The sequence below is a fragment of the Mucilaginibacter sp. P4_C11 genome, from assembly GCF_056402115.1.
This window is the reverse complement of record NZ_JBFUIA010000008.1, coordinates 115,344-173,014: the sequence shown is the minus strand read 5'-3', so window position 1 is coordinate 173,014 and position 57,671 is coordinate 115,344. Positions and strand designations below refer to the sequence as shown.

The window sequence follows — 57,671 nt, the reverse complement described above, 5'->3', positions numbered from 1 at the left end:
AAAAATCATTGCTTAATAATCCTAACGATGAGCAAACCCGCTACAACCTGTCATATGCCCAAAAAATGCTAAAGAAGCAACAGGACGATAAAAAGAACCAGAACAAAAACGATAAGAATAAAGATAAAGACAAGAACAAGGATAAAAACAAGGACGACAAGAATAAGGATAAAGATAAAAAAGACCAGGACAAGAAAGATCAGGATAAAAAGGACAAAGACAATAAGGATAAGAACAAGCCTGATAATAAAGATCCGCAGGACCAGCAGCAACAACAGCCGCAGCCCAACAATGTATCAAAAGATGATGCCGAGCGTATGCTGGAAGCCCTGAAAAACGACGAGAAAGCAACGCAGGACAAATTGAAAAATAAGAAGTTAAAAGGCGCCAGAACCAATATTTCAAAAGACTGGTAAGCCTTATATTTATAGCACATGAAGTTAAAGTACTACATATCGTTGCTCCTGCTGTTTTGTACAACGGTGCTTTTTGCGCAGGGTGTAAAATTCACCGCCTCTGTTAATAAAACCGAAGTGGGTACTACCGAGCAATTCGAGGTTACATTTACCATAAACAGCAACGGCGAAAGATTTGTGCCGCCAAACTTTAATGGCTTTTTAGTGGTTTCGGGACCAAATGTCTCCCAGAGTATGACCGTAATTAATGGCGCTTCATCATCAAGCATGGCCTATAGTTATGACTTGGTACCAGTTAAAGAAGGTGTTTTTACCATAGGCCCGGCAACAATTATTGTAAATGGCAAACAGCTGAGCACCAGTGCCATTAAAATAAAGGTAGTAAGGGGGATGTCGGCCGCGCAAACTAATGCAGCGCAAAGGCAGCAGCAACTACAGGCCGAAGCCCAGGGCAAGGGCATTGTGGCCGGCCACTCAAAAGATATCAATAGAGACCTTTTTATAAGGGCTGATGTAAATAAAACCAATGCCTATATAGGCGAGCAGCTCACTTTAAGCTACCGCCTTTACACCAGGGTGGCGCTGGTTGGCAGCGAGCTGGAAAAAATGTCGGACCAGAATGGTTTTTATAGCCAGGAAATTAAAAGTGCAAATAACCCCAACGCCGTTCAATGGCGTATTGAAACCATAAAAGGTATAAAGTACAACGTAACCGAAATAAAGCAAAGCATCCTTTTCCCTGAGCGTGCCGGCAATATCACCATCGACCCGATGATCATGGATTTTATTGTGCGCGAAACCGTACAATCGGCCGATCCTTTTGATAACTTTTTTGGTGGTGGCAGCTACAATGATGTTAAATACAAAATTAAAAGCAGCCCCGTAGTTATCCACGTAAAACCATTGCCCGAAAGCGGCAAGCCTGCCGGATTTAGCGGCGCGGTTGGCCGTTTTTCGATAAGCACATCGGTTGATAAAACAGATCTTAAATCCAACGAGCCCCTCAACTACAAAATTATACTAAGTGGCAAGGGCAACCTAAAACTGCTGAAGCCCATAGCGCCCGAGTTTCCGCTTGATTTTGATAAGTACGACCCTAAGGTAACCGATACGATAACTGATACTGAAAATGGTGAATCGGGCACCAGGGTATACAATTACCTGCTGATACCACGCCATGGCGGCAAATTCAATATCGATCCTATTAAGTTTTCGTACTATGATTTATCGGCAGGCAAATATGTAAGCCAGCAAACCAAAGGCTTCACCATTAATGTGGCCAAAGGTGCAACCGAAAATAACGTTACCTCCATTGGCGCCGATAAACAGGATGTTAAATTGTTGAATAAAGATATCCGATACATTAAAACGGATGGGAGCGATATCAGCAAAGATGATGAAGGCTTTTACGGGTCGGGATTGTATTATTTCCTGCTGTTGCTGGGGCCACTGCTGTTTGTTGGTGCTTTAGTTTATGGCAAAGTATATGAAATGAAGAACAGCGACGTGGTGAAGGTAAAAAGCCGCAAGGCGGGTAAAATTGCAGCTAAACACCTGGCCAGCGCCAAAGCGCAGCTATCGGCAAACAACAAGCCGGTATTTTATGAAAATGTGTTTAAAGGACTGTACGGCTACCTAAGCGACAAGCTGAATATTGCCGCTGCCGACCTGAACCGCGAAAAAATAGCTACCGAACTGAAGGCCCGGGAATTGGACGAGCCAACTATAAACGAATTGCTGGAAACATTAGACCTTTGCGATATGGCCCGCTTTGCCCCGGTTTCGGGCATATCGGAGCAGGAGGTGTTTGATAAAGCAAAAAACATGATCAATAACATTGAAGATAAAATATAACATGCTAAAGCGCCTGATATACCTGTTGCTGTTGATTGTAGCGCCATTGCTGGCTTTTAGCGATGATGCAGGCCCGGCCCTGTTTAAGAAAGGTAATAACCTGTACCAAAAGGCGAATTATAAAGAGGCCGCGGCTACCTATCAAAAAATGGTTGATGATGGCTATCAATCGGCCAGCCTTTACTTTAACCTGGGTAATGCTTATTATAAAAATGGCGATATAGCACCCGCATTGTTATATTATGAAAAAGCACACAGGCTATCGCCGGGCGACGAAGATATCCGTATAAACATTCAGTTTGCCAATTCAAAAACTACCGATAAAATTGAAGCAGTTCCCGAGTTTTTTATCACCAAATGGTGGACTGGCTTTATACTTGCTTTACCAACCAATACACTTGCAGTTTTCAGTGTGCTGCTTTTTATAGGAGCTTCATGCTTACTTATCCTTTACAGGTTTTCGGGCTCAGTGATGGTAAAAAAGATATCGTTTTACTCGGCTATTTTGCTGTTGTTGCTGGGTATCGGCACTATTTTTATTTCGGGCAGGCAGGCAGCCTATTTTGATGCACATCATGACGGTATTATCTTCAATTCATCGGTAAACGTTAAAAACGCACCCTCTAACACCGCAAAAAATGGATTTGTACTTCATGAGGGTACTAAGGTCAATATTCTTGATAAAAATGCCAGCTGGATAAAAATTAAACTGGCCAACGGCAATGAAGGCTGGGTTGGCGCTGCTGATGTAAGGGAGATATAAACCTTTCGTAAAGTCATATTAATCACCGTTTTCTACAAACACGTAGCCGCATCAATTGCCGTTAAGGCCAATGCCTGCCGCTGTTGCCCGCCTACATGCAAATCATCAGGTATTAATATGTATGTTGGTTTTTGAAAAAGATTTGTGCAATCGATTGCGCAAATCTTTTTTTATTTGTTACTTCGTAAAGGTAAACCTCCAAACTAAAAGTTCCAGCAAGTTATGAATTCAGTGAAGCTATTGCTTATTGCGCTGTGCACCAGTTTTATATTGCCTGCCTATGCTTTGGTGCGGCTGCCGCAGCTGGTTGCAAACGGCATGGTGCTGCAGCGCAATACACATGTGAATATATGGGGTTGGGCGGATGCAGGCGAAAAGATCAGCATTGAATTTCAGCATAAGGTTTTCCGTGCGGTTACCGATAAAAATGGCTCATGGAAAGTTGTTTTACCGGCAATGCCCGCGGGCGGGCCCTACACAATGGACATACAGGGTAACAACCTTATCACCATCAGCGATATTTTAGTTGGCGACGTTTGGTTTTGTTCGGGCCAATCAAATATGGCATTACAAATGGAGCGGGTAAAGGAAAAATATCCCGATGAGATAGCTACTGCCAATTACCCGCAAATCAGGAACTTTTTTGTGAAAACCGAGGCCGATGTAACTAAACAACACACCAACCTGTTACCCGGAAAATGGGTAAAGGCCGATCGGGAAACAGTGCTGGGTTTTGGCGCTACGTCCTGGTTTTTTGCCAAACGGCTTTATCAAAAATACCATGTGCCAATAGGCATCATTAATTCAAGCGTAGGGGGCACACCTATAGAAGCCTGGATTAGTGAACAGGGACTCAGGAATATCAAACCCTATCATGAACGGGTAAAGCAATTTGGCGATGCCGTTTTTATGGATAGCGTTTTAAAAAAGCATTTGCCGCCCAATAATCCGCTCAATACATCCGCCTTAGGAATTGATGAGGGCTTAACAGAAATTAAACCATGGTACGATACCGCCTACGTGCCGCATAACTGGCACCATTACTGGCTACCTGGTTACTGGGCCGACCAGGGCGTTAAAGGCCTGAATGGTGTGGTTTGGTTTCGTAAAGAAGTAAATCTGCCGGCATCTTTTGATGGCAAAGCAGCTAAATTGTTTTTAGGGAGAATAATTGACGCCGATCAAACTTATATTAATGGCAAGCTTGTAGGTAGCATTACCTACCAGTATCCGCCACGGCGTTATAATGTACCGGCGGGGTTGCTGAAGCCGGGCAAAAATATAATAATTGTGCGGGTGGTAAATACCGCGGACAAAGGCGGTTTTGTGCCCGATAAAAGATATTACCTGAGCGTGGCGGCAGACACCATCGACCTGCGCGGCGATTGGCAGTATAAAGTAGGGCAGGTGTTTGAGCCGGTTAAGCCCGTTGCCGAGTTTATTGCCCAAAATGAACCGACCGGCCTTTATAACGCCATGGTTGCGCCGGTTATTAACTACACCATCAAAGGGCTTGCCTGGTACCAGGGCGAAAGTAACGCCAATAGCGCAAAAGTATACGGCGTTTTATTAAAAGCCCTTATTGCCGACTGGCGCGATAAATGGCAACAGGGCAACCTTTCGTTTGTATATGCCCAGCTGCCAAATTTCAATGAGGCGCAATACGCTCCGGCCGAAAGTGACTGGGCCGAATTACGGGAGGGGCAACTGGAGGCGCTTGCCTTACCCGGCACAGGCATGGCTGTAACTATTGATGCCGGCGAATGGAACGATATTCATCCGCTTAATAAAAAAACGGTAGGTGAACGCCTGGCCATGGCTGCCGAAAATGTAGCTTATGGTGATAGCAATATAATGCCTTGTGGTCCGGTTTATCAATCGGCAAGGGTAGATGGGAATAAAATTGAACTAACATTTAAGTATACAGGCACTGGGCTTGTTGCTAAAAATGGGGATGAACTATCACAATTTGCTGTAGCCGGTGCCGACAAAAAGTTTGTTTGGGCCAGTGCCGTTATTAAGGACGATAAGGTGCTGGTTTGGAGCGATAGGGTACCAACGCCATTATATGTAAGGTATGCCTGGGCCGATAACCCCGATGGGGCCAACCTGTATAACAAAGAAGGTTTGCCCGCATCGCCTTTTCGTACTGATAAGCCATAATTCACTATATAAAACCCATAAAAATGAAAGCTGCCATTTTCTTTTTTTTACTCGCATTGCCCGTAATGGTTAGTGCCCAAAGCCCGGCCCCGGTAAATTTTACGGCCGAACAGGATCATCAGGATATGATGAAACAGTTGGGTATTAAAACACTGCGTAATGGCCCAAGTGGTGATGAGAATGCCCCTAATCACGCTAACTATAATGAGGCCTTAGCCAACCCTTTCCCCGGTTTACCGGATGCCCTTACCCTTAAAAATGGTAAAAAAGTAACCACTGCCGATGTGTGGTGGAAACAACGCCGCCCCGAAATTATAGAGGATATGGAGCGTGAAGTTTACGGCAGGATCCCGGCTAATGTACCCAAAGTAACCTGGACGGTTAAGGTGACAGATAAAGAACGTGTGGGTTTTTATCCCGTGATAGCCAAACAACTGATAGGGCATGTTGATAATACCGGATGCCCCTCAATCAACGTCAACATTGAAATGACACTGGTACTGCCTGCCTTTGCCAAGGGCCCTGTTCCTGTACTAATGATGTTTGCCCGCAGTGCGCTTCCGGCGCCGGCGCAACCATCGCCTGCTGACCTGGAAAAGATAAACAGCGCTTTGAAGGAGTTACTTGTAAAAGAACACCCGGAGCTGAAAGCCATTTTTGAGCAATATCCCGCTTATAACCCGGTGCCCGAGCAATCGCCGTTTGGGCCGGGTGGTTTCCCGGTAATAAAGGGCGATCCGCCTACGGCCATGCAGCTGATAGCCAATGGCTGGGGTTATGTGCTGATTGATCCTTCATCGATACAGGCAGATAATGCAGAGGGGCTAACCAAAGGTATTATTGGCCTGGTAAATAAAGGGAAACCCCGTAAACCAGATGATTGGGGTGCCTTACGCGCCTGGTCATGGGGCGCAGCAAGGGCTTTGGATTACCTGGAGACCGAACCCGCCGTTGATGCCAAACACGTGGGCATTGAAGGAGTATCGCGCTATGGCAAAGCCGCATTGGTTACGCTGGCTTTTGAGCAGCGCTTTGCCATGGGCCTCATCGGTTCGTCTGGCGAGGGCGGCGCCAAATTACACCGCCGCAATTTTGGCGAAGCGGTTGAAAGTTTAACCGGCGGCGAGTATTATTGGATGGCAGGTAACTTTATGAAATACGGGGCCAGCGAGGCCACCTTTGGCGCTAAAACAGCAAAGGACTTACCCGTAGATGCGCATGAACTGATAGCCCTTTGCGCGCCAAGGCTTACATTTATCAGCTACGGCATTCCAGAACAGGGCGACGCCAAATGGCTGGATCAGCAGGGGAGTTATATGGCTACCGTTGCCGCCGGGTCGGTTTTTAAATTACTGGGCGTAAAAGATATCGGCGTAACAGACGATTACAAAACAGAAAAAATGCCGCCGGTAAACACCGGGATGCTGGATGGTGCACTGGCCTGGCGGCAGCACGATGGCGGCCATACCGATGCCCCCAACGTAAAATACTTTATTGCCTGGGCTAAAAAAATGATGGAGCAGGAGAAGGCAGGCAATCCCGCGGCTAAATAACCAAATCAAAAAAACGGAATATTAAATGAAACCAGTCAAATACGCTATCCTATTTTTTTTACTACTGTTTGCGCTAACTTCAAGGTCGCAGGTTAAGCCCTTGTGGAATAATAAACAGTGCGCAGTTGTATTAACCTACGATGACGCAATTGATGTTGACCTTGATAACGTACTGCCTGCGCTCGACTCGCTCAACTTGAAAGGGACATTTTACCTTATCGGCTCATCGCCGGTTGTGGTAAACCGGATGGCAGAATGGCGAAAAGCTGCGGCGCATGGCCACGAGTTGGGCAATCATTCTCTTTATCATCCCTGCGATGGCAGTTTGCCGGGCCGCGGCTTTGTAACCGCCGAAACAGACCTTAGCAAATACTCGCTTGAACGTGCCGTTAAAGAAATAAAAGCAACCAATACCCTGCTTAAAGCGATTGACGGCAAAGCGGCGCGTACCTTTGCATTCCCATGCGGCGATCTTAAAATAGGGGATAAATATTTTTACGATTACCTTAAAAATGATTTTGCAGGCGCACGCGGCGTTGTCCCGGGACTACAGGCATTAAAACAGGTAAACCTGGATAACATTGATAGTTTTATGATTAACGGGCAATCTGCCGATTATTTAATTAACCTGGTTAAACAGGCCATGCAATCGCGCACGTTGCTGGTGTTTTTATTTCATGGTGTTGGGGGCGGGCATAACCTTAACGTTAGCCTGGATGCGCACAGTAAGTTGCTGCACTACCTTAAACAGCATCAAAAGGACATTTGGGTTGCCCCAATGGTTGATGTTGCCACCTACATCAAAACCGGGCAGCAAAAATGATAAGCCTGCTGCCCAATCGGACAGGTTTGCAAATGTGTGCTGATGTAGCTGAGATAATAATTTGAATAATAAGGGCGAAAGCAGGAAGGTGAAAACTATTTAAAACCCAATCGAATTCCCGCCATCTACCTGCAATATTACGCCGGTTACATATTTGGCGCTATCTGTGGCTAAATAATAAATGGCCTCGGCAATGTCAGCAGGTTCGCCCAGTTTGCCCATGGGGGTGCGGCCTAAAACTTTTTGCTTCCTGGCGGGATCATTATCCAATGCCTTTGCCGACATATCTGTAGCGATAAAACCCGGCGCCACGCAATTAACCCGGATGCCTTGCGGCGAAAGTTCGGTAGCCATGGCGCGGGTCATGCCTTCAATAGCGGTTTTTGATGCGGTGTAAGCTATCACATAAGGAATGCCGTACTGCGCCGCCATTGAACTTACGTTAACAATGCTGCCGCTGCCCACCTTCAGCATAGCTTTTACAACTTCGCGGCTCAGTGCAAATACGGCCACCAGGTTTGTTTGTATAATTTGCTGAAAATCATCGTCGGTAACCTCTGTAAACGGCTTTTTATGGTTGATGCCGGCGTTATTCACCAGTATATCGGGTGGGCCAAATTCCTGCACAATTGACGCTACTAAAGCCGGTATCCCAGCGGTTTGGCTCAAATCGTACTGTTTATAACTGCAAAGTTCGCCAAGTTCATGAGCCACATTAGCCAGTTTCTGCTCATCACGGCCAATGATAATCGTCCTGATGCCTTGTTCAATAAATTTTTTTGCCGTGGCTAATCCCAGGCCCGATGCGCCTCCTGTAACTATGGCGAGTTTTGTTTTTGATTCCATGATAAAATACTACCGTTAAAAAGAGCTAAGAGCTAAGATTTTGAAGCGATAATCAAAGACAAGCAATAATTTGCTATCCATTGTCTGGTGTTTACCTAAAAGGTTAATGTAAAAACCTAAACTATCCATAAGGCGAGGCTGTCTTGATTCTTGACTCTAACCTCTTGACTCTATTTTTAATATTACCGTTAAAAAGAGCCAAGAGGTAAAGGTTAATGTAAAAATCTAAACTATTCATAAGGTTGTCTTGATTCTTGACTCTAACCTCTTGACTCTATTTTTAATCGCCTGTTTGCTTTTTCCTTACCGATGATTCTCTTATAATCAACTCCGATCTTAATATCAGGCTATGGGTTTGTTGCAGGTCGTTTTTGTTCACCAAATGGTTGATGAGCAAATTGGCCGCAACTTCGCCCATTTCAAATCCTTTATAGTTGATGGTGGTTAAATTGGGTTCAATTACACACGATGCCGGGTCGTTGTTAAAACCCGCAACGGCAATATCTCCGGGTATTTTTATCCCTGCTTTTTTGAGTATTTGTATGCAGCTTACCGCGCTCGCGTCGTTAGCGCAGAATATGCCATCGGGCAGCGGGTTCATTTTTAGTATTTCCTGGGCGGTTATGGCCGATGCTTTGGCGCTAAGATCATTAATGAACAGTAAGCTTTCGTCGAATTGAATGCCGTGTTTTTCCAGCGCTGCTTTATACCCCCGTAGCCTTTCAGAATACACATTTCGTAAAACATTGGCAGTAATATGAACTATCCGCTTACAGCCCTGCTCAATAAGATGGCTTGTAATTTCGTAAGCTGCTTTAAAATTATCGATATAAATTTGCGGATAATGATCATGCTCAAACACCCGGTCGAAGAAAATTACCGGGATCCTGCGTTTTATAAACGGTTCAAAGTGTTCAATATTGGTGGTATCATAGGCTAACGAAACCAGCAGGCCATCAACCCGGTTATTTAGCATTGCCTTCGCGTTATTAATTTCTTTTTTCATTGTTTCCAATGATTGGCTGATGATGAGGTTATAATCATTATCGTTCACTACTTTCTCTATCCCCGCTATTACATCGGATGTAAAACTGCTATTGAGCCTTGGTACAATTACACCGATGATATTGCTGTTTTTGCGGCGTAAGTTGCTGGCAAAGGAGTTGGAACGGTAGCCCATTTCTTCGGCGGCCTTAACAATCATCTTTTTGGTGTTTTTGTTTACCCGTGGATGATCCTGGAGTGCACGGCTTACTGTAGCTGCCGAAACATTGAGCTTTTTGGCTATATCGTAAATGGTAATCTCTTTTTCGCTGCCAGGCATGGGTTTAATTAAAGCGCTTAAAACTAACTGCGTAACGTGCCATAAATGGCCAACTGATTATTTAATGGATAAATGTAAAAATTAAATGCTTATTTAGCTAATTTTTGGCAATCGATTGCATAAATTTAGGCCCTATTATGCCAATATCAAATACTATGATACCAGATTTACTACAAACGTTCAGGTGGTTTGGGCCCGAAGATGCTGTTGCTTTAAGTGCGATAAAACAAACGGGTGCCAAAGGTATAGTAACGGCGCTACACCAGGTGCCATGCGGTGATGTTTGGAGTGTTGAGGAGGTTAGGAAAAGGCGGGAAATAGTCAACAAAGAAGGTTTTAGCTGGGCTGTGGTTGAAAGTGTGAATATCCATGAAAGTATCAAAACCGGAAGCCCTGATCGCGACCGGTATATTGACAAGTACAAGCAAACCCTTACCAATTTGGCAGCCGAAGGAATGCTAACCGTATGCTACAACTTTATGCCCGTACTCGACTGGACGCGTACCCATCTTGATTACCGCTTAGCCAATGGTGCATCGGCATTATTGTATAACGCTACGGCTTTGGCGGCATTTGATCTGTATATTTTAGAACGTGAGGGAGCGTTTAATGATTTTAACCCCGAACAGCAACAAGCAGCGAAACTTTATCTGGATAGTCTTAGTGATAGCAATAAGCTACTGTTAACCAATACTATATTAGCTGGCCTGCCTGGCACCGAAGAAGTTTTTACCATCAATGAATTTAAACAGCACCTGCGCAAGTATAGTGAGGTAGATGCCCTGGCTTTAAAAGAAAATTTGTTCTACTTTTTAAGGGCCATCATTCCGCATGCAGAAAAGTTAGGCATTAAAATGTGCATCCATCCGGACGATCCACCATTCCCGATATTAGGGCTTCCCCGTGTTGCATCCACATTGGCTGATTTGACGGATATCGTAAATTGCTGTCCGTCAATAGCAAATGGAATTACGCTTTGTACCGGCTCATTGGGCGCTTCCGGTAAAAATGATATACCACGTATTATAAAGGAATTAGGTAGTAAAATCCATTTCCTGCACCTGCGCAATGTGCAGCGGCTGCCCGATGGCGGTTTTTACGAAGCCGATCATTTAGCAGGCAGTGTGGATATGTACGAAGTGATGAAGGCTATCATTAGCGAACAAATAGCCCGTAAAGATGCAGGCAGATTAGATGCCGCCATCCCCATGCGGCCAGATCATGGTCATAAGCTATTAGATGATTTCAATTACAACACTTATCCCGGTTATTCAGCAATCGGCAGGCTTAAAGGCCTTGCCGAATTGCGCGGCTTAGAGATGGGGATAAAAAGGTGTAGTGAGTAGTTGATTGGGCTGATTAAGTGAGTGCTTGAGCAAAGTTCTAATTCGTAAAACGCGGGCGGGTGGTAAGATGTACGGGAGACCTCCAGCGTGCAATGCCTGGTACAAACAAGATGATGTTCTTTTGTTCGTTAACCATGAGGCCAATAACCCATGTGGCAATTTAGTTGTGTCGCTTTTTATTTTATGGCGATGCATGGTAGTCAGTACATTATCAGTCCACTACCGATAGGTAAAAATGCCCCGAATGATTTTAATAATAACTGAATAATTGGTTTTGAATTGCTAAATATAAATAAAGGTTTATATATTTGCAATCGATTGCATAAAGGTTAATCATTATAAACCATTGTGGACGGGGCATGTAACACACGTGTGCTTTCATAAACTTTAATACATCATTTTATTGTTTTTATAACCGGGCAAAAAACTTTACCAATGCTGAAATATTAACGCCATGGCCAAATATTTTTTTAAAAAAAATAGGTGTTTACTGATCCTGCTTTTATTGGGTGTGGTAAGCAACGCATGTGCCGATGATGGCTATAAACTTTGGCTTGAGTATAACAAAATTGCCGACCGGCCGGCTGCAGCGGTTTATAAAAAGCAATTGAAGTATATGATTTTTCCGGCGGAATCCGATCAGCTAAGGGCTGCTAAGGCCGAGCTGGAAAAGGGGTTGGATGGCATGTTATCGGCACTTCCCTCAGACACCAAAACCGTAACAGGCGGGCAAACAATTATCATTGGCACACCGCAATCGTTAAAAGGGCTGGCTGTTATCGTTCCGGACAGCATAGGCAGCGAAGGGTATCTTATAAAAACGGCGCTTATTAATCAGAAAAAATGTATCCTGATTACAGCCAAAACCGATGTTGGCGTGCTGTATGGTGTTTTTAATTTTTTAAAGCTGCTGCAAACCCGGCAGCCCATCAATAAACTTAATATGGCAGATCGCCCGCGCATAATGTACCGGGTACTTGATCATTGGGATAACCTGAACCGCACTGTAGAGCGTGGCTATGCAGGTTCATCTATCTGGAACTGGCATAAGCTGCCCGGTATTATAGACCAGCGGTATATTGATTACGCACGTGCCAATGCATCTATAGGCATCAACGGCTCGGTTATCAACAATGTGAATGCAGATGCGTTAATACTCTCGCCTCAGTATTTAATTAAAATACAGGCGCTGGCCAATGTTTTCAGGGCGTATGGTATTAAAATTTATTTGTCGGTAAAATTCAGCAGTCCGGTAGAGTTAGGCCACCTGAAAACAGCCGATCCGTTAAATGACGATGTAAAAAAATGGTGGGCGGATAAAGCGGATGAGATTTATAGTTACATTCCCAATTTTGACGGGTTTTTAGTGAAGGCAAACTCTGAAGGGCAGCCTGGGCCCCAAACCTATGGACGCACCCATGCCGATGGCGCCAATATGCTGGCCGATGCTTTGAGCCCGCACCATGGCATTGTAATGTGGCGGGCTTTTGTGTATGATAATAATGTGCCCGATGACCGGTCGAAACAGGCATACAATGAATTTAAGCCCTTTGATGGGAAGTTTAAAGATAATGTAATCATCCAGGTAAAAAACGGGCCGATTGATTTTCAGCCGAGGGAACCTTTCCACCCCTTATTTGGTGCCATGCCCAATACCGCACTGATGATGGAATTCCAGCTAACGCAGGAATACCTTGGCTTTTCGACCCATTTGGTTTATGAGGCGCCGTTATTTGCCGAAACGCTGCAATCGGACACGTACACGCAGGGGAAGGGTTCAACCGTATCACGTATCCTCCAGGGTAATTTCAATAAAAAATTAATAACAGGGATGGCTGGTGTGGCCAATATTGGCACCGATTTAAACTGGTGCGGTCATCCCTTTGCCCAGGCCAACTGGTACGCTTTTGGCCGCATGGCCTGGAACCCCGATCAATCACCGGCCGCTATTGCCGGCGATTGGCTAAAAATGACTTTTATAAATGATGCCGGCTTTGTATCACCCATAAAAAAAGTCATGCTACAATCAAGGGAGAATACAGTTAATTATATGACTCCGCTTGGTTTGCACCATATTATGGGGGTATCTACCCATTATGGCGCCGGCCCATGGGTTGATAATGCCGGCCGGCCCGATTGGAATGCCACTTATTACCACAAGGCCGATTCGGCCGGCATTGGGTTTAACCGTACTGGCACGGGCAGCAATGCGCTATCACAATATGCGCAGCCGGTACAATCGCACTGGGAAAACCTGCAAACCTGCCCAGATGAATACCTTTTATGGTTCCACCATTTAAGTTGGACCTACAAAATGCGTTCGGGCAAGTCGTTATGGGACGAGATGGTTCACCATTATTATATGGGTGCCGATTCTGTTAAGCAAATGGGTTTAACCTGGGATAAAATGCGGGGAAAAGTAGACGCCGAACGTTTTGTTCAGGTACAGCAGTTGATGAAAGTTCAGCTAACAGAAGCCATAACCTGGCGGGATGCCTGTGTTTTATACTTTCAAACTTTTTCAAAAATGCCTATCGGGAATGCCTATTCAAAGCCGGAACATCCGCTATCGTATTATAAAGACATGAAGTTTTATTATGTACCAGGCATCGGGGGCAGCAATTACATGACCAATTAATCATCACCATAAACCAAACGCCAATGAGCAAGCAATTTACCACCGCAAAATTAATTATTACGCTTTTTATAGCTGCAGGCATGTTAAGTGCATGCGACCCGCCCACCAAAAAAGCGGCCGATGCAGACAGCAGTAAAACAGATACCGGCAAAAAGGTAAAATTCCTTTCGCAACCGCTTATCAGCTCCATTTACACTGCCGATCCATCGGCACATGTGTTTAACGGCAAAATTTATATTTATCCGTCGCATGATATCAATGCAGGAATCCCCGAAAATGACAATGGCGATCATTTTGCCATGAAAGATTATCATATTCTTTCGATGGATAGCATTGGTGGCAAGGTTACTGATAATGGCGTTGGATTTGATATTAAAGATATTCCCTGGGCTGGCCGCCAGCTTTGGGCGCCCGATGCTGCTTATAAAAACGGCACTTATTACCTTTATTTCCCGGTGAAGGATAAAAAAGACGTTTTCCATATCGGCGTGGCTACATCGGCCAGCCCTGTGGGTCCGTTTAAGGCAGAGCCTGAACCTATTGCCGGAAGCTACAGCATTGATCCGGCTGTGTTTACCGATACCGATGGTAAAACCTACATGTATTTTGGCGGTATCTGGGGTGGGCAATTGCAACGCTGGTCGACCGGAAAATATGAGGCCGATGGCTCAAAAACCGATTCGAAACAGGAAGATGCCCCGGCCATCAGCTGCCGTGTAGCCCTGTTAAAACCTGATATGAAAAGCTTTGATGGCGCGGTAAAGGATGTTGTTATTTTAGATAGCCTGGGCAAACCGTTATTAACTAAAGATCATGACCGCCGGTTTTTTGAAGGTTCATGGATGCACAAATCCAATGGTAAATATTACTTCACTTACTCAACCGGCGATACGCACTTGCTTTGCTACGCGATAGGCGATAAACCGCTTGGGCCATTTACCTACAAAGGCGTATTTATGAAACCGGTACAGGGGTGGACTACCCATCATTCTATCATCGAAATAAAAGGCAAATGGTATATATTTTACCATGATACCCAAATATCGGGCAAAACCCACCTGCGCAATGTAAAGGTGACGGAGCTGCAGCATAATACCGATGGCTCTATTAAACTAATCGATCCATTTTTGTAATAACGTTGCTATGAAGGTGCTCAAATTGATATCAATAACTTTGTTGTTGAGCTGTATACTGCGCGGGTATGGCTTTGCCCAGCAGGCAAAGCTGGTTACCATACCCAACTCTAATCATCTGCAGATGCAATCCAAACTGGTGGGTAATCAATATGATATTTATATCCATTACCCGGCAGGTTATGATACCGCTAAGCGAAAATTCCCGGTATTGTATGTTGTTGATGGGGATAATGATTTTTCGCCTTCGCTGGAATATCTTGGGCTTTTGATGGCGGAGTACCATATTTCCGAACCTATATTGGTAGCCATTGGCGATGGCGGTTTAATTGGTACACCGGGTAATAAACGCAATCGCGATTTTACTCCGACCAGAAACACCGCAATACCCGAAAGTGGTGGTGCCCCTGCTTTTTTAGCCTTTATCGAAAAAGAGCTTATCCCCACTATCGACGCGGAGTTAAAAACAGATACTGCTAATCGAACCTTATATGGCTATTCTATGGGCGGCTTGTTTGCCACGTATACCTTGTTTACGCAGCCAACCCTGTTTAGAAATATTCTTATTGGTAGTCCGGCTTTAGGTTATGATAACGGCAGCGTTTTCGGTATCGAAAAAAACTATTTTGCCAAACATAAAAGCTTGCCCGTAAATGTTTTTATTGAAGTAGGCGGGCTGGAAACGCCGGGCCAAGTAATGCCCAATAAACAACTGGTTGCTTTACTTGATGAGCGTCATTACCAAAAGTTTGTTTTTAAGCACCTCATTATTGACGATGTTACCCATTTATCGGGTAAACCGGTTACAATGCTTAAGGCATTGCAGTGGGCATACGCCGGTAAGTAACAGAGCATTTGGTGTTTGGGCGTTAAAGTACTATTTGTTTTATCATTGGGATTGAGCATTAAAGTAAATTCAACCGTTATGAAATCAGTTGTTTTAGCATTTGTTTGGTGTTGCTTGTGGGCTTTTGAAACCAAAGCGCAAAACAGCAGCCCGGTAATGCCGCAAATTAAATACTGGGGTGGTAATGCCGAATTGCTGGTGAATGGCAAATCCTTACTGATGACTGCCGGGGAATTAGGAAACTCAAGCGCTTCAAGTACGGTTTACATGGACCCTATCTGGCCCAAACTCAAAAAAATGAACCTGAATACCTTGATAGCCCCGGTATATTGGGAGTTGATGGAGCCAAAGGAAAGCGTATTTAGCTTTACGCTGGTTGATTACCTTATAAAAAGCGCCAGGGAACATCAAATTAAATTGATATTACTTTGGTTTGGCACCTGGAAAAACAGCATGAGCTGTTACGCGCCTGCATGGGTTAAGACAAACCAAACACGCTTTCCGCGGGTGCAAAGCAGCGAAGGCCGATCTGAGGAGATCATTACGCCGTTTTCTGAAAACGCATTGAAGGCCGATTGTGATGCTTTTGCCGCACTCATGCAGCACTTAAAACAAACAGATAGCCAGCAGCATACGGTGGTAATGATGCAGGTAGAAAATGAAATAGGGATGTTGCCCAGCCCCCGCGACCATTCAAAGCCGGCCGATGCGGCTTTTGGCCGGGCTGTTCCGGAAAAGCTAATCGATTATTTGAATTTGCATCGGGATAAACTGGTACCCGAGATTCAAAAGGCCTGGGAGGGCAATGGCTATAAAAAAGCAGGTAATTGGGAAGCTGTTTTTGGTAAAAGCACGGCTACCGATGAAATGTTTATAGCCTGGTATTTTGCTACCTATGCTAATGAGGTGGCCAGGGCAGGCAAGGAGGTTTACCCGCTGCCAATGTATGTAAACGCTGCCCTTAACGCGCCCGGTAAGCAACCCGGGCAATACCCAAGCGGTGGCCCGCTGCCGCATTTAATCGATGTTTGGAAAGCTGCCGCTCCGGATATCGACCTGCTGTCGCCCGATTTTTATAACCCTAATTTTAAATATTGGAATGACCGTTATACCCGGCCGGATAATGCCTTGCTGATTCCCGAACACCGTTTTGAAGAAGGGGTGGATGCAAAAGCGTTTTATGCAATTGGCCACTACAAGGCCCTGGGTTTTTCTCCTTTTTCCATTGAATCCGGCAAAAAGCCCGAAACAGAATCGTTGGGTAAATGCTATGATATTATTAACCAATTATCGGGCGAGATTAGCAAAGCCAAAAAGCAAGGTTTGATGGAAGGGGTGTTGTTAAGTAAGGTTGCCGATACCGTGAAATTAGAAATGGGCGATTATATATTAACTGTTTCGCACGATTTAACCTTGGGCTGGTCGCCAAACGCCAAAGAAGCAACATGGCCGCTAACGGGTGGCATCATCATCGCTTTATCAAAAGATGAGTTTTACGTAGGCGGCACCGGGTTGGTAATAAGTCTTAAACCCAAAAATCAGGCGCAGCGGGCAGGTATACAAAGTGTTGATGAGGGCCATTTTGTTAATGGTAAATGGCAGGCAGGCCGTCGTTTAAACGGCGATGAAGACCACCAGGGCCGGCACCTCAGGATCCCGACGGGCGAATATGGCATCCAGCGTATTAAGCTTTATAGTTATGAGTAAGCAGCGAAGATATTTATTTCACGCAAAGACGCTAGAAAGCAAAATGGCTGGCTTATTTTTCCTTAGCACCTTGTGTGAGAAACCGTAAACGGGGACTATATAACAGAAGATTTAAAAAGTTATTTCCCTGAAGCGTATTGCCAGCTGATTTGGAATTTATAATTAATTCCTAACTTTAAATTGTTAGCGCATCAGTTATAACTACCAATGGAAGCCAAAGAAATTTTAAAAGCTCATGTAGCTAAAATAGCCACGTTGACCGACGAGCAGTTTGACTATTTCTTTTCGCATTTTAAACAACAGCATTTTCAAAAAGGGCAGGCCCTTATTACCGGGGGTGATAAGGTAGATTGCGAATATTTCGTGCTATCCGGCTGCTTGAAATCCTTCTTTATCAACGACGATCTCAAAATGTTTATCTTGCAATTTGCCATGCCAACCTGGTGGGCATCAGATTATAACGCATTATATAACAATACCAAGGCTACCATCAACGTAGATTGTATTACTGATGCAGTAGTGCTCTGCCTTAGCAATGACGATAGGGAGAAGCTATGTAATGAACTCCACAATGCCGAACATTTTTTTAGATGGAGGACTAATAAAGGATACGTGGCTGCTCAAAAAAGGCTGTTATCGTTCATGAATAATAATGTGAAATATCGGTATGAAGAGCTGTTGAAGCTTTATCCGGAGCTTTATAATATAGTCCCTAAAAACCTGATTGCAGCATACTTAGGAGTTTCGAGAGAAACCCTAAGCCGGCTTTATAACACCTGAAAGTGATGTACATCACATAAATATCGATTCATTTTAAATGTGATGTAGGTCACATGTGCCCCTGAAATTTCCTGCCGTACTTTGTTGTGTAATTAAAAACACAAATAAAATGGAAACTCAAAAATTTGAAATCGTAAGCACCCAAAGCAATATCGATTGGGTGGGCCGTAAGGTAACCGGGGCACACAATGGTACCATAGCCGTTAAAGAAGGCGAATTTATTTTAAACAACGGTAAGCTTGCCGGGGGCAAATTCACTATCGATACCACATCTATCAAAATACTGGATGTAACCGACCCGGCAACAAATGCGCAGTTTGCCGGCCACCTTGCTTCTGATGATTTTTTCTCAATTGAAAAATACCCTGAAGCAACTTTGCATATCACCTCAGTTTCTGGCAGCCATGTTAAAGGCGATCTGACTATCAAAGGTATCACCCACGCTGTTGGCTTTGATGCGGATATCAAAGTAAATGGCAACGTGCTGACTACAACCGGAAAGCTGGTAATTGACCGCACCAAATATGGAATAAAATTCCGTTCAGGTAATTTCTTCAAAGACCTGGGCGACACCCTGATTTATAATGATTTTGAACTTAATGTAAGTGTAACTGCAAAAGCTGCCTGATAAGCAGCTTTTGCATAAAAATTAAAGCCATGCCATACGTAAAAATTGAAGTAACACGTGAAGGTGTTACCAGGGAACAAAAACAGCAACTAATAAAAGGGGTTACCAACCTGTTGAGTGATGTACTGAATAAAGACCCGCAATTAACCTTTGTTGTGATCCAGGAATATGATTTGGACGACTGGGGCCATAATGGAGAACAGGTATCTGTGTTAAGAGAAAAAGGCATAACTGCCGAAAGAAAAAAATAAAATGAAGAAGCAAACCATAATAGTTACCGGTGCATCATCTGGCATTGGTAAAGAAATAGCCCGCCACTTTTTAGCAAAGGGCGACAACGTAATCATCAATTCATCAACAGCCACAAAGCTGGAGCAGGTTTACCAGGAATTGGGCGGTGGTGAAAACCTTGCCATGGTGGCCGGCGATGTTTACGAAAAAAGTACAGGCGAGCGGCTTTTAGCAGCTGCTATCGGAAAATTCGGCTCGGTGGATGTACTGGTCAATAATGCGGGCATATTTGAAACCAAACCCTTCCTGGAAGTGGATGAGGCCTATCTTGACCGCTTTTTGAATACAAACCTCAAAGGAACTTACTTTACAACCCAGGCCATTATTCCGCAAATGCAGAAACAGCATGATGGCGTAGTTATCAATATTGGTACACCCCTGGTTAACCATAGCCTTGGCGGAGTGCCCATTACAGCACAAATGGCATCAAAAGGCGCAATACATGCACTTACTATCCAACTGGCGGCCGAGTTTGGTAAAGATAACATTAGGGTAAACACGGTTGCGCCCGGAACAATCCGTACCCCGATGCACGGCGAAAATGCCGACCAAACCGCAGGTTTACATTTGCTAAACCGCGTTGGCGAAGTGGAAGACATTGCCGAAATGGTTTACACGATTGCCAGGAGCAATTTTATTAACGGTGCCATCATTAACGTAGATGGTGGCTTGGGAGCCGGGCACCATCTTAATTAATTTGAAAACGCTTTTATTCACAGCTTTTTTGTCATGCACATTGCTGGCGTTAAAAGCGCAAAATTTAAAAGAAATGGAAACTAAAGATTCAATAGCCATTGCCGAGGCACTGGAAAAATATTATTTCAAAGGGATCTACGAAGGCGATATTAATACGCTGAATCAGATTTACAATCCCGGTACTTTATTGTTCGGCGATGTTAAAGGTCAGCCATATGCCAGAACACTCGATCAGTACCTTGATAGTGTTGCTCATCGTCAAAGCCCCAAAGATTCTGGCAAGCCCTTTAAGGGGACAATCATCTCAATTGATGTTGTCAATTCAATAGCGGTGGCCAGGGTGCGCGTTAAAATGTACGATTTTAATTATGATGAGTTCCTGTCGTTTCATAAAATAGATAACCGCTGGCTGATCGTTAATAAAATGATTAGCGATGTAGCCCAATAAATTTTAAGATGATGTGGTATCAAACTAAAGCAGCCCAAATACTGGGTATCAAATATCCTATCCTGCAAGGGCCGTTCGGCGGCAACCTGTCGTCTGTTGAACTGGTGTCAACAGTATCTAACGCCGGCGGGCTTGGTGGTTATGGAGCTTACACATTAAGCCCACAGGAAATAATCGAAGTAGATAAGCAGATTAAAGCGGCAACCAATAAACCCTACAATATTAACCTGTGGGTTTCGGATAATGATGCCGTGAACGGTACTGTTTCAGACGAACAGTTTAAACAGGCCGAAGAATTATTCAGGCCTTATTTTGACGAGTTGGGAATTACCCTGCCAGAAAAACCTGGGGTGTTTACCTCGCGTTTTGAAAACCAGGTGGAGGTGATCCTGCACCAGAGGCCGCCGGTGTTTAGCTTTATGTTTGGTATCCCGTCTGCCGATATTCTTGAACAATGCCGCCGGTTAGGCATTGTTACCGTAGGCGCGGCAACTACGCTGGACGAAGCCATAGTGCTGGAATCGGCAGGTATAGATTTGATTATCGCTTCAGGCTTTGAGGCCGGCGGACACCGGCCGTCATTCCTGACATCGGCAGAATCATCTACCATAGGGACTTTTGTATTGCTTCAATTGATTAAGGAAAAGGTAAAAACCCCGGTTATAGCGGCAGGTGGCATTGCCGACGGAAAAGGTGTTGCCGCGGCGTTGGCACTTGGTGCAGATGCTGTACAAATTGGTACCGCCTTCCTGGCAACCGATGAATCGAATGCTACAAATGTTCACCGGCAAATGTTATTTTCGGATGCGGCTAAGTACACCACTTTATCGCGGGCATTTACCGGGAGGTTGGGTAGGGGCATAACCAGCCGTATTGCAAAAGACTTGCTGCATAAGGAAAATGGTTTGCTCCCCTTCCCGCTTCAAACACAGTTTATGTCGCATATACGAAAAGCCGCCATCGGACAGGAAAAATGGGATATGATCCTGTTCTGGGGCGGGCAGATAGCGCCGGTGCTGAAACACACAAAGGCCGCCGAACTGATGAAGGCTGTAATCGAAGAAACCACAGCATATTTTGATCATTTAAAAGTATAATATCATGAACACTTCAAAAGTATGGTATGTAACCGGGGCTTCCCAGGGATTGGGGTTAATCCTTGTGAAAAAGCTGCTTGATCGGGGCTACCGCGTTGCCGCAAGTTCCCGCGACGCCAGGGCGTTAAGTCAGGCCGTTGGGTTGATAGACAGGGAGCGTTTTCTTGCGCTGGCTGTTGATTTAAATAACCCGGATTGTATTGATGAATCTATACAGCAAACGCTGGCAGCGTTTGGACGGATTGATGTAGTAGTTAACAATGCCGGCTACGGGATGGCCGGAACAGTTGAAGAAATAGACGAACAGGATATCCGTAATATTTTTAATGTTAACGTGCTGGCAACCATAAATGTGGTACGGGCGGTACTGCCGGTAATGAGGAGTCAAAAATCAGGGTATATTATAAACATCGGTTCGGTTGCTGGTTTTGTTGGGGCACCCGGCTGGTCTGTTTATTCGGCTACCAAAGCTGCAGTGGCTGCTTTTTCTGAAGTCATTGCACTGGATGTTAAAGAATTTGGAATAAAGGTTACTGTAGCAGAACCATCAGGTTTCCGGACAGGCTTTTTAACCAAAAACTCACTTGCGCTAACCGCCAGCAAAATAGAAGGTTATGAAGCAGTAAGAAATACGCAAGATCGTTACCTGTCCATCAATGGACAGCAGGCCGGGGATCCGGATCGCGCAGCGGAGATATTTATTGAATTAGCCGAAAGTCCCGAGCCACCAATGCACCTGTTTCTGGGAAATGATGCTTATAACAGGGCCTCAGAAAAACTTGCCGCCATGTCTGCAGAACTTGAACAATGGAAATCAACAACCATTGCAGCAGATTTTGAATAAATATACCGGCCTTAATTAGCCCCCCCCCCTTTTTATTTTAACGGAAATGTATGTTTCCGGCCTCATTTGTCACCTGGCTACACCGTGTTACTTGTTGCTTTAAGCCAGGTATTTATGGAAACAGATGGATTGTATGCCGCTGAAGCGGCAAAAAAGAGTATTCCTAAAAATGAGGGCGAAGGTTATAACGGTTTTATAGGTATTGCAATTTTTGTAAAAAATGCATTACATTCGTTAATTAAACCAGTTATGTCCTCTAACCGGATGCTTATTGATCAGGAGCTGATAACGCTGTTAAAAAACGGCGACAGGGATGCCTTTGCCGAAATTTATAAGCGTTACTGGACAGTAATGTATATGCATGCGCTGAAGATGCTCCGGGACGAAGATGACGCCCGGGATATTATCCAGGAAACTTTCACCTCATTATGGCTCAAAAGGGAATGCATAAGTTCAGACGCTAATTTAGCCGGATATCTTTTTATATCGACAAAAAATAAAGTGCTTGACCTAGTAGCACGCAAGCGGGTACGGTTGGATTACCTTGATTCGTTGGCCGCCTTTGCCGAAGCCAATTGCAACCAAACATTGGAGCGGATAGAAGAAAAGGAAATAATGGCAGCGCTCGAGAAAGAAATTGCGCAGCTTCCCCTTAAAATGAAGCAAATATTTGAAATGCGGATTCATCAGCACTTTACTTATAAAGAAATTGCCGACCAACTCGATATATCCGATAAAACGGTTAAAAAACAAATCAGCAACGCTATCAGGATAATCAGGCCTAAGCTTAATCACCTTTCGGCAATCGTTTTAATATTGTCGGGATTATAAATTTTGTGAAAATTATGATTTTATAGTTTGTGATATTGCTGATTATATTAACTCAGGATATTATAAACGGGTATATTTTTTGCATTTATTACCGTGTAAATTAAACATTAAGTATTAGATTTGCACGGTATGATTGCCAGGAGAATCGAAAGGAAAGTTGAAGAAGCGCTCAGCCGAAGTGCCTCTGTCGCCTTGATGGGACCACGTCAAGTGGGCAAAACGACTATTGCGCTGAATATAAGTGATTCTGGTACGGCCGTTTATCTGGATTTAGAAAATAGCCTTGATCTTCAAAAAATACAGGATATCAATGCTTTCCATGCAGAGAATAGCCAACAGCTCATCATTATGGATGAAGTGCAGCGTATTCCTCAAATTTTCGCAGAACTTCGGGGAATCATTGATAAAGAACGGCGAAAGGGCCATAAGTATGGACTGTTTTTGTTCCTGGGTTCTGCGTCGATAGATTTGCTACAGCAATCCAGCGAGTCTTTGGCAGGTAGGATTGCGTACTTGGAACTTCAGGGCATTGATGCCCTGGAATTTGGAACAGGTACAATCGACAAGTTAAATCAGCTTTGGCTTAGAGGCGGATTTCCTGACAGTTTGCTCGCCAATAGCGATCGAAACAGTCTGGCTTGGAGACGAGATTTCATCAAAACCTATCTGGAAAGAGACATACCGCAATTAGGTCCTCGCATACCGGCTGTTACACTGGAGCGGTTCTGGACAATGTTGGCACACGTTCAGGGCGGCATAACGAACGCGTCACAGCTTGCGAAAAGTCTTGAAGTAAGTGCTACAACTATCTCCCGCTACCTGGACCTGATGGTTGATCTTTTATTGGTCCGGCGCTTGCAGCCCTGGGCAAGTAACGTTGGAAAACGATTAGTAAAAAGCCCTAAAATATACGTTCGGGATAGCGGATTGACCCACGCTCTGCTTAACATTGAAAACTATAATGACCTGCTGGGGCATCCGGTAGCTGGTGGAAGCTGGGAGGGCTTCGTAATCGAAAATATCTTATCGACAGTTCCCGATGGCGTTATACCTTATTACTACAGGACCGCCCATGGGGCAGAGATTGACCTGGTGTTAGAATTCTCCGGCCGGGAGAAATGGGCTATCGAAATTAAACGAAGCTCTTCGCCTGCTCTTTCCAAAGGATTTTATCTGGCCTGCCAGGATATCGGTCCGGATAAACGCTTTGTCGTGTATGCAGGTCAGGACCAATTCTCTATAGGCGAAAATATCACTGCGATCCCACTGCATCAAATCATGACTAAATTGCTTGAATACAAGGGTATCTAACAAACTGAACTTATAAAAGTGTAACATCACGAGCTATAAACTTACTAAAATCACATTTTTTTTTCATTTCATCTACTACTTCCTCCCTGGCTGGCCGTTTCATTAATAACAGCCAGAATAAACCATGACCAGGGAACAAGCACAGGAACTATTAAATAAACACCAACTCGGCACCTGTACACCAGAAGAGCAGCAAATACTGGATAACTGGTATTTGCATGAAGCCGTTAAGCAGCCTGCGCCCAACGGCCCTGCAGATCCGTCAATGGAAGAGGGGTTGATCTGGAACAGGATTATTAGTGAAATTCCTGAAACTGCTAAAATCCGGCATTTAAAAAAATGGTACTCCATCGCTTCGGCTGCTGCCATCCTTGTTTTTGTGTCGTTTGGTGCCTATCTGTTTGTTAAAAAACACCAGGAGCCTAAACCGATTGTTCATCAGCATAATCCTAAAAATGATATTTTGCCGGGTGGCAACAAAGCTATCCTGACCCTGGCCAATGGCAAACAGATTACCTTAACCGGTGCCCGCAACGGAACCCTTGCCGTACAGGGCGCAGTAGCAATTAATAAAACCGCAGACGGAAGAATTGTTTACAATTCAGCCGAGAAATCAGGATCGGAGGAAGCAAAATTAAACGGGTACAACACCATGACTACGCCCAGGGGAGGCCAGTATTGGGTTGTTTTGCCCGATGGTAGCCGGGTGCTGTTAAATGCGGCTTCTTCGTTAACCTATCCAACTATATTTAGCGGCAACGAACGTAAAGTTGAGCTCACCGGCGAGGCCTATTTTGAAGTGGCGCATAACGCAGCTAAACCATTCAGGGTTTACAGTAAATCGCAAATAGTAGAGGTGCTGGGCACACATTTCGATATCAATACTTATGATGATGAGCCGGCTGTTAAAACCACCCTGCTTGAAGGGAAGGTAAAAGTAACCTCGACTGCTAAAAATCAAACCCGGATATTACAACCTGGTCAGCAGGCTTTTTTAAACGCGCTTGCATTTAATATTGGCGAAGTGGATGTAGACGAAGCAACTGCCTGGAAGGATGGCCTGTTTGTTTTTGAAAGTAATGATATACAGCAAATTATGAGGATGGTTTCCAGATGGTACGATGTAGATGTGGCGTACACCGGTAACTTGCCGTCCGACAAATTCAGCGGTTCTGTATCCCGGTTCAGCAATGTTTCTGAAGTGTTGAATACGCTGCAGCTTACCCGTAAAGTACATTTTAAAATAGCGGGTAAAAAAATAACCGTATCTGAATAAGCCATAACCAAGCCAATAAATAACCAATATACTAACCTAAAAAGCGAGAAAAATGAGAAAAAAGCTACGAACGTAACCATGAAACGGGAGCTTAAAAAAAACGTGAAAGTGTACCACCACTTCCACGCCAAAAATTTGAGTTAACCCGTTAATCTGTCCGCCGTTCCGGCGCATAGAAAAATTATTTGTCAATAAACCATGTTTTAACCCAAACTATTCAAAAGTATGAAAATATCTACTTTTAACATAGGTGTGCCCAAACTATGCATGCCCCAAAAGTTATTATTAGTTGTGAAAATAACTGTACTCTTCTTTTTTGTCGCTATTATGCACGTCAGCGCATCATCTTATGCGCAAAAAATAAATCTTTCGGCAACAAATGCACCTTTAAAAAAACTATTTAAAGAGATAAGGAAGCAAAGCGGCTACAATTTTATTTATACCGAAGGTATGATGAAGGATACGCGTCCGGTTAACATTCACGTTAGCAACGCATCCATCGGCGATATTCTTGATAAAGTATTTCATGACCAGCCACTTTCTTACACCATCAGCAACAATACCATAGTTATTAAAGAAAAAGATAGCCAGGAAAGCGATAATGTATTGATAACCATTACAGGTACCGTTAAAGACGAAAAGGGCGAGCCTTTGCCTGGTGTTACCGTAGCGGTTGAAGGTATTGCAAATGCCACATCAACCGATTATAATGGTAAGTATACCATTAAGGCTAATGCAGGGCAAACCCTGGTATTTTCATTTATTGGTTATAAAACAATAAAAAAGCTTGTCAATGATAACGAGCAACTTATCAATATCTCTTTAGAGCCTGCATCCAGGGATTTAACAGAGGTAGTTGTAGTTGGCTACGGCACCCAAAAACGATCGGATATTACAGGCGCTGTGGCATCGGTGCCCAAAGCCCGTTTATCAGAGTTGCCGGTTACCAACGTGCTGCAAGCCCTGGAAGGAGCCGTGGCAGGCGTTACCATAACTAATACATCATCTGTACCAGGCGCGGTGCCCGGCTCAATTGTAAGGGGGCAAAACTCTATCAACGCAGGCACGGGCCCGTATGTTGTTGTGGATGGTATCCCGCTGAGTAAAACCGGCGGTTCGCTTAATGATATCAACCCCAATGATATCGCTTCGATGGAAATATTAAAAGATGCATCGGCGGTTGCTATCTACGGAACCAACGGCTCAAACGGTGTTATCCTGATTACTACCAAAAGAGGGAACAGCGGCAAACCTGTTATCCGTTATAGCGGTTATGCCGGTATTGAAAACCTGGCACATATTCTTGATCCGCGCGACCCGGCATCTTATATTCAAAAATATGCCGATTACCTTTCGCAAACGGGCCAAACACAAACCAGCCCGGTGCCAAACAGCTCCGAGTTACCTAATTACCAGGCAGGTAAAACCATTGATTGGGTTAAAGAAACTACCCAGCAAGGCGTAATGCAGGATCATAACCTGAGCGTTTCTGGCGGTAGCCCCGATGTTAAATATTTTATATCAGGCGATTACCTGAAACAAAAAGGCGTGGTAAAAGGGTACCAATACAACCGGGTAAGCATCCGCTCAAACCTTGATGTAAATGTTACCAATTTTTTAACTGTTGGTATGTCATCCTATTTCGCCAACAATAATTACGATGGCGGCAGGGCCAACCTGTTATTCGCAACAGCGATGAGTCCCTATGGTAATTTATATAACGCCGATGGTACTTATACCATTTACCCTATGGCGCCTGAATTGTTGTATACCAATCCCTTATTGGGTTTAACTACCGACCAGGTAAACCGCAGCGTAAATTTAAATGGCAACGGCTATGCCGAGATTAAATTTGGCGGTTTGCTTAAAGGATTAAAATACCGTGTAAATGCCGGCTACACCTATTTGCCAACCCGGGTTGATAGCTACAGCGGCCGTTTGGCAAATACGCCCTTAGGATCGGCCAGTGCTGCAAGCTCCGAAACTACAGCCTATACTATCGAAAACCTGTTGTACTATAACAAGGATATTGGTAAGCACCACTTTGATTTTACGGGTTTATACAGCGCGCAACGCAGGCGGTATTTTACTTCGACGGCAGCCGCTACAGGTTTTGTAAATGATGAGCTGTCTTTTAACAATATTGGCGCGGGTGCAACCCAAACCTCATCGTCATATTCAGACAGGTACGCGCTTACCTCGCAGATGGGCCGTATCAACTACTCCTATAATAGCCGCTACCTGTTCACCGTTACCGCCCGCCGCGATGGATCGTCGGTTTTTGGCGCTAACACTACTAAATACGGCGTGTTTCCATCGGCAGCCCTCGGTTGGAACATCAGCCAGGAAGACTTTTTGAAAGATTCAAAAATAGTTAACAGTTTAAAGCTGAGAGGCTCGTACGGAAAAACAGGTAACGAGGCGATAAGTGTATATCAAACCATTACCACAGACGGTACTGTTCGGTCGCCATTTAATGGTGTAAGCACTATTGGGGTGCAGGCTAGTAACCTGGGTAACGCCAACCTGCTTTGGGAAACCACCGTAGGCACCAATATCGGGGCAGATTTCTCACTATTTAACAGCCGTATCAACGGATCGGTTGATGCTTACAAAACGCGTACATCTGGCTTGCTGTTAAAACGGAGTTTGCCTGCAATTACCGGTTATTCATCAGTATGGGATAATATTGGCAAAGTGGCCAACAAAGGCCTCGAGGTTACCCTGAATACAAAAAACATTGATGGCAGGGACTTTCGTTGGGAATCAAACATCGTGTATGCCATCAACAGGAATAAAATTGTGAGCCTTTATGGCGATGGTAAAGATGATATTGGCAATAGGTGGTTTATAGGTAAACCTATCAGCGTAATTTACGATTACAAAATGACAGGCGTTTGGCAAACAGGCGAGGATGCCTCCAAGCAAGACCCTGGTGCAAAACCAGGCGACCTGAAATTTGCCGATACCAATGGCGATGGCAAAATTACTGCTGATGACAGGGTTATACAGGGCCAAACAACGCCAAAATGGACGGGCGGTATTACCAATACTTTTCACTACAAGCAATTTAACCTGAGTGTATTTATACAAACGGCACAAGGCATGCTTAAAAACAATGCCGATTTAAATTATGCTGATGAATCGGGCAGGAGGAATACACCGGCGGCCATTGAATACTGGACACCATCAAACGGTAATAACTCGTTCCAGTCTTTAGCATATACCAACACCAGGGGCTACGGCTATCCGCGCGATGCCAGCTATACCCGCATTAAAGATGTAACTTTTAGCTACGTTGTGCCGCAGGTGCTGTTAGATAAAGCGCACATTAACGGTTTAACGTTTTATGTAAGCGGCCGCAACCTGCACACTTTTACCAAGTGGATAGGCTGGGATCCAGAAAATAATTACTCGACCAGGGGATCCGGCGATTGGACAAATAATTATCCAACTACCCGCACATTTGTTTTTGGCGCCAACATCTCATTAAAATAAACTGATAAAAGATAAACGACATGAAAAAGTATTCAATTATAGTGGCTTCTGTATCAGTGCTAATAATCGCATTTGCATCCTGTAAAAAGTCATACCTGGCCGAAAAGCCTTACTCTTCATACACCCCCCTAACACTTAATGATTCACTGGGCTTTGAAGCCGCCGCCGTGGGCCTTTACAATTATGAAAGTACCATTTTAACCTATTCAAGCGCGCAGGGCTGGCCAAGTGTTTGGCAGGTGGGCACCGATGTGGCCAATGCTACAGCAAACCAGCAAGGTATTGAAGTGCCGTATTATAATTACGCGCAGCTTACCCCAACAGACGGGGCAGCTTCATACATCTGGGGCAAGTATTATGCGTTAATTAACAATGCCAATATTATCATCAAGGCCGTTGAAGACCCTTCAAATACCAAGCTTACCACCAAAGGTAAAAACATGATAGATGCCGAAGCCAAGTTTTTTAGGGCATATGCTTATAATAACCTGGTTACATTGTTTGGTAAAGTGCCGTTGGTAACGGCTCCGCTTGCAGCGCCAAAAACAGATTTTGTGCGTGCTCCACTTGATCAGGTCAACAACCTTATTATAAGCGACCTTACGTTTGCCGGTGCAAACCTGTCTGATTTAAATGCAGGTACATCTAAGCTAAACGTACAGGGCAAACCTGTTGACAGGGCCAATAGGTACATGGCCATGCAGCTTTTGGCCGAGGCCTACCTGCGTATGGGTAAAAACGACCTGGCCGAACAGCAGGCCCAGGCGGTTATCAGCAGCAGTAAATTTAGCCTGATAAGCAACCGTTATGGGGTGCGGGCAAGTGGTGCCGGTGATTATTACTCAGATATGTTTGTGTACGGTAACCAGCGCCGCAGCCAGGGTAACTCAGAAGCCATATGGGTTATCGAACAGGAAAATCCAAATTCGGTTGTTGGGGGTAATACAGATAATGCCCAGCAACGCCGTGTGTGGGGAGCTGCCTATTACAACATTAGCGGCATGGTGCTTTGCGATTCGCTTGGGGGCCGCAGTATTGCCAGGCTGAGGTTAAGTAACTGGGTATTGTACGGTTTATATCCAACAGGCGATTTACGTAACTCGCAATATAGTATCAGGAGGCGTTATTATATCAACAACCCAACTGCCGCAAACTATGGCAAGCAAGTGCCGTTTACCGGGCCTGATACCTTATACAAAATTTGCCCAAGTACAACTAAATGGGGTGCGTTTGACCCTAACGATACCTTTGGTTATGCTATGATCAAAGATTTTATGATGATGCGGTTAGGCGAAACCTATTTGTTACTTGCCGAAGCCCAGGTAAAACAGGGTAAAACCGCCGAGGCTGCAAATACCATTAACATTTTGCGCACAAGGGCGCAGGCTCCACAGGTTACTTCCAGCCAAATGACTATCGATTTTGTACTTGACGAGCGTGCCCGCGAATTGATTGGAGAGGAAAACCGGAGAATGACGCTGATGCGTACCGGAACCCTGGTTGATCGTGCAACACGCCTCAATTCAAATGATGTTCAGCACCCTACAACCGGCCTGGCAGCAAAAAACCTATTATTGCCTATCCCGCTATCAGAAATTCAATTGAATAAGGATGCCGTTTTAGAACAAAATCCTGGGTATTAATATAATTCATAGTGTGCGGCAGTGTATATTGCCGCACACTTACTGCTGTCATGTTAATTGTATAATGACGGATAGTCGTTAGTCGGAAGTCTTTAGTCAAAAAAAGAATAAATTTAACTTTTGACTTAATACTTAGTACTATTAACTTAACACTGCTTATGCATTTTAACCCTCTCAAACAATTCCTGTTTACAGCTTTATTGATAGGTAGCTTTTTGCACGCAGGTGCACAAAACTACCCTGTAAAAGTGAGTGCGATTGGCCCCGGATGGGCTAATAACTCGGTGAATACCGTCATTTTTCGCAAGAATTCGCTGGTCACTTTTAAAGGCCAACAATATGCTGCTTACTACAACCAGGACCAGGTTTTAACCCTGGCCAAAAGAAAAAGCGGATCAAACGAATGGCAAATTGCGGTGACAACCTACAAAGGCGATGCCGCTGATGCTCATAAGGACATAAGCATTATGGTTGATGGGGCGGGTTACCTGCATGTAGCCTGGGGTATGCACAATCAGCCATTAAACTATGCTGTGGGCCTTACACCCGGCAGCCTTGTTTTATCAACACCAAAATCAATGGCAGGCATTGCTGAAAATAGTGTAAGCTACCCTGAATTTTACAGGCTTCCCCAGGGCGATCTGCTATTCCTTTACAGGGATGGCGCATCAGGCAATGGCAACCTGGTACTTAACAGGTACAACGTATCGGCAAAAAAATGGGTAAACATACAACACAATCTAATTGACGGCGAAGGCAAACGCAATGCTTACTGGCAAATGGCTATTGATAAAAAAGGTTTTATACACCTGTCATGGGTTTGGCGCGAAAGCCCCGATGTAGCCAGTAACCATGATATGTGCTATGCTGTTTCAAAAAATGGCGGAATAAACTGGGAAAGATCAACGGGCCAAACCTATAATTTGCCGATAACTGCCGCCACTGCCGAATACGCCTGCAAAATTCCACAAAAAAGCGAGCTGATTAACCAAACATCTATGGTTATTGAGGATGACGGTACCCCGTTTATAGCCAGCTATTGGCGGGAGGCAGGAAAGACAGCCCCACAATACCATATCATTTATAAAAACAATGGCCAGTGGACAAGCAACAGCCTCGGTTTTCGCAAAACACCTTTTAGTTTAAGCGGAATGGGCACCAAGAGTATTCCGGTTTCACGACCGCAAATTATAGCCTTGAAACAGGGTAAAAATACCGCCGCGGCCTTAATATTCAGGGATAAAGAACGGGAGGATAAAATTTCTGTTGCAGTTACCGGTAACCTGGCCGGGAATAAATGGACGGTTAATGATTTGTCGGCATTTGCTGTTGGAGCCTGGGAGCCAACCTATGATACCGAACTATGGAAAGATAAAAAGATACTTAACCTGTTTATACAAAATGTAGTACAGGTAGATGGGGAAGGCCAGGCCAATATTACCGCCCAGCCGGTACAGGTGATGGAGGTGGATTGTGCTTCAATTCTGTCTGCGACGTTAAAGAAAAAATAACTGCTATGAAAAAATTACTGTTTTTGCTTTGCACAATGTTGGTTATATCCAACCTGTGGGCGCAAAAAAACATATCAAACGGCCTTGCCGACCGCAAACTGTGGCTGGCCTATATGGATAAAATAGCCCGGCCTGTACTATCAAACCTGGCCGAAGATAAGCTGAAGCAAAATATGCCGGTGAGTTTATCGGATCATATTGATAATAAAGAAGGGCGTTCAAAAGTTGCTTACCTTGAAGCGTTTGGCCGTACCTTAAGCGGGATAGCGCCCTGGCTTAACCTGGAAGGGGGCGATGCCAGCGAAGTAAAGCTGCGTAACCAGTACCGCGCATGGGCATTAAAGGCGATAGCCAACGCGGTTAACCCACAGGCTAAAGATTACCTGCAATGGACTGGCGGGCAGCCTTTGGTTGATGCATCTTATGTAGCCTTCGCGCTTGTCCGCAGCCCCTGGTTATGGGAACACCTGGATACTGATGTAAGAAAGCAAGTGGTTGACGCCATGAAGATAACCCGTAATACGGTGCCGGTTTACTCCAACTGGATCCTGTTTTCGGGGATGATAGAGGCCTTCTTTTGCAAATACGATTTAGGGGACGACCCCTTACGCACCGAATTTGGCATCCGCGAATTTATGCAGCACTGGTATGTTGGCGACGGCATGTTTTCTGACGGGATGACCTTTCATTTGGATTACTACAACAGCATTGTGATACAGCCTAATTTAAACGCCATGTTACAGGTACAAGGCGAAAAAAAGAAAACCTATCAACATGAACAGGAGCGCGCAAAAGCCATTGGCCAACGCTATGCCGAAATATTGGAGCGATTAATTAATGCCGATGGCAGTTACCCGGCAACGGGCCGCTCAATAGTTTACAGGGCAGGGGTTTTCCATCATTTGGCCAATATGGCTTATATTAAACAACTCCCGGCATCATTGCCGCCTGCACAGGTACGTTGCGCGTTAACGGCTGTCATCAAAAAAACACTGGAGTCGCCTGCTACATTTACTGCGGATGGATGGCTCAATATTGGCCTTTATGGCAAACAACCTGGCCTGGCCGATTTTTATATTACAACCGGCAGCTTATACATTTGCAGTAATGTTTTTGTACCGCTTGGTTTGCCTGAAACTGACGAGTTCTGGAGCGCCCCGCCCCTGAAATGGACCGAAGCCAAAATCTGGAGCGGAGAAGATGTAAAAGCCGACCATGCCCTTGATCTTAAGTAAGAAAAGGCAGGGCAAACGCATCTGAACTGGGTTAACATAACTTAACATATTTTAAGTTTATTTATTGTAAGTAATTGATAATTAATACATTGTAAATTTTCATGGTTAACATGAATTAATGCCTGTGCATTTAAGCCAGGCCGCATTCCTGATAACCAGGGCTTTTTTGCCAAATTGACTTCTTCTCCCCCTTATTTGGCCTAATGCTCCCCCCTGCGGGTTTTTGTTTTAAACTACTTTCGAAACTCAATTATAAACGATTGCTCCAATTTTGTTTGCGCCCGGCGGTAGATCGTTTTAGCAATTAGCAGATCGGCCGTTTTTACAATTAACAACATAGGTGTCTGCGGGGAGGCGGAGTACAAAATTGAGAACCAATAAAATCTTATGAAAAAAAAATATCTAAAAAATCGTTTTAATACCAAAGCGCTGTACAAAGTTTTATTCGTTCTGATGCTTTCGGGTGCCGGATTTCGTGCCCATGCTCAAAAAGGCTTGCAGGTACTACCCAATATAAACTATTGCGCCGGGCAAGCGCAAAAAACGCTAAGTAATATTCCGGCAAGTGGCAATAACCTGCCCCGTAATATAGATAAAGGCAAAACAGACTGGCGATATGTAAACTACAAGGACTGGTGCAGTGGCTTCTGGCCTGGTATTTTATGGTACTTATATGAAGGAACCCATGATGAAAAATGGAAAACAGCTGCTGATAGTTTCACAAAAGAATTGCAGCCGCTTTCTGAGCATGGTGGTTTTGACCATGATTTGGGTTTCATGATATTTAACAGTTTTGGTAACGGTTACCGGTTAACACGGAATCCCGAATATAAACGGGTTGTATTGCGTTCGGCAGATTCATTGGCCACTTTGTTTAATCCCAAAGTAGGTACCATATTATCATGGCCGTCGATGGTAAAAAAAATGGGGTGGCCCCACAATACCATTATCGATAACATGATTAACCTCGAACTTTTATTCTGGGCATCAAAAAATGGCGGCAACCGGCACTTATACGATATCGCGGTTAAACATGCCGAAACCACCATGCACAATCATTTCAGGCCCGATTATACATCTTACCATGTGGTGGTATACGATGCCCTTACCGGAAAAAAGATAAAAGGGGTAACCCACCAGGGCTACGCAAATAACAGCATGTGGGCCAGGGGGCAATCATGGGCAATATATGGTTTTACCATGTGCTACCGCGAAACCGGGAAAACAGAATTTTTAAACTTTGCACAAAAAGTAGCAGATGTATACCTGAGCCGCCTGCCGGCAGATTTGATCCCTTTTTGGGACTTTGATGATCCTGCTATCCCCAATGCTCCTAAAGACGCTTCGGCAGCCTGCGTAACGGCTTCGGCATTGCTGGAGCTGTCAACATTTGTAAAGGACAAATCCAAGGCACAAATTTACCGGCAGAAGGCCGAAGCTATGTTGCAAACGCTTTCTTCTCCGGCCTATCAAAGCCATCAGGTAAACGATGCCTTTTTACTCCATTCTACCGGGCACCACCCCGCCGGAACAGAAATTGATGCGTCAATTATTTATGCCGATTACTATTATTTAGAAGCCTTGTTGCGGTTGGATAAATTACAACATGGCAAGGCTGCTCGCTATCAACGTAAATCAAACTAATGAGGTATTTACTATTAACTATAGTTTCGTTTATCGTTTTAGAGGCTAAAGGACAAGGCACCGTAACAGGTATGCCGCTTGTAATTCAATCGCCTGATAAAAACCTGAGTCTGAAGTTTTATCAAAAGCAGTTGGCCGATAAAAAGCGGGTTATGTATTACCAGGTGACATATAAGGATAAACAGGTTATAAGCGAGTCGGTTCTGGATATTCAGCTGGATAACCAGTTATCTGAAAAGGCGCTGGCGCTGAAGATAGATCAGCATAAAAACTGGTGCGAAAACCTGGTAATAAAGGATATAAAAACCACCACTCATGATACCAACTGGATACCTGTGAATGGCGAACGCAGCCAGATCAGGGACCATTATAATGCTTGCGATATCACGCTGGTGAAGGACGATAACCCAATGTATGTGATGCAGGTACAAGTGCGGGTTTATGACGAAGGCGCTGCTATCCGCTACTATTTCCCCGAAAACGAAAAAGGGACGTATTACAATGTCACTGCCGAAAATAGCGAATTTAGTTTCCCGGCGGGCACCCAGGCCTGGTTTGCCAACTGGGCCCAGGCGCCTTATTACAAGCTGCCATTGGCCAGCTGGCCCGGCGAAAGCGAACGGCCGCTTACATTAGAGTTACCCAACAGGCTGTTTGTAGCGCTTGGCGAAGCGCAGTTGGTTGATTATGCCCGCACTAAATTTAAGTTAAGCGATGATAAGCCGAACACCATAGTAACTGCGATGTTTGGAGGGGCGCAGCTTGTATCTCCGGTAGGTACGCCATGGCGCGCTATCATGGTGGCCGAAGCCCCCGGTGATTTAATAGCACATGATTATATGATGCTTAACCTGAATGAACCATCACGAATAGCCAATACGGAATGGATTAAACCCGGTAAAATTATGCGTGTGATGACGCAAACCACTGCCGATGCCAAAACCAATATCGATTTTGCTGTAAAACATAAACTCCAATACATACTATTTGATTGGAAATGGTACGGGCCAGCCTTCAGCTTTAACTCGGATGCAACAAACGTGGCTATTCCCGACTTTGATTTGCCGGGCATTATTCAATATGGTAAAGATAAAGGTATTGGCGTATGGCTATACGTTAACCAGCAGGCATTAATGGCGCAAAGCGACAGCCTGTTTGCAATATATAACAAGTGGGGGGTAAAAGGTGTAAAATTTGGCTTTGTTCAGGTAGGTTCGCACCGCTGGACTACCTGGGTGGAGAAGGCGATACAGCAGGCGGCGGCCAGCCACATAATGGTTAACATTCATGACGATTGGCGCTTTACAGGCGAGCAGCGCACCTGGCCCAACCTGATGACCGCCGAAGGCGTACGCGGCAACGAAGAAATGCCGGATGCTACACACAATACCATATTGCCTTTTACCCGGTACTTAGCCGGCCCGGCCGATTATACCATTTGTTATTTTGATAAGCGTATAAAAACCACCCATGCACATCAACTGGCATTGGCGGCAGTTTACTACAGCCCTTTGCAAACGCTGTATTGGTATGATAAGCCATCGGCAGCGCATAACGAACCCGAACTGGAGTTTTGGGATAATATTCCCACTACCTGGGACGAAACAAGGGTAATACAGGGAGCGCCGGGGCAATATATTACAACCGCAAGGCGCAAAGGAACCGAATGGTTTGTTGGGACCGTTACCAATAATGAAGCCAGGACGTTAAAAATGGCGCTCACTTTTTTGAAGCCGGGCAAAAAATACCGGGCCCAAATATATAGCGATGATGCCGGGGTGGCTACCACTACGCATGTGCGGGTTAGCAACAGTGTGGTTAACAGCAAAACTGTTTTAACCATTAACCTGCAACCATCAGGAGGCGAGGCGATGCATTTAGAAGAGATTAAGTAAGCATGCCTGGTAATAGATTTACAGTAACAAAGACCACCGATATACACAATACCTCCTCCCGGCTAATTTCGATACAGTCTCAGGCGTAATTCTCCTGCGGGACGACACCAAACGCCGAAAAAAATTAATAAAAATTTGCGTAGTTAAATAGCTACATTTATATTTGTAGTCAAATAGCTACATAATGAATTTAAGACGAGATGTATTCCAGGCCATAGCCGACCCAACAAGACGAGCTATACTTTTGTTGGTTGCCACACAATCGATGACTGCCGGTGCAATAGCCTCAAACTTTAATACGGCAAGGCCAACGGTTTCAAAACACTTACAAATACTCACCGAGTGCGAATTGCTTGGCCAGGAGCAAACCGGCCGGGAAATTTACTATCATATTAATGCGAAAAAGATGAAAGCCATAGCCGATTTTATTGAACCGTTCCGCCAAATGTGGGATGACAGGTTTAACAAACTGGAAGATATCATGAAAAACTATCAACAAAAAAAATAGCATATTATGGAACTTAAAACCAAGATCAATGCCGAAGACGGCAAACAGTACCTGGTAATTACAAGGGAGTTTGATTTACCGTTGGAGTTGCTTTTTAAGGCCCACATTGAGCCCGACATCGTGGAGCAATGGATGGGGACTAAAGTGCTTAAACTTGAAGGAAAAAAGCACGGCAGCTGGCAGTTTGAAACATCAGATGCCAATGGAAACGTAGTTTTCAGTGCGAATGGGGTAATTCACGAGTTTGTGCCGAACCAGAAAATCACCCGGACTTTTGAAATGGAAAATACACCTTTTCCCGTTCAGCTTGAGTTTTTGGAGTTTGAACAACTCACCGATGCCACCAGTAAGATCAGCATACGTATTGTATATAAATCAGTTGAAGCTAGAGACCAAATGCTGAAGCTGCCTTTTGCCCAGGGCCTTAACATGGCACATAATCGTTTAGAAAACACGTTGAAAAAATTAAATAATATACACCATGACAAAGCGCAATAAAATTATCTACTGGGTTGCAACTATCTGGCTTGCATTAGGAATGATATCAACCGGAATAGTGCAGCTGTTTAAGATGAAAGAAGGGCAGGGGGGAGCAGATAGCATAACGCACCTTGGTTATCCTGTATACCTGTTAACAATATTAGGTGTTTGGAAGTTTTTGGGCGTTGTAACAGTGCTTATTCCTAAATTGCCTTTGGTAAAGGAATGGGCTTATGCAGGCTTTTTCTTTGTAATGACAGGGGCAATATTTTCGCATATCGCATCGGGCGATGCTGTTAAAGACATATTCCCGTCGGTGTTATTGCTGGTGCTGACGATAGTATCGTGGTATTTCAGGCCTGCAGATAGGAAGATGATTTTAGTTAACCCATGAAAAGAATTGTATGAACGCTAAACTATCAGCAGAAAAGAGCGGGGAATTACTCGCATTATTGAAAGCTCGCTTTGAAAAAAACATGAACCGTCATGAAGGTATCGAATGGGCCGCTGTGCAAACTAAACTGCAGGGAAATGCCGGAAAATTATGGTCGCTCAATGAAATGGAAATAACCGGCGGCGAACCGGATATTGTTGGCGTTGATAAAAATACAGGCGAATACATTTTTTATGATTGTTCGGCCGAAAGCCCTAAAGGCCGCAGAAGCCTATGTTATGATAGAGCGGCGCATGAGGCACGGAAAGAATTTAAGCCGGAAAACACCGCTATTGACGTGGCAGATGCCATGGGTATTGAGATTTTAACAGAAGATCAATACAGGGAATTACAGAACTTTGGAAAGTTTGATTTGAAAACATCGAGCTGGGTAAAAACACCGGCAGATATCAGGAAATTTGGCGGGGCTGTATTTTGCGATCGCCGGTACAATACGGTGTTTCTTTATCATAACGGAGCCGAATCATACTATGCCGCCAGGGGCTTTCGCGGCTCGTTGAAGGTGTGAATTTTGTATAGCAACTGATAACCAATATTAAGCATATACCATGAACCCGAATGTTGACTTTTATTTTGACAAGGCCGAAAAGTGGCACGAAGAACTGGGACAATTAAGATTGATCATTTTGGATTGCGGGCTTACTGAAGAATTGAAGTGGGGTTGTCCTTGTTATACTTTTCAGGAAAGTAATATCGTACTCATACATGTGTTTAAAGAATACTGCGCGGTTTTATTTTTCAAAGGAGCGTTGCTTAATGATGCCAACGGTATTTTGATTCGGCAATCAGAAAATGTACAGGCAGCGCGCCAGGTGCGGTTTACCAACGAGCGGGAAATAATTGACTTAAAAGCCACCCTTAAAGCCTACGTTTATGAAGCCATTGAAGCTGAAAAAGCAGGTTTAAAAGTGAGTTTGAAAAAGACAACCGAATTTGCAACGGCTGAAGAATTTAAAAATAAATTAGATGAGATGCCGATCCTGAAAACGGCATTTGATGCATTAACACCCGGGCGGCAAAGGGCATACCTGTTATATTTTGCCGCACCCAAACAATCCAAAACCCGCGAGGCAAGGGTTGATAAATATATACCCCAAATTTTGGACGGAAAGGGATTGAACGATTAGTATACTACAATACTGATGTTACTTGGTAAAATGAAAATAGCCATTTTACAAGTGCTTTACTACGGCTGAATAGCTGACTGTTGCTTCTCTGTAATATCCGTCTCTCCATATCTGCAGCAACCAAACCTGGTTACTGCTGTACGCCATCAAGTTCCAAAATTTAATGAAAACCGGCTGATTCACTTGCGCTATCCGGCATCCGCCGGCATCGCAATTCTGGTAAGTTTTTACATGTAAATTACTTTAGCCGCTCCCCGTGACTTAATCATCTATGAGATTGTTACCTGGAGTTAATCTTAAGTTTAATTAAGAGGGGTTTCTTTACGCTTTGTAAAAAAATGCCTATGAAAAAAATTATAGTATTATCGCTGCTATGCCTTAGTTGGCTAAGCAACTATGCCCAGGAGCACTTAGCGGCCCGCGCAAAAAAAGTATCAACCGACTACGTGGAAGTTAAAAACTACTATTTGCTCTCCCTTTTTGAGCAGGATAACGAAGTTGGCTTATTACTTAAAGGTGATGCCCAACTCGCGCAGCTCGCTCAACAAAAACTAAATAAGCTTAATACGTCTCTCACCGATTGTAACGATGCATCGTGCTTAACTGCTGCAATAAAACTTACCGATGAAGAGATTCGGTTAGTAACTGAACGTCTTGCTGCGCTTTATAAACCCGGCAACGCTTTGGATAGGCTGGTAAAATCAAAGCTGATTCCATCGGGTGCGTATAGTTTATATAAAAAACTGCCCAACGTTGAGTTCCTGCAAAAGGCCTGGGAACAGGATGCCGGCAGTATTAATTATACTATATCGGTATACGCCGAAGGGAAAAAACCTAACTATCCGCAAATAGATTCTATTAGTTACAATGTTCACGCAAAGGCCTATCGTACGTTAATGTACGATGTTACTGCTACTTTGATGGGTGACGTTAAAAACACGCGTTTGTTTTTTGAGCCATCGATGCAGGCTGCATTGCTTTATCTGCAGATAAATGAGCGGCAGGATCCGGCCAACTACGAGCCCATGGAACTCGGGGCGAATCAAGCTGCCGTGGCCAGGGTAAAAACCATTAAATGGTCTGCTTATCCCTACTCAAACATTATGGTACCCGGCGCCGGGCCCGACAATTTAACATCGCCTTTGAGCGGCGAAGGCATGCTGCGCTGCAGGTTGGCTGTTCAGCAATATAAATTGGGTAAAGCGCCGTTCATCATCGTATCTGGCGGCAAAGTGCATCCCTACAAAACAAAATATAACGAAGCCGAGGAGATGAAGGTTTACCTGATGAAAACCCTGCATGTCCCCGAGAATGTCATCATTATTGAGCCACATGCCCGCCATACCACCACCAATATGCGTAACAGCGCCAGGCTTATTTATAAATACGGCATCCCGGCCGATAAGCCCGGTATTGTGGTAACAGATAAATCGCAAACAGATTTTATTATGACGATGGACGCCCGCTGCCAAAAGGAACTAAACTACGTGCCTTACAAACTGGCCAAACGGAACTCAGAAACCGAGGTTGAATACTATCCCGTTGAAGATGCCAAACAAATTGACCCTGACGAACCCCTTGACCCACGATAAACATTCAACATATGCAAAAAATTACTTTAACCATAGCTGCTGTAATATTAGGTATCGGGAGCATAACACCTGGTAATATTGATCATCAACTCAAACGCTCGATCACTGTCGATTCTTTGGGCGCTTGCCAGGGTATCTCCTACCAAAAGGGACGCATATTTTTATATGGAGACCGGGAAGTAGGCATGATCCGTGAGTTTAAAATGCAGGGCGATAGCCTGGTTTATCAGCATAAAGAAGTAAAGCTGACCCAAAACGGGCAGGATGTAATTAACCACCCTACCGGGATAGCTTATAACGGTACTGGTCCTACTTTTATTGGTAACTCCATCCGGCTTAACGCCGAAGGTACCAAATGGAGAGCTGTTATTTATTGTGTTGATTGGAAAGCCCTGCTGAAAACCGGTACACTTGATACCAGCCTGCTCAATACCATTGATGATGATGCCTGTATACAAGGAACCCGCCCTGAGTATGTTAAATATAATAATAAGTGGTATGTGGCTACCGCCGACTATGGCGACCATGGTAACGAGGTAAGATTATATGATCCGGCGAAGCTGGCAAAAGCGGCAAACACCAAAGAACCCGGCGTACTTTACAAAAAGTTTACATGCACGCCCTGGGTGCAAAACCTGCATTGGATAGCCGATAAGGGCGTGTTGGTGCTTATTCAAAATAAAATTGAAGGGCGGCAATGGCGCTTTACCTATGTTGATCTTGAAAAATCGATTGAAGCGGGCAAGCAGGTTGTCATCAACCAGGTTGATGGTATTGACAGGACCGATGAGTTGGAAGGCTTTTCGTTTATTGGCGATGACGAAAAGGGAATTGCCGTAACATCATCGCGAAAAAACAACGTGAACTTTACTAAAACAAGCTGGTAAAACATCAGTAAAACTAGCCACATTATAAGATAGCGTCATATTGCCCGGGCATTTTTTATTAATATAAACTTAACATTTAAGTAGCCCGATGTTAAGATAGCTGGTTTAATTTTGTTGCCATTACTGCAATATTAATAATCTATAATTAATATTATATTATCAGGGGGTAATAAATATTACGATAATATTAAAATCTGCCATGTATTTTAATTTAAATGCCTATGTAACATTAATTTAAACTTAACATCGATAGCCGGCGATAAAACATAGAAACCGGTGAATGCACTAACATTCACACGGCTCCCGGAATAATTGTCAAATAACTAAAAAGCGGTCGAAAGCTTTACTGTCATTTCCTAACAATCAATTTTTAAAAATATGAATAAAAAGATTACCCGTGATCTTTTTGAAAGGTTTTTGCTAAAACCTTTTATCTGCCTCATGATCATGGCAACCGCGTTTAACTCAAACGCCGCAACCCCCATTAAAATTGCAATAAACCAGGCAATTCAAATAACTGGTACCGTAACCGACGAAACCAACCAACCCCTACCTGGTGTATCAGTAATGATCAAAAACACTAATAAAGGCACATCAACAGATGTGAGCGGAAAATACAGCATATCAGCAGAGCCAGGTGCCGTACTTGTTTTTAAGTTTATTGGTTACCTACCAAAGGAAATAACCGTTGGCGACCAGGCCAATATAAATGTTAAACTGGTACCACAGGCCAATATGCTTAATGAGGTTGTAGCCATTGGTTACCAAACCATCCGTAAAAGCGATGTAACCGGCTCGGTTGCCAGTGTGAAATCAAGCGATTTAAATCTTTCATCTCCTTCACTGGGGCAGGCGCTTGTTGGTAAGGTATCAGGTGTACAGGTATCGCAAACCGGCGGTGCGCCATATACCAGCCCAAAAATCAGGGTTAGGGGTATAGGCTCGTTCAATGCCAGTTCTGATCCTTTGTACGTTATCGACGGTTACCCATCAAATGATATCTACATTAACCCGGATGATGTGGAAAGTATCGACGTGTTAAAAGATGCCGCATCGGCCGCTATTTACGGTTCGCGTGCATCTGGCGGCGTGGTGTTGATCACTACCAAAAAAGGTAAATTGGGTAAAGGCCGTTTTGAATATGATGTGCAAACCGGGATTGACCAGCTGGCCCACAAAGTAAAACTGCTGAACGCCGATCAGGCTGCACAGTTGGTAATAGATGGCCGTAACAACGCCTATCACGATCTTTGGGTAAACACCGGCCATACCTGGAATGATGCCATGTATTCTGACCCGAATGCAACCCGTGTAACCAATGTAGGTAACACCGGCAGCGTAAGTATCCCCGATGGCTTATATAATTTTGCTACGCAAACCCCTATTAAGCAAACCGTAAATACCGATTGGCAGGATGAGTTGTACCGCAACACATTTATGCAAAAGCACACCCTGTCGTTTTCGGGGGCGTCAAGTGATATTCGCTACTACGTGAGTGGTTCATACCAAAACCAGCCGGGTATTATTCAAAGTACCGGTCAGCAGCGGTATAACTTCCGCGCAAATATTGATGGTGATGTAAGCAAGCGCATCCACATTGCGGCCAATGTAGCTTACACCCAAAATACCAACCAGGAAACACAGGAAGGACGTTTTGACCACAGCCCAATTCTTGGCGCGCTTATTTATATGCCTTACCTGCCCGCTTATAATGCTGATGGTTCATTAGCCACCAATGCGGAAGCTGCCGGCTCAACCCAATATGGTTACCAGGGTATTGAAAACCCGGTTGCACTTGCCGAGCGTATTAAAATTAACAGGAAAGGGTACCGTGGTCATTACAACGCGGCCGCTATATACCATATATCGAAAGATCTTGACTTTAAAACTAACCTGGGTACCGAAACCTATACAGAGAAGTATGATTATTATTACCCAACCACGCTAAGCAGTGGTGCGTTCCCCCCGGGTTCACAACAATCAATTTTGGCCGCTAATGCGCAGGCTTCAAACCTGGTAACTGTTGATAGGCTTGCCGAATTTACCTTAAATTACAATAAGCAAATTGGCAAACACCACTTTGACGCCCTGGCAGGTTACACCGCGCAAATTACCTCTGCCGATTATATCAGCGTAAAAGCAAACGGCTTCCAAAATGATGCGATTCCCGAAATATCAAACAGGGGCGCCCTGGCAGCTAACTTTGCTTTAAACTCTGCTTATAAGAGTGAATATACCCTATTATCATACCTTGGCCGTGCTAACTATAACTACGCAGGTAAATACTTTTTAACCGCATCGTTCCGTGCCGATGGTTCATCACGTTTTGGGCCGGCAAATAAGTATGGCTACTTCCCATCGGTTGCTGCCGGCTGGAACCTGTCCGACGAGGACTTTTACCATAACTTCCTTGGCGATCAATCAACCGTTAAAATCCGCGCAAGCTGGGGCAAAAGCGGTAACTTCAATATCCCCAACTACGCCATACAACAAACATTGGCAACACCCACAGGTACCGTGCTTGATGGTAACAGCGCTGTAACAGCAACCTATCCGGGTGGAATTAAAGATAATACCTTAAGCTGGGAAACAACTTCACAATACAACTTTGGTACTGATATATCGCTGTTTAAAGGTCGCCTGTCAATCATCGCTAACTATTATTTGAGCTACTCATACAACCTGTTGTATAACCAGCCTATTTCGGCAATATCGGGCAGTACCACCATCCTAACCAACCTGCGCGATTCCAAGATCCGTAACGGCGGCTTTGATTTCCAGGTAGACGGAAAGATCATTAACGATAAAGATTTCACTTTTGGTGCAAGCGGTAATATTTCATTAAACCGCAATAAAGTTGTTAAACTGCCGTCAAACAATACCCTGATCATTAACGGTGCCGAGCGCTCATACCTTACCAGCATCACTACACAAGGCCAGCCAATTGGTATGTTTTATGGCTTTAAAGTTGGCGGTATAATTACTGCCGATAATTTAGGTAAAACCGCCCCGTCTGCTTCACAAACTAATCCCGCCAAAATTGGCGATCTGTGGTTTGTTGACACTAATCACGATGGTATTGTAAACGATGCCGATAAAGGCATTATCGGTTCGCCATATGCCAAATTTACTTACGGCTTTGCCTTAAATAGTACTTATAAACACTTTGATTTAAGCGCTGCCTTCAACGGATCATACGGTAACCAGATTCTGGATGGACAGGACTATTACCTGTATAATGGAGAGGGATCGGGCAATCAATACGCCAACGTAGCCGACAGGTACAGGAATGCAGAAAACCCGGGCGATGGCTCTTTTTACCGTGCTTCACGTGCCGGTACGCAAAGTAACAGTACCCGTTTATCAACATTTTACCTGCAAAGCGGCTCGTACCTGCGTTGTACCAACTTAACATTAGGTTACACCCTGCCAGGCTTTTTGCAAAACACTTTGGGCCTTACCAAGGCACGTGTTTTTGCAAGTGTAGTTAATGCGTTTACCATCACCAAGTATAAAGGCTATAACCCCGATGTAGATTACAACTACTCTGGTGCCGCATCAAACAGCACGCAGCCTGCCAACCTTGCGCCGGGTATCGATTATGGTACCTATCCGCTGGTTAGGTCATACAACTTAGGTGTAAACGTTACTTTTTGATAAATTTTTTAAGAGAAATTAAAATGAATAAGAAATTTTTAGCCATTGCCTGCTTTGCTGCGGTTGTGGCCATAAGCCCGTCTTGTAAAAAAGACTTTTTAAATGAAAGCGACCCCAACGCGGTAACCGTTGACGCAAGCTATAAAACACCCAACGACGTATTGCTGGCCGTAAATGGCATTTATCAATCAATGCGCAGCGGTAACAATGTTGGCGAGGGAAGCGATTTGTGGACAGATCAGCGTTCAGATGATACAGGTACTAACGACAACCAGTCAAACGCCGGCGAACCTTTCCAGTTCAACAACTTTTCTATATTGCCAAGCAATACTTATTTAAAAGCCCACTGGGTATCGTTGTATACCACGGTTAGCCGCGCAAATGTGGTGTTATCGCACATTGACCAGGTTAGCTTTCCGGATAATAACTTAAAGTTGAAATACGCTGCCGAAGCGAAGTTTTTGCGTGCATTTACTTATTTTGAATTAGTGCGGCTTTGGGGCGATGTACCGTTGGTAACCAAACAACTATCATCTGCAGCCGATGTTGCCGCCTCAACTTTCAGGGTAAAGCAAGATGCGGTTTACCAGCAAATAATAGCCGATTTAACAGATGTTGTTAACAGCCCGCTTCCAAACCTGCAGGCATCAACCGGCAGGGTATCAAAAGCGGCTGCTAATTTCCTGCTGGGCCAGGCATACCTTACCATGGCCACTACTTTAGATCAGGCTAACCGGACCACTAATTTAAACAACGCCAAAACAGCCTTAATGGCTGCTTACAACATGCGTAATTTTGGCCTGTTGAACAGCATCCCTTATACGGATGTTTTTGATGTAAGCAAGAAAACAACCTGCCCGGAGCTGATCTTCCAGATTGTGAACATCCAGGGCGATCTTAATTACAGTTCGTCAATCGCCGCCAACAACCAGGCAAAAGGTGAAACCATCAACTCGCAAAAACCATCATCGGGCGCTGGTTATAATGTTACCCATGATTTGATCAATGAGTACGAAACTAACGATCCGCGAATGACCTTCTCTGTTAAATACGCTAACGACCCTATTGTTAAAGATTGGTTTGTTACCAAATTCAGGGATGTTAGCAACGCTGCCGGTGTAAATGGTTATGGCGGTAACGACTGGATTTTGATGCGATATGCTGATGTAATCCTGTCGCTTGCCGAGGTTAATAATTACCTGGGCGATGCCGCAACTGCTACCGGTTTCTTAGACCAGGTGCGTACCCGTGCTGGCATGCCAACCTATGCTGTATCAATGACAAATAGCGATTACGCTTCGAGATACCCTACGCTTAAGCTGGCTATTTTACATGAGCGCCGTGTTGAGCTGGCCTTTGAGCACCACCGCTGGTTTGATTTGCTGCGTACATTTACTACCGATGAGTTGGTAGCCTACTTTAAAGCCAAAAAACAAACCGATTTTGGTTTGGCACAGGTAGCTAACTTTAGCACAAAAGATCGTTATTATCCTATTCCGTTTGATGAGTATAAACTTAACCCTGTTAAGATGTACCAAAATCCGGGTTATTAATTAAAAACAGAAAGGAGGGGGTAAAACCTCTCCTTTTTTATATCACTACAACCGTTAGTCAAATTATTCTGATATCCCATGTTTTAACGATGCATGTTTTCTATCACATTAAAGGTATCAGAAAGTTGCCAGTGGTAAACTGAAATAAAAGGTGGATCCTTTTCCGCTTTCGCTCTCCGCCCAAACCTTGCCGCCATGGCGCTCTATAATCTCCGAACTCAGGTATAACCCAATCCCGAAACCGGATATATGCCTGGTATGGTTAGTTTCCACACGGTAATAACGGTCGAAAATTTTGTCGAGATCCTCCGGCTTAATACCCATGCCGTCGTCTTTAACACTCAGGATAACTTCGCCGTCCTTTACGATACAGGATACGTCGATATATTTACCTTTTGGCGAGTATTTGATAGCGTTACTTATAAAATTCGATATCACCGAGCCAATCTTGTCGCGGTCGGCATTCAGCAGCACCGGCTGGCGCTGGTCATAGTTGATGACATGCGTACTGGTGGTTAAGTTAGCTTCTTCGATCACATCCAAAATCAGCGTTTCCATATCAAAATCCTGCTTCTCGATGTGGATCTTTCCCGATTCCAGCCGTGAGATGTTCAGGAAGCCGTTGATCATGGCTGTCATACGCTTTACCTGCTGGTTTGCTTTTTGCATGGCACCCACCAGGAAGCTATCCTCACTGGTTCCAAGTTTGGCATTGGTTACCTGGATAATGGCGCCCAGTGAAGTCAACGGCGTTTTTAGCTCATGGCTAACCATGCCTATAAAATCGCTTTTGCGTGTTTCATCCAGTTTCTTTTCGGTAATGTCACGGGCAATTTTTGATAAGCCGATAATATTGCCCTGCGGGTCTTTAACAGGCGATATGGTGAGTGAGACATCAATCAGGCGGCCATCTTTGGTTTGTCTTTTTGTTTCGAAATGCTGCACGCGCTCACCGGATTTTAAACGCGCCAATATCTGCGGTTCTTCATCAAGGCGGTCTTCCGGGATGAGTTTATAGATGGTTTCCCCTATCATCTCTTCACCCGGATAGCCAAAGATGCGCTCAGCCGCGGCATTCCAGCTGGTGATTACACTGTCAAGTGTTTTACTTATAATGGCATCATCTGAAGATTGAATGATGGCTGCCAACCTTGCACTTTGCTTTTCGGCATCTTTCATATCTGTAATATCCAGAACGGTGCCAATAAAGCGGGTCGCCAGGCCCGATTCAAAATAAACCGAGCCGTGTACCTTAACCCAGCGTGTTTCACCATTATTAAAACGGTTGATCCGGAAACTAATATCATACCGGCCGCCCTTTTCAGGATGGATGGCTTTTTCTATCTCCTTTTGTACCCACTCACGGTCGTCTGGGTATATGTGTTCAGCAAATAAAGCAAAAGTAACGGGTGTATCTGGATGCACACCATAGATGTCGCGGCATTCTTTAGACCAGTAAAGTTCCCCCGTTTGCGGATTATAATCCCAGGTGCCCAGACTGGTTGATTCAATAGCCATGCGCAGGCGCGAGGCACTGGCGGCCAGTTCCTGGTTGGTATCTTCCAGCCGCTGCTGCATAACCATTAACTCCTCGTTGGTAGTAATGAGTTCCTCGTTTGATGCCGCTATTTCTTCGTTAACCGCTTGCAGTTTATTTGTATATTCAGCCTGTTGCTGCTCTGCAAGTTTGCGTTCTGTAATTTCATGCAGCACACCGGTAAAATAGCGGTTGATGCCTTTTTCATCCTGCTGTACCGTTCCAATGCCTCGCACCCATCTTATTTTGCCATCGTTATGGCCAATAATGGGATATTCCATATCGAATTTTACGCCTTTGGTTATCGCCTCTTCCACAAGGTCGGCAGCCGCCTGTCGGTAATCCGGGTGAATCTGGTTGATAGCAGCCTCATACGGCACCTCTTCTTCGGAACCGAAACCAAAGAATTCCTTAAGTTTGGTTGAAGGGTAAAAGATCCGGTCGATCACGTTGATATAATAGGTTCCTAAGCCGGCCGCTTCAGTGGCCATTCGCAAACTTTCTTCGGCGCGTGCTATTTTTTTTGTGGCTATATGCTGGTCGGAAATATCCATGACCACCCCGGTAAATGCCGAAAAGGCGCCGGAAGGATCGGCTTTTAAATTGCCAATGGCCCGCAACCAGCGCAATTGGTTGTCATGCAAGCCCACCACAGGATAAATAATATCATAATCCCCACCGTTATAAATTGCGTTTTCCAGCTTAGTAGCTACAAAATGGCGGTATTCATCAGTAATTTGTGCCAATGCCTGCTCAATAGAAAGGTCTTCGTGGGGATAGTATCCAAATAACTCTTTCAGACGTACATCAACAATGAACTCCCGCGTTACAGAATGGATAAACCAGGTTCCGAAATTGGCAGCGTCAATCGCTAAACGCAGCGCCACTTCACTTTCCTCTATTTTTTGTTGTGCCTCGTGCAATCGCTGATTAACCAACGCCAATTCGTTGTTAGTGGCGGTTAATTCTTCGTTAGAAGCGGCTTGCTCTTCGTTAACGGCCGCCAGTTCTTCATTGATCGCTTGTAATTCTTCCGAAGCGTTCGAAAGTGATTCTTCCCATTGTTTGCGTTCGGTAATATCGCGGGTTGTACCGGCAACGGCCTCTACTTCCCCATGTTCATTAATTACCGGGGTAAAAATATAATCATACACCCGGCGGCCTAAAATAGCATGCGGAAAAGATACCTCTCCGCGAATAGGTTGTTTGGTTGCTTTAACCTGGTCTATCTCGCGTTCATGCATTTCTGCATGCCAGGGTTCGTAACCGTTTTCGAGAAGTCCTTTGCCAACTGCATTTTCCCATGTTTTGCCCCACATGGCAAGCAACGCCTGATTGACATAAATAAAGCGAGAGTTTAAATCAAATACGTATATCAGGTCGGGTGTACCAGACGTGATTGTTTCATATACCCTTTTTTGCTGATCTGACTGTTCCCTGGCTCGTTGCAAATCCTGCTGTACCTCTATCATTCCGGTTACCTCGAATACAAACGCCATGATTCCATCAATCTGGTCATTTTCATCGCGGCGTGCCTGGTAATTAAAACTGAAATAACGGTTGGTTGTAGGCCCGCCTTCATACTCGGCTATTGGTATCAACAGCTCGTTCATTTGGTAAGGCTCTCCTGTACGATAAATGTTTAACAACACGTCTTGCAATGGAGTACCTACTAACTCCGGTAGCGCTTCAAACAGTGGCCTGTTTAATAATCTTCGGCCGGGTAATAATTCCTGGTATGCGGGATTAACCAATTCGTAAACTAAATCAGGCCCGTCAAGGATGCAAATACCAGCTGGGGCTTGCATAAAAAAGTTCTTAAGCCGGTCGCGTTCCCGCTTAAAGGCCGCCCGCGCTGCTTCAATATTTTGCCGTTCATTTACCTGGCTGGTATTTTCAAGTACCCAAACTGCTACTTTTTTTACTTTACCCGCTTCATCTTTTATGGGGGCATAAACAAAAGTAACGAAGATTTTTTCTTCCCGGTCATGCCTGATCAGCATCAGCTCCACTTCATTTGCATAATAAGCCTCGCCGGTTTTAACTACCCCCGCCAGGGCCTCCTCATAATAAGGCCGGGCCTCTGCAAAGGCATCCCAGTAAAACTGACCGAAAATAGTTTCGTAAGGCTTTCCGGCTACTTCCACGAATTTCTTGTTGACAATTTCGGCAACAAAGGAATCCGCATTTAATATGCAAATTCCAATAGGCGCATGGAGCACAGCATTATGTAAATCTTCTCCGTCAGTTAATTGCATGAGGGGGCCGGCTGTTTTATATTGTGAACCAAAATAACCAAAAAAAAGCAATTTTGTTTAGGGCTATTTTGGATGTCAAGAATCCCCGGTCAACATCATGGCTATTATCCGATAATATTTATCGCTGTTAATCATGAAGGATTGGCCGCATCGCCATCGCAGCATCAAAAGTTGACTAATATGAGCGAATACCGACAGGCTAAAAGCAGTAAATTGCTAAGCTTATTCATGGTTTTAGGGGCTTTAACGCAAATAAATAAATTATGTTATATAATTTCTATAGAAATAGTAGTATATATCAAATCCTTTTTTATATTTGCCCCTGTAATTAAATCACAAACAATTAAATCATTAAAAGCAACCACCATGCAACCCGATCTTTTACCCAAATACGGCCTTGCTAATTACCCATCAACTGCTATTGCTTTTACCTGCTGTTGTATTTCTTGTTGTAGCTGTTGATATAGCATCATAAGGATTTAGTCCTTTCTCCAGCTCCCGTTATTTTACACACGGTTCGCTGACTACAGAATTCATTTTTTAACTAACAGGTGCCTGTGCCGGCGTGACTAATGTTGTGCGGTATCAGGTGCTACTTACCACTTAATATTTTTCATTATGACCATTAACGACGTTTCCCTGCTTGGGAAAAAGGTATTGGTTGGCATCATTGTAACCCTGATACCTTTCATTATCATTTTCGGTGGCCTGTGGCTCACCCGCAAACTACTGGAGCGAAGCTCAAAAACTAAAATAGCATTCACAATTCACCAAAAAAGCAACCGATTATGAAACTGGAACAAGCCACTAAAGTACGGATAGTCAAAAACGCGTTGCTCAGCCTGCTGCTTTACGCGCTACCCATCGTGCTCATGTTTGCAACTTTTTATATAACCGGCCAACGCCCCTGGGAAAAGAAGCAACAGCATAAAGAACAAAATACTATAAAGAACAAAACTGTAAACACTCAACCACAAAGCAATGATTGAACAGATAAAACAAGTAATAGAAAACCTTAACGGTTATGGTTTTTCCGTTTTGGTACTGGTACTCGGTGTGCTCGAATTTTCATTCGGCCTTTACAAAAAACGCTGGAACAAGAATGAAAAATGGGTGGATATTGCCTGTTTTACCATTCCAAAGCTGGTAGTGAAACCGCTGGTTGCGTATTATGGGCTAAAGGTATTGCCCGCTATACTACCGGGTTTTAAAGATTCTTTTAGCTGGGTGCCATTTTTCTGGGGCTGCGCTATCATCGCGGTGGCTGATGATCTTACTCAATACTGGTACCACCGTTTGCATCATGAAGTGCCATGGTTATGGCGTTTTCACCGTACCCATCATTCGGCGTCATATATGGGTATGGCTATGGCCAGCAGGCAAAATATCATTTATACTATTTTCTTTTCGCAAACCTACTTAACAACGGCTTTGGTTTATCTTGGTTTAGGTATCCCTGCTGTTGTTGTTAAAGGTATTAAAGGCACCATTACCACGCTGGCCCACTCAAGTATTCCCTGGGACAAGCCGTTTTATCAATACAAAATATTACACCCATTGGCCTGGATTTTGGAGCGTACCATATCAACACCTGCAACGCACCACGCCCACCACGCGGCTACTACTGATGATGGGGTAGGCTATTACAAAGGTAATTTTGGTAACATGTTCTTTTTGTGGGATATCATTTTTGGCACGGCACATATTTCCCGTCAGTATCCTAAAGCTTACGGCATATCACATTACGAAGGCGATCAATGGTACGCACAGCTGGCCTGGCCTATATTTAAATCAAAAGTACCCGGTAGCGAGCTTGCTGCGGATGGCCCCATGATTAAGCAAGATGTTCCGTTGCAGCCACACCAGTTGTACAGGCCTGACTCGGTAGTTGAGCCAGGAACAGAACCGGCCGAAGCTTCATTCAGGTTGCAGCCGGTAAAAGCTTAAAACTAAAATAATATTAGTGCCAGCAAAGGCTACATCTATGCCAACTATGCGGAGTTGGTATGGATGTAAGTATCTGCAAATCAATTGCTGTTGCCGGCCTTAGGAGCATGACCTCAAAATACAGTGCTAATTAGTGCGATGGAGCGGGTGTTCTTAAGAAAAATAATACCCCTTAAATAAATAATCTGCCTGTTTAACGGGCATAATGAGAAAGGAACATGAAAAAATAGAACTATTACTTACTGCAAAAAGGGGAAAAGCAAAGCCTTTCCCCAGTCATTAAAACAACGAAACAGGGATCGATTGGCGTTGAGCCTGTTTCAATTGTGTCATTTTAACTATTCAAATTTATGCAAAATATTGCGAAAGCAGGGAAAGGCTATGCGTTGCCTTTTTCCCGGCCCGCGGCATCTTTTATGCTGCAGGTAGTTGACGGCGTTTTTCGTCAACAGTACTCATATACCCCGTTTTATGCGGTTATCCAGTCGTCCGGTTTTTCATCTCTTAAAAACCTGTCGACATGAAAAAAACTTTAATAATCGCGCTCTTAGTACTGATTGCCGCCCCGCTGGTAACCTTTGCACAGCAAACGGAGCCAATAATAAATTCCAGACTGGTTGGTCGTGTTATTGATGGCGCTACCAAAGAACCTCTGCCAGGCGCTGTAGTACGTATCGAAGGAACCACACACGCGGTAGCAACCGATATTGAGGGTAAATTCAGCTTTGTGACCGGGCAAAAATTCCCTTACAAACTCATTATTACCTTTACCGGGTACGAAAAACAAGAGTTTATTGCCGATGGCAGCCCGGTAGAAATCCAACTGAAAGATGCCCAAACTCAGCTAAACCAGGTAGTGGTTGTGGGTTATGGCTCGCAAAAACGTAAGGATATTACCGGTTCGGTTGCTTCGGTGCCGGCCCTGGCCTTAAAGCAACCCGTTCCCTCGCTTGACAGGGCTTTGCAGGGCGCTGTTTCTGGTATCCAGGTTACACAAGCCACAGGGCAACCTGGTGCCGGCGTAACCGTGCAGGTGCGTGGTGTAAACTCCATAAATGCCGTTGCCGAACCTTTGTATGTAATAGATGGTTTTCCAACGTCAAACAGTAACTCGTTAACGGATGCCGGCGTAACCAATGGTCCTAAAATTAATCCATTGGCATCTATCAATACCTCGGATATTGAAAGCATCGAGGTTTTAAAAGATGCTTCGGCAACAGCTATTTATGGTACAAGGGGTGCCAATGGTGTTATCATCATCACAACAAAAAAAGGTAAAGCTGGTGTATCATCCATTAATTACGATGGCAGTTACGGTAAGCAGGAAGTGATTAAAACCATACCGCTGTTAAATACAATACAATGGGAAGCATTGCGTAACGATGCTTTGACAAACAGCGGCAAGGCAACACAAACGGAAGCTCAATTAAACCCTTACAATGCCAATACCGACTGGCAGGATGCGGCTTTCCGCAAAGGCAACACGCAAAACCACAGCCTATCAATATTTTCGGGTACCGAAAGAACACGGGTTGCTTTTTCGGGCAACTATTTTAAACAGGACGGTATATTGCAAAATACCAACTTTGCGCGTTATGCAGGTCGCGTAAATGTTGAGCACGATTATAATGATAAGTTCAAAATATCGTCGTTCATAACCGGCAGCCGCACTACAGCCCAGATAGCGCCGGCAGGTGTAGTACCGGCGATTTTGCTGATGACGCCTACTACGCCCATTTACAATGCCGATGGATCGTTCTTTATCAAAAATATATTTGAAGGTACCTACGGTAACCCTATCAATACGCTGTATAACCAAATTAACACCACTACCACAAGCCGTATTTTGGGCAATATAGCCGGCGATTATAGGATTACCGAAAATCTTACAGCAAGGGTACTGGCGGGTATAGATATTATTGATAATAAGCAAAACAGGTATTTGCCAGCTTCGGTATATGAAGGATCTGGTTACTCTGGCCTTGGTGAAGTCGGTACACTTAATTCGTATAACTGGCTTAATGAAAATACCCTTACCTACAATAAAAAATTTGGTAAGCATTCATTAAACGTGTTGGCTGGTTTTACGCAACAACAATTTAAGGCCGAGGGCTCTATCAACGGTGCATCGGGTTTTGTTAGCGATTATGATACTTATAATAACCTTGGCTCGGGAAGTATTACCTCCATATCAGGAAGCGGCTTCGCGATAGCCCCTTCTACATCCTCAAATATCTGGGCGCTGAAATCATACCTGGGCAGGGTAAATTATGGCTTTAACAGCAAATACCTGTTAACGCTCACCTTGCGTGCCGATGGTTCATCAAAATTTGCACCAGGGCATCAGTGGGCGTCCTTCCCATCTGCAGCGGTAGCCTGGAATGCCTCGAGCGAAGATTTTCTTAAAAATGTAACTGCTATCAGCCAGTTAAAACTGCGCCTGAGCGCCGGCCAAACCGGTAACAGCGATATTCCGGCATACCAGTCATACTCGCAATTAGGTTATTATCGTTACAACTTTGGTAATACCACTGTTGCCGGTTTTGCACCCAACAGCCTGTACAACCCCAACTTAACATGGGAAAAAACAGCTCAATATGATCTTGGTTTCGACCTTGGTTTATTTAAAGACCGCATCAGTATAACGGCCGATGTGTATTACAAAAAAACAACCAACCTGTTGCTTTATCTGCCATTGCCCGCTACAAGTGGTTTAACCATTATTACCAATACTGCCATCACCAACCCGCAGCAATATGAAAACGTGGGCTCGGTGCAAAATAAAGGTTTCGAGATTGGGATAAACTCGCATAACCTAACCGGTGGTTTTGTGTGGAACACCAACCTGGTATTTGCTGTTAACCGGAACAAGGTATTAAGCCTGGGCGGCAATGGAGTTACCCAGTTCATTCCGGATTCGTCCCTGCCTTCTATCCTTAAAGTTGGTGAGCCTATTGGTTCATTTATCGGCTACAAAACCAATGGCTTAATCCAGGCCGGCGGTACGATACTTACCCCGGCCGCCAATACATCGGCTGGCGGCCAAAACTACAAGGATATCAATGGAGATGGCAAAATAACACAAGTGGCCGATAGGGTAATTCTTGGTAACGCCCAACCTAAATTTACAGGTGGTATTACCAACACATTTTCCTATAAAGGCATCGACTTAAGCGTATTTCTGCAAGGCTCCTATGGTAATAAAATTTATAACCAGCAAAGGGCGGTATTGGAACTTGGTACAGGTTACACCAATGCCACCACCACGTTACTCAACCGCTGGACACCAACAAATACCAATACCGATGTTCACAGCGCTTTCCAGGACCCGGCGCCAACCATATCTGACAGGTTTGTAGAGAATGGTTCATACCTGCGTCTTAAAAGCCTCAGTATAGGCTATACTTTCCCGCAATCGGTACTTTCCACGTCGCCAATCAAGAAGATCAGGATCTATGCAAACGCGCAAAACCTGGCTACCTGGACTAAATATACCGGGTACGATCCGGAAGTAAGCAGTAATGAGCAGTCGGCCATTACCTCGGGTGTTGATAATGGGGCTTATCCTAACAACAAGTCGTTTATTGTAGGTATAGGGATCACCCTGTAGCGGTTAACTTTTGATTTTTAAAACATGAAAACTAAAAATATTAAATACCTGATCTTACTGATCGCTCTCGGCGCTGTTTCATGCGCCAAACTCAATGAGGATCCGCGATCATTTATACCGGCAAGCCAGTTTTATAAAACCCAGGCCGATGCCGTAGCTTCGGTTACAGCTGCTTACTCGTTGTTAAACGCAGGCGCAAACAGCGTTCAAACACCATATAATACCCTTTTTAATACAGGTATGGATTTTATGGGTGATGACGAAGGCCCTGGTCCTGGTGCTACAAACGCCGATGTACGTTCACAAGCAGTGCTTGGGCATTCGGCATCGGGCCTGCGTATTTTGCAGATATGGCAACAACATTATGCGGCTATAAAAAAGGCCAACATTGCCATTGATACCATACCCGATATTAAATTTGATGCTACGCTAAACAAAAGGCTTGTTGCCGAAGCGAAGTTTTTGAGGGCTTTGTATTACTTTAACCTGGTGCGTTTGTACGGCGATGTGCCTTTGGTACTTCACGATCAAACGTCTATCAACCTGTCTGATCTGCAGGTTCCCAGAACGGCTGCCGCTACGGTTTACACCCAGATAGAAACTGATTTAACCGCTGCCGCAACCGATTTGCCGAATAGCTATACCGGCGCAGATGTTGGCAGGGCAACCGCGGGTGCGGCGTATTCATTATTGGCCAAAGTTTATCTTACCGAGCGTAAATGGGACAAGGCCGTAACCCAGGCCGAAGCGGTGATAAGCGGCCCGTACGGGTACGATTTGTTTACCAACTATGCCGATGTATTTTTGCCTGCTACCGAAAATGGCAAAGAACACATTTTCTCGGCCCAGTTTAAATCAAACTCGCAGGGGCAAGGCAATAACCAGGCGCCGCGGTCTGTGCTGAACGGCATACCCGGCATGGTAGGTAGTTATGCCGACCAGGTAGTGTTTTATTCGGTACCCGATGCTACCAAACCGAATGGCGTAGATAAGTTTTTTAGTATCTATAAACTATATCCG

At 44.4% G+C, this 57,671-nt stretch carries 45 protein-coding genes (2 of these 45 cut by a window edge); 42 read left to right on the top strand and 3 right to left on the bottom strand.

Annotated elements, in window-relative coordinates; genetic code table 11:
* The 6 genes from AC1DU2_RS09735 to AC1DU2_RS09710 form a co-directional block, all read left to right on the top strand.
* On the top strand, window positions 1-416 hold the 3' portion of the coding sequence (locus AC1DU2_RS09735) for a tetratricopeptide repeat protein (RefSeq protein ID WP_477383978.1). It extends 352 nt beyond the left edge of the window; only the last 416 of its 768 coding nucleotides appear in the window; its start codon lies beyond the left edge, outside the window; it ends in the stop codon at window positions 414-416.
* Window positions 417-434: 18 nt separating this feature from the next.
* Window positions 435-2,270, top strand: a complete 1,836-nt coding sequence (locus AC1DU2_RS09730) for a BatD family protein (protein WP_477383976.1) — start codon at window positions 435-437, stop codon at window positions 2,268-2,270.
* A gap of 1 nt (window position 2,271) precedes the next feature.
* Window positions 2,272-3,033: a tetratricopeptide repeat protein gene (locus tag AC1DU2_RS09725; RefSeq protein ID WP_477383974.1), complete on the top strand. Its 762-nt coding sequence runs from the start codon at window positions 2,272-2,274 to the stop codon at window positions 3,031-3,033.
* A gap of 222 nt (window positions 3,034-3,255) precedes the next feature.
* A complete protein-coding gene (locus AC1DU2_RS09720) occupies window positions 3,256-5,196 on the top strand; it encodes a sialate O-acetylesterase (RefSeq protein WP_477383973.1) in 1,941 nt (646 codons plus the stop codon).
* Window positions 5,197-5,219: 23 nt separating this feature from the next.
* On the top strand, window positions 5,220-6,749 hold the full coding sequence (locus AC1DU2_RS09715; protein ID WP_477383970.1) for a glucuronyl esterase domain-containing protein: 1,530 nt from the start codon (window positions 5,220-5,222) through the stop codon (window positions 6,747-6,749).
* Window positions 6,750-6,774: 25 nt separating this feature from the next.
* On the top strand, window positions 6,775-7,572 hold the full coding sequence (locus tag AC1DU2_RS09710; RefSeq protein ID WP_477383968.1) for a polysaccharide deacetylase family protein: 798 nt from the start codon (window positions 6,775-6,777) through the stop codon (window positions 7,570-7,572).
* Window positions 7,573-7,671: 99 nt separating this feature from the next.
* Here AC1DU2_RS09710 and AC1DU2_RS09705 read toward each other — a convergent pair whose 3' ends face one another.
* A complete protein-coding gene (locus tag AC1DU2_RS09705) occupies window positions 7,672-8,418 on the bottom strand; it encodes an SDR family NAD(P)-dependent oxidoreductase (RefSeq protein WP_477383966.1) in 747 nt (248 codons plus the stop codon).
* 280 nt (window positions 8,419-8,698) lie between these two features.
* Window positions 8,699-9,742, bottom strand: a complete 1,044-nt coding sequence (locus tag AC1DU2_RS09700) for a LacI family DNA-binding transcriptional regulator (protein WP_477383963.1) — start codon at window positions 9,740-9,742, stop codon at window positions 8,699-8,701.
* A 155-nt stretch (window positions 9,743-9,897) separates the two neighbouring features.
* Here AC1DU2_RS09700 and uxuA point away from each other — a divergent pair, with 155 nt between their 5' ends.
* The 30 genes from uxuA to AC1DU2_RS09550 all read left to right on the top strand — a co-directional run bounded on the left by uxuA (window position 9,898) and on the right by AC1DU2_RS09550 (window position 47,299).
* Window positions 9,898-11,088, top strand: coding sequence for a mannonate dehydratase (uxuA, locus tag AC1DU2_RS09695; protein WP_477383961.1), 1,191 nt, complete (start codon window positions 9,898-9,900; stop codon window positions 11,086-11,088).
* 454 nt (window positions 11,089-11,542) lie between these two features.
* Window positions 11,543-13,726 (top strand): alpha-glucuronidase family glycosyl hydrolase, encoded by a 2,184-nt coding sequence (locus tag AC1DU2_RS09690; protein WP_477383959.1) that lies wholly within the window; start codon window positions 11,543-11,545, stop codon window positions 13,724-13,726.
* Window positions 13,727-13,749: 23 nt separating this feature from the next.
* Window positions 13,750-14,859, top strand: a complete 1,110-nt coding sequence (locus tag AC1DU2_RS09685) for a glycoside hydrolase family 43 protein (protein ID WP_477383957.1) — start codon at window positions 13,750-13,752, stop codon at window positions 14,857-14,859.
* 10 nt (window positions 14,860-14,869) lie between these two features.
* A complete protein-coding gene (locus tag AC1DU2_RS09680; RefSeq protein WP_477383955.1) occupies window positions 14,870-15,706 on the top strand; it encodes an alpha/beta hydrolase in 837 nt (278 codons plus the stop codon).
* A 78-nt stretch (window positions 15,707-15,784) separates the two neighbouring features.
* The gene (locus AC1DU2_RS09675; protein ID WP_477383952.1) at window positions 15,785-17,413 is read left to right on the top strand and encodes a GH35 family beta-galactosidase; all 1,629 of its coding nucleotides are present in this window, start codon (window positions 15,785-15,787) and stop codon (window positions 17,411-17,413) included.
* Window positions 17,414-17,620: 207 nt separating this feature from the next.
* The gene (locus AC1DU2_RS09670; protein WP_477356598.1) at window positions 17,621-18,193 is read left to right on the top strand and encodes a Crp/Fnr family transcriptional regulator; all 573 of its coding nucleotides are present in this window, start codon (window positions 17,621-17,623) and stop codon (window positions 18,191-18,193) included.
* Window positions 18,194-18,302: 109 nt separating this feature from the next.
* The gene (locus AC1DU2_RS09665) at window positions 18,303-18,821 is read left to right on the top strand and encodes a YceI family protein (RefSeq protein WP_477383950.1); all 519 of its coding nucleotides are present in this window, start codon (window positions 18,303-18,305) and stop codon (window positions 18,819-18,821) included.
* A gap of 29 nt (window positions 18,822-18,850) precedes the next feature.
* Window positions 18,851-19,072: a tautomerase family protein gene (locus tag AC1DU2_RS09660; RefSeq protein WP_477356602.1), complete on the top strand. Its 222-nt coding sequence runs from the start codon at window positions 18,851-18,853 to the stop codon at window positions 19,070-19,072.
* 1 nt (window position 19,073) lies between these two features.
* Window positions 19,074-19,808 (top strand): SDR family NAD(P)-dependent oxidoreductase, encoded by a 735-nt coding sequence (locus AC1DU2_RS09655; RefSeq protein ID WP_477356605.1) that lies wholly within the window; start codon window positions 19,074-19,076, stop codon window positions 19,806-19,808.
* A gap of 73 nt (window positions 19,809-19,881) precedes the next feature.
* Window positions 19,882-20,256, top strand: coding sequence for a nuclear transport factor 2 family protein (locus AC1DU2_RS09650; protein WP_477383948.1), 375 nt, complete (start codon window positions 19,882-19,884; stop codon window positions 20,254-20,256).
* Between the two features lie 8 nt (window positions 20,257-20,264).
* Complete coding sequence (locus AC1DU2_RS09645) at window positions 20,265-21,353, top strand: NAD(P)H-dependent flavin oxidoreductase (RefSeq protein WP_477383946.1); 1,089 nt, start codon at window positions 20,265-20,267, stop codon at window positions 21,351-21,353.
* Window positions 21,354-21,357: 4 nt separating this feature from the next.
* A complete protein-coding gene (locus AC1DU2_RS09640) occupies window positions 21,358-22,197 on the top strand; it encodes an SDR family oxidoreductase (RefSeq protein WP_477383944.1) in 840 nt (279 codons plus the stop codon).
* Window positions 22,198-22,311: 114 nt separating this feature from the next.
* Complete coding sequence (locus AC1DU2_RS09635; RefSeq protein ID WP_477383942.1) at window positions 22,312-23,028, top strand: RNA polymerase sigma factor; 717 nt, start codon at window positions 22,312-22,314, stop codon at window positions 23,026-23,028.
* A gap of 129 nt (window positions 23,029-23,157) precedes the next feature.
* A complete protein-coding gene (locus tag AC1DU2_RS09630) occupies window positions 23,158-24,339 on the top strand; it encodes an ATP-binding protein (RefSeq protein ID WP_477383940.1) in 1,182 nt (393 codons plus the stop codon).
* Window positions 24,340-24,463: 124 nt separating this feature from the next.
* The gene (locus AC1DU2_RS09625) at window positions 24,464-25,615 is read left to right on the top strand and encodes a FecR family protein (protein ID WP_477383938.1); all 1,152 of its coding nucleotides are present in this window, start codon (window positions 24,464-24,466) and stop codon (window positions 25,613-25,615) included.
* A gap of 225 nt (window positions 25,616-25,840) precedes the next feature.
* On the top strand, window positions 25,841-29,113 hold the full coding sequence (locus AC1DU2_RS09620; protein WP_477356619.1) for a TonB-dependent receptor: 3,273 nt from the start codon (window positions 25,841-25,843) through the stop codon (window positions 29,111-29,113).
* Window positions 29,114-29,133: 20 nt separating this feature from the next.
* Window positions 29,134-30,756, top strand: coding sequence for a RagB/SusD family nutrient uptake outer membrane protein (locus tag AC1DU2_RS09615; RefSeq protein WP_477356621.1), 1,623 nt, complete (start codon window positions 29,134-29,136; stop codon window positions 30,754-30,756).
* A gap of 158 nt (window positions 30,757-30,914) precedes the next feature.
* On the top strand, window positions 30,915-32,267 hold the full coding sequence (locus tag AC1DU2_RS09610) for a BNR repeat-containing protein (RefSeq protein WP_477383936.1): 1,353 nt from the start codon (window positions 30,915-30,917) through the stop codon (window positions 32,265-32,267).
* 5 nt (window positions 32,268-32,272) lie between these two features.
* Window positions 32,273-33,502 (top strand): DUF2264 domain-containing protein, encoded by a 1,230-nt coding sequence (locus AC1DU2_RS09605; protein ID WP_477383934.1) that lies wholly within the window; start codon window positions 32,273-32,275, stop codon window positions 33,500-33,502.
* A 387-nt stretch (window positions 33,503-33,889) separates the two neighbouring features.
* Complete coding sequence (locus tag AC1DU2_RS09600; RefSeq protein WP_477383932.1) at window positions 33,890-35,146, top strand: glycoside hydrolase family 88 protein; 1,257 nt, start codon at window positions 33,890-33,892, stop codon at window positions 35,144-35,146.
* A complete protein-coding gene (locus tag AC1DU2_RS09595) occupies window positions 35,146-37,041 on the top strand; it encodes a glycoside hydrolase family 97 protein (RefSeq protein WP_477383930.1) in 1,896 nt (631 codons plus the stop codon). Before AC1DU2_RS09600 ends, AC1DU2_RS09595 begins: the two co-directional genes overlap by 1 nt.
* A gap of 184 nt (window positions 37,042-37,225) precedes the next feature.
* The gene (locus AC1DU2_RS09590) at window positions 37,226-37,549 is read left to right on the top strand and encodes an ArsR/SmtB family transcription factor (RefSeq protein WP_147060947.1); all 324 of its coding nucleotides are present in this window, start codon (window positions 37,226-37,228) and stop codon (window positions 37,547-37,549) included.
* A 6-nt stretch (window positions 37,550-37,555) separates the two neighbouring features.
* On the top strand, window positions 37,556-38,047 hold the full coding sequence (locus tag AC1DU2_RS09585) for an SRPBCC family protein (protein ID WP_477383929.1): 492 nt from the start codon (window positions 37,556-37,558) through the stop codon (window positions 38,045-38,047).
* Window positions 38,031-38,423 (top strand): DoxX family protein, encoded by a 393-nt coding sequence (locus tag AC1DU2_RS09580; protein ID WP_477356633.1) that lies wholly within the window; start codon window positions 38,031-38,033, stop codon window positions 38,421-38,423. The genes AC1DU2_RS09585 and AC1DU2_RS09580 overlap by 17 nt, the downstream gene beginning before the upstream one ends.
* 10 nt (window positions 38,424-38,433) lie before the next feature.
* Window positions 38,434-38,991, top strand: a complete 558-nt coding sequence (locus tag AC1DU2_RS09575) for a DUF4256 domain-containing protein (protein WP_477356635.1) — start codon at window positions 38,434-38,436, stop codon at window positions 38,989-38,991.
* Window positions 38,992-39,031: 40 nt separating this feature from the next.
* Window positions 39,032-39,610, top strand: a complete 579-nt coding sequence (locus tag AC1DU2_RS09570) for a YdeI/OmpD-associated family protein (RefSeq protein ID WP_477356637.1) — start codon at window positions 39,032-39,034, stop codon at window positions 39,608-39,610.
* A 344-nt stretch (window positions 39,611-39,954) separates the two neighbouring features.
* A complete protein-coding gene (locus AC1DU2_RS09565) occupies window positions 39,955-41,202 on the top strand; it encodes a YdcF family protein (RefSeq protein ID WP_477383928.1) in 1,248 nt (415 codons plus the stop codon).
* Window positions 41,203-41,213: 11 nt separating this feature from the next.
* On the top strand, window positions 41,214-42,089 hold the full coding sequence (locus AC1DU2_RS09560; protein ID WP_477383926.1) for a hypothetical protein: 876 nt from the start codon (window positions 41,214-41,216) through the stop codon (window positions 42,087-42,089).
* Between the two features lie 378 nt (window positions 42,090-42,467).
* A complete protein-coding gene (locus AC1DU2_RS09555) occupies window positions 42,468-45,746 on the top strand; it encodes a SusC/RagA family TonB-linked outer membrane protein (protein ID WP_477383924.1) in 3,279 nt (1,092 codons plus the stop codon).
* A 23-nt stretch (window positions 45,747-45,769) separates the two neighbouring features.
* Window positions 45,770-47,299, top strand: a complete 1,530-nt coding sequence (locus AC1DU2_RS09550; RefSeq protein WP_477383923.1) for a RagB/SusD family nutrient uptake outer membrane protein — start codon at window positions 45,770-45,772, stop codon at window positions 47,297-47,299.
* A gap of 117 nt (window positions 47,300-47,416) precedes the next feature.
* Here the strand turns inward: AC1DU2_RS09550 and AC1DU2_RS09545 are convergent, their stop codons facing one another.
* Window positions 47,417-51,094, bottom strand: coding sequence for a PAS domain S-box protein (locus tag AC1DU2_RS09545; RefSeq protein ID WP_477383921.1), 3,678 nt, complete (start codon window positions 51,092-51,094; stop codon window positions 47,417-47,419).
* Window positions 51,095-51,712: 618 nt separating this feature from the next.
* On the opposite strand from AC1DU2_RS09545, the gene AC1DU2_RS09540 reads away from it, so the two are divergent.
* The 6 genes from AC1DU2_RS09540 to AC1DU2_RS09515 all read left to right on the top strand — a co-directional run.
* Entirely contained in the window at window positions 51,713-51,886 is a 174-nt protein-coding gene (locus tag AC1DU2_RS09540; protein WP_477383919.1) for a hypothetical protein, read from the top strand.
* Window positions 51,883-52,083: a hypothetical protein gene (locus AC1DU2_RS09535; RefSeq protein ID WP_477383917.1), complete on the top strand. Its 201-nt coding sequence runs from the start codon at window positions 51,883-51,885 to the stop codon at window positions 52,081-52,083. Before AC1DU2_RS09540 ends, AC1DU2_RS09535 begins: the two co-directional genes overlap by 4 nt.
* Window positions 52,076-53,041: a sterol desaturase family protein gene (locus AC1DU2_RS09530; RefSeq protein ID WP_477383915.1), complete on the top strand. Its 966-nt coding sequence runs from the start codon at window positions 52,076-52,078 to the stop codon at window positions 53,039-53,041. The genes AC1DU2_RS09535 and AC1DU2_RS09530 overlap by 8 nt, the downstream gene beginning before the upstream one ends.
* A gap of 350 nt (window positions 53,042-53,391) precedes the next feature.
* Window positions 53,392-53,565 carry a hypothetical protein gene (locus AC1DU2_RS09525; RefSeq protein WP_477356656.1) on the top strand — a complete coding sequence of 58 codons (174 nt, stop codon included), beginning with the start codon at window positions 53,392-53,394 and terminating at the stop codon, window positions 53,563-53,565.
* Window positions 53,562-56,651 (top strand): SusC/RagA family TonB-linked outer membrane protein, encoded by a 3,090-nt coding sequence (locus AC1DU2_RS09520; protein ID WP_477383913.1) that lies wholly within the window; start codon window positions 53,562-53,564, stop codon window positions 56,649-56,651. The genes AC1DU2_RS09525 and AC1DU2_RS09520 overlap by 4 nt, the downstream gene beginning before the upstream one ends.
* Before the next feature lie 24 nt (window positions 56,652-56,675).
* Window positions 56,676-57,671, top strand: partial view of a RagB/SusD family nutrient uptake outer membrane protein gene (locus AC1DU2_RS09515; RefSeq protein ID WP_477383910.1) — the 5' portion only. The gene runs 561 nt beyond the window's last position; 996 of the gene's 1,557 nt are visible here — the first part of the coding sequence; it begins with the start codon at window positions 56,676-56,678; its stop codon lies beyond the right edge, outside the window.

Coding starts and splice junctions, on each gene's coding strand:
- AC1DU2_RS09610 (WP_477383936.1), top strand. CDS start 30,915: ATGCATTTTAACCCTCTCAAACAATTCCTGTTTACAGCTTTATTGATA.
- AC1DU2_RS09715 (WP_477383970.1), top strand. CDS start 5,220: ATGAAAGCTGCCATTTTCTTTTTTTTACTCGCATTGCCCGTAATGGTT.
- AC1DU2_RS09700 (WP_477383963.1), bottom strand. CDS start 9,742: ATGCCTGGCAGCGAAAAAGAGATTACCATTTACGATATAGCCAAAAAG.
- AC1DU2_RS09660 (WP_477356602.1), top strand. CDS start 18,851: ATGCCATACGTAAAAATTGAAGTAACACGTGAAGGTGTTACCAGGGAA.
- AC1DU2_RS09690 (WP_477383959.1), top strand. CDS start 11,543: ATGGCCAAATATTTTTTTAAAAAAAATAGGTGTTTACTGATCCTGCTT.
- AC1DU2_RS09530 (WP_477383915.1), top strand. CDS start 52,076: ATGATTGAACAGATAAAACAAGTAATAGAAAACCTTAACGGTTATGGT.
- AC1DU2_RS09630 (WP_477383940.1), top strand. CDS start 23,158: ATGATTGCCAGGAGAATCGAAAGGAAAGTTGAAGAAGCGCTCAGCCGA.
- AC1DU2_RS09640 (WP_477383944.1), top strand. CDS start 21,358: ATGAACACTTCAAAAGTATGGTATGTAACCGGGGCTTCCCAGGGATTG.
- AC1DU2_RS09705 (WP_477383966.1), bottom strand. CDS start 8,418: ATGGAATCAAAAACAAAACTCGCCATAGTTACAGGAGGCGCATCGGGC.
- AC1DU2_RS09655 (WP_477356605.1), top strand. CDS start 19,074: ATGAAGAAGCAAACCATAATAGTTACCGGTGCATCATCTGGCATTGGT.
- AC1DU2_RS09625 (WP_477383938.1), top strand. CDS start 24,464: ATGACCAGGGAACAAGCACAGGAACTATTAAATAAACACCAACTCGGC.
- AC1DU2_RS09525 (WP_477356656.1), top strand. CDS start 53,392: ATGCAAAATATTGCGAAAGCAGGGAAAGGCTATGCGTTGCCTTTTTCC.
- AC1DU2_RS09590 (WP_147060947.1), top strand. CDS start 37,226: ATGAATTTAAGACGAGATGTATTCCAGGCCATAGCCGACCCAACAAGA.
- AC1DU2_RS09520 (WP_477383913.1), top strand. CDS start 53,562: ATGAAAAAAACTTTAATAATCGCGCTCTTAGTACTGATTGCCGCCCCG.
- AC1DU2_RS09545 (WP_477383921.1), bottom strand. CDS start 51,094: ATGCAATTAACTGACGGAGAAGATTTACATAATGCTGTGCTCCATGCG.
- AC1DU2_RS09725 (WP_477383974.1), top strand. CDS start 2,272: ATGCTAAAGCGCCTGATATACCTGTTGCTGTTGATTGTAGCGCCATTG.
- AC1DU2_RS09570 (WP_477356637.1), top strand. CDS start 39,032: ATGAACCCGAATGTTGACTTTTATTTTGACAAGGCCGAAAAGTGGCAC.
- AC1DU2_RS09645 (WP_477383946.1), top strand. CDS start 20,265: ATGATGTGGTATCAAACTAAAGCAGCCCAAATACTGGGTATCAAATAT.
- uxuA (WP_477383961.1), top strand. CDS start 9,898: ATGATACCAGATTTACTACAAACGTTCAGGTGGTTTGGGCCCGAAGAT.
- AC1DU2_RS09680 (WP_477383955.1), top strand. CDS start 14,870: ATGAAGGTGCTCAAATTGATATCAATAACTTTGTTGTTGAGCTGTATA.
- AC1DU2_RS09580 (WP_477356633.1), top strand. CDS start 38,031: ATGACAAAGCGCAATAAAATTATCTACTGGGTTGCAACTATCTGGCTT.
- AC1DU2_RS09575 (WP_477356635.1), top strand. CDS start 38,434: ATGAACGCTAAACTATCAGCAGAAAAGAGCGGGGAATTACTCGCATTA.
- AC1DU2_RS09710 (WP_477383968.1), top strand. CDS start 6,775: ATGAAACCAGTCAAATACGCTATCCTATTTTTTTTACTACTGTTTGCG.
- AC1DU2_RS09665 (WP_477383950.1), top strand. CDS start 18,303: ATGGAAACTCAAAAATTTGAAATCGTAAGCACCCAAAGCAATATCGAT.
- AC1DU2_RS09605 (WP_477383934.1), top strand. CDS start 32,273: ATGAAAAAATTACTGTTTTTGCTTTGCACAATGTTGGTTATATCCAAC.
- AC1DU2_RS09650 (WP_477383948.1), top strand. CDS start 19,882: ATGGAAACTAAAGATTCAATAGCCATTGCCGAGGCACTGGAAAAATAT.
- AC1DU2_RS09670 (WP_477356598.1), top strand. CDS start 17,621: ATGGAAGCCAAAGAAATTTTAAAAGCTCATGTAGCTAAAATAGCCACG.
- AC1DU2_RS09635 (WP_477383942.1), top strand. CDS start 22,312: ATGGAAACAGATGGATTGTATGCCGCTGAAGCGGCAAAAAAGAGTATT.
- AC1DU2_RS09600 (WP_477383932.1), top strand. CDS start 33,890: ATGAAAAAAAAATATCTAAAAAATCGTTTTAATACCAAAGCGCTGTAC.
- AC1DU2_RS09565 (WP_477383928.1), top strand. CDS start 39,955: ATGAAAAAAATTATAGTATTATCGCTGCTATGCCTTAGTTGGCTAAGC.
- AC1DU2_RS09595 (WP_477383930.1), top strand. CDS start 35,146: ATGAGGTATTTACTATTAACTATAGTTTCGTTTATCGTTTTAGAGGCT.
- AC1DU2_RS09550 (WP_477383923.1), top strand. CDS start 45,770: ATGAATAAGAAATTTTTAGCCATTGCCTGCTTTGCTGCGGTTGTGGCC.
- AC1DU2_RS09560 (WP_477383926.1), top strand. CDS start 41,214: ATGCAAAAAATTACTTTAACCATAGCTGCTGTAATATTAGGTATCGGG.
- AC1DU2_RS09540 (WP_477383919.1), top strand. CDS start 51,713: ATGACCATTAACGACGTTTCCCTGCTTGGGAAAAAGGTATTGGTTGGC.
- AC1DU2_RS09675 (WP_477383952.1), top strand. CDS start 15,785: ATGAAATCAGTTGTTTTAGCATTTGTTTGGTGTTGCTTGTGGGCTTTT.
- AC1DU2_RS09620 (WP_477356619.1), top strand. CDS start 25,841: ATGAAAATATCTACTTTTAACATAGGTGTGCCCAAACTATGCATGCCC.
- AC1DU2_RS09585 (WP_477383929.1), top strand. CDS start 37,556: ATGGAACTTAAAACCAAGATCAATGCCGAAGACGGCAAACAGTACCTG.
- AC1DU2_RS09730 (WP_477383976.1), top strand. CDS start 435: ATGAAGTTAAAGTACTACATATCGTTGCTCCTGCTGTTTTGTACAACG.
- AC1DU2_RS09685 (WP_477383957.1), top strand. CDS start 13,750: ATGAGCAAGCAATTTACCACCGCAAAATTAATTATTACGCTTTTTATA.
- AC1DU2_RS09615 (WP_477356621.1), top strand. CDS start 29,134: ATGAAAAAGTATTCAATTATAGTGGCTTCTGTATCAGTGCTAATAATC.
- AC1DU2_RS09555 (WP_477383924.1), top strand. CDS start 42,468: ATGAATAAAAAGATTACCCGTGATCTTTTTGAAAGGTTTTTGCTAAAA.
- AC1DU2_RS09720 (WP_477383973.1), top strand. CDS start 3,256: ATGAATTCAGTGAAGCTATTGCTTATTGCGCTGTGCACCAGTTTTATA.
- AC1DU2_RS09535 (WP_477383917.1), top strand. CDS start 51,883: ATGAAACTGGAACAAGCCACTAAAGTACGGATAGTCAAAAACGCGTTG.